Origin of the sequence: Exiguobacterium sp. K1 (assembly GCF_033721435.1) — a bacterium.
Classification (GTDB): domain Bacteria; phylum Bacillota; class Bacilli; order Exiguobacteriales; family Exiguobacteriaceae; genus Exiguobacterium_A; species Exiguobacterium_A artemiae.
In genome coordinates this window covers 403,701-457,093 of sequence record NZ_JAOTIT010000002.1, presented here as the reverse complement: position 1 = coordinate 457,093, position 53,393 = coordinate 403,701, and the positions used below count along the sequence as shown (strand labels likewise).

57 protein-coding genes, 3 tRNA genes and 1 pseudogene (1 of these 61 only partly in view) are annotated in these 53,393 nt (G+C 47.2%); 42 read left to right on the top strand and 19 right to left on the bottom strand.

The features are described from left to right. Window positions 1–132: 132 nt before the first annotated feature. From N7U64_RS07615 to N7U64_RS07585, 7 genes are all read left to right on the top strand, one after another. Window positions 133–209 (top strand) — tRNA-Met (locus N7U64_RS07615). A gap of 33 nt (window positions 210–242) precedes the next feature. Beyond that, window positions 243–319, top strand: a tRNA-Met gene (locus tag N7U64_RS07610). A gap of 106 nt (window positions 320–425) precedes the next feature. After that, the gene (gene tsaE, locus N7U64_RS07605) at window positions 426–872 is read left to right on the top strand and encodes a tRNA (adenosine(37)-N6)-threonylcarbamoyltransferase complex ATPase subunit type 1 TsaE (protein ID WP_012371663.1); all 447 of its coding nucleotides are present in this window, start codon (window positions 426–428) and stop codon (window positions 870–872) included. Next, window positions 869–1,522 carry a tRNA (adenosine(37)-N6)-threonylcarbamoyltransferase complex dimerization subunit type 1 TsaB gene (gene tsaB, locus N7U64_RS07600; RefSeq protein ID WP_012371662.1) on the top strand — a complete coding sequence of 218 codons (654 nt, stop codon included), beginning with the start codon at window positions 869–871 and terminating at the stop codon, window positions 1,520–1,522. The genes tsaE and tsaB overlap by 4 nt, the downstream gene beginning before the upstream one ends. Further along, window positions 1,515–1,970 (top strand): ribosomal protein S18-alanine N-acetyltransferase, encoded by a 456-nt coding sequence (gene rimI, locus N7U64_RS07595; protein ID WP_318929155.1) that lies wholly within the window; start codon window positions 1,515–1,517, stop codon window positions 1,968–1,970. Before tsaB ends, rimI begins: the two co-directional genes overlap by 8 nt. Further along, window positions 1,967–2,977, top strand: coding sequence for a tRNA (adenosine(37)-N6)-threonylcarbamoyltransferase complex transferase subunit TsaD (gene tsaD, locus N7U64_RS07590; RefSeq protein ID WP_413230428.1), 1,011 nt, complete (start codon window positions 1,967–1,969; stop codon window positions 2,975–2,977). Before rimI ends, tsaD begins: the two co-directional genes overlap by 4 nt. A gap of 30 nt (window positions 2,978–3,007) precedes the next feature. Further along, window positions 3,008–3,577 (top strand): hypothetical protein, encoded by a 570-nt coding sequence (locus tag N7U64_RS07585; protein WP_318929151.1) that lies wholly within the window; start codon window positions 3,008–3,010, stop codon window positions 3,575–3,577. 47 nt (window positions 3,578–3,624) lie between these two features. Here the strand turns inward: N7U64_RS07585 and N7U64_RS07580 are convergent, their stop codons facing one another. Further along, on the bottom strand, window positions 3,625–4,290 hold the full coding sequence (locus N7U64_RS07580) for a haloacid dehalogenase type II (protein WP_318929150.1): 666 nt from the start codon (window positions 4,288–4,290) through the stop codon (window positions 3,625–3,627). A gap of 159 nt (window positions 4,291–4,449) precedes the next feature. Between N7U64_RS07580 and N7U64_RS07575 the strand changes: the two genes are divergently transcribed. Then, window positions 4,450–5,103, top strand: a complete 654-nt coding sequence (locus N7U64_RS07575) for a TVP38/TMEM64 family protein (RefSeq protein ID WP_318929148.1) — start codon at window positions 4,450–4,452, stop codon at window positions 5,101–5,103. Window positions 5,104–5,121: 18 nt separating this feature from the next. Here the strand turns inward: N7U64_RS07575 and N7U64_RS07570 are convergent, their stop codons facing one another. Together N7U64_RS07570 and N7U64_RS07565 are read right to left on the bottom strand one after the other, a co-directional pair. Then, entirely contained in the window at window positions 5,122–5,577 is a 456-nt protein-coding gene (locus tag N7U64_RS07570) for a flavodoxin (protein ID WP_413230427.1), read from the bottom strand. A gap of 106 nt (window positions 5,578–5,683) precedes the next feature. Continuing rightward, on the bottom strand, window positions 5,684–6,004 hold the full coding sequence (locus N7U64_RS07565; protein WP_012371654.1) for a winged helix-turn-helix transcriptional regulator: 321 nt from the start codon (window positions 6,002–6,004) through the stop codon (window positions 5,684–5,686). 183 nt (window positions 6,005–6,187) lie between these two features. On the opposite strand from N7U64_RS07565, the gene N7U64_RS07560 reads away from it, so the two are divergent. Both N7U64_RS07560 and N7U64_RS07555 read left to right on the top strand, forming a co-directional pair. After that, window positions 6,188–6,586 (top strand): DoxX family protein, encoded by a 399-nt coding sequence (locus tag N7U64_RS07560; protein ID WP_214765522.1) that lies wholly within the window; start codon window positions 6,188–6,190, stop codon window positions 6,584–6,586. 21 nt (window positions 6,587–6,607) lie between these two features. Next, window positions 6,608–7,201: a flavin reductase family protein gene (locus N7U64_RS07555; protein ID WP_318929144.1), complete on the top strand. Its 594-nt coding sequence runs from the start codon at window positions 6,608–6,610 to the stop codon at window positions 7,199–7,201. 66 nt (window positions 7,202–7,267) lie between these two features. Here the strand turns inward: N7U64_RS07555 and N7U64_RS07550 are convergent, their stop codons facing one another. Continuing rightward, the gene (locus N7U64_RS07550) at window positions 7,268–7,660 is read right to left on the bottom strand and encodes a hypothetical protein (RefSeq protein WP_012371651.1); all 393 of its coding nucleotides are present in this window, start codon (window positions 7,658–7,660) and stop codon (window positions 7,268–7,270) included. Continuing rightward, window positions 7,660–9,561 carry an ABC-F family ATP-binding cassette domain-containing protein gene (locus tag N7U64_RS07545; RefSeq protein ID WP_318929142.1) on the bottom strand — a complete coding sequence of 634 codons (1,902 nt, stop codon included), beginning with the start codon at window positions 9,559–9,561 and terminating at the stop codon, window positions 7,660–7,662. Before N7U64_RS07545 ends, N7U64_RS07550 begins: the two co-directional genes overlap by 1 nt. A 156-nt stretch (window positions 9,562–9,717) precedes the next feature. Here N7U64_RS07545 and N7U64_RS07540 point away from each other — a divergent pair, with 156 nt between their 5' ends. The 12 genes from N7U64_RS07540 (at window position 9,718) to N7U64_RS07485 (ending at window position 18,870) form a co-directional block, all read left to right on the top strand. Then, window positions 9,718–10,377 carry a redox-sensing transcriptional repressor Rex gene (locus tag N7U64_RS07540; protein WP_318929140.1) on the top strand — a complete coding sequence of 220 codons (660 nt, stop codon included), beginning with the start codon at window positions 9,718–9,720 and terminating at the stop codon, window positions 10,375–10,377. Further along, window positions 10,377–10,580 (top strand): twin-arginine translocase TatA/TatE family subunit, encoded by a 204-nt coding sequence (locus tag N7U64_RS07535; protein WP_214765511.1) that lies wholly within the window; start codon window positions 10,377–10,379, stop codon window positions 10,578–10,580. Before N7U64_RS07540 ends, N7U64_RS07535 begins: the two co-directional genes overlap by 1 nt. Window positions 10,581–10,587: 7 nt before the next feature. Beyond that, window positions 10,588–11,367, top strand: a complete 780-nt coding sequence (tatC, locus tag N7U64_RS07530) for a twin-arginine translocase subunit TatC (RefSeq protein WP_290828545.1) — start codon at window positions 10,588–10,590, stop codon at window positions 11,365–11,367. 107 nt (window positions 11,368–11,474) lie between these two features. After that, window positions 11,475–11,547, top strand: a tRNA-Ala gene (locus tag N7U64_RS07525). Window positions 11,548–11,790: 243 nt separating this feature from the next. Continuing rightward, window positions 11,791–15,534: a S8 family serine peptidase gene (locus tag N7U64_RS07520; protein ID WP_318929138.1), complete on the top strand. Its 3,744-nt coding sequence runs from the start codon at window positions 11,791–11,793 to the stop codon at window positions 15,532–15,534. Between the two features lie 156 nt (window positions 15,535–15,690). After that, window positions 15,691–15,849, top strand: a complete 159-nt coding sequence (locus N7U64_RS07515) for a hypothetical protein (RefSeq protein WP_014971497.1) — start codon at window positions 15,691–15,693, stop codon at window positions 15,847–15,849. A 93-nt stretch (window positions 15,850–15,942) separates the two neighbouring features. After that, entirely contained in the window at window positions 15,943–16,389 is a 447-nt protein-coding gene (locus tag N7U64_RS07510; protein ID WP_318929129.1) for a hypothetical protein, read from the top strand. A gap of 14 nt (window positions 16,390–16,403) precedes the next feature. Further along, window positions 16,404–16,880 carry a hypothetical protein gene (locus N7U64_RS07505; protein WP_318929127.1) on the top strand — a complete coding sequence of 159 codons (477 nt, stop codon included), beginning with the start codon at window positions 16,404–16,406 and terminating at the stop codon, window positions 16,878–16,880. A 20-nt stretch (window positions 16,881–16,900) separates the two neighbouring features. Further along, on the top strand, window positions 16,901–17,362 hold the full coding sequence (locus N7U64_RS07500) for a hypothetical protein (RefSeq protein ID WP_318929126.1): 462 nt from the start codon (window positions 16,901–16,903) through the stop codon (window positions 17,360–17,362). 18 nt (window positions 17,363–17,380) lie between these two features. After that, entirely contained in the window at window positions 17,381–17,848 is a 468-nt protein-coding gene (locus tag N7U64_RS07495) for a hypothetical protein (RefSeq protein WP_318929124.1), read from the top strand. Between the two features lie 19 nt (window positions 17,849–17,867). Next, window positions 17,868–18,371, top strand: coding sequence for a hypothetical protein (locus N7U64_RS07490; protein WP_318929122.1), 504 nt, complete (start codon window positions 17,868–17,870; stop codon window positions 18,369–18,371). A 13-nt stretch (window positions 18,372–18,384) separates the two neighbouring features. Then, complete coding sequence (locus N7U64_RS07485; protein WP_318929120.1) at window positions 18,385–18,870, top strand: hypothetical protein; 486 nt, start codon at window positions 18,385–18,387, stop codon at window positions 18,868–18,870. Between the two features lie 54 nt (window positions 18,871–18,924). On the opposite strand, the gene N7U64_RS07480 is transcribed toward N7U64_RS07485, so the two are convergent. The 4 genes from N7U64_RS07480 to N7U64_RS07465 all read right to left on the bottom strand — a co-directional run bounded on the left by N7U64_RS07480 (window position 18,925) and on the right by N7U64_RS07465 (window position 22,707). Next, a complete protein-coding gene (locus tag N7U64_RS07480; RefSeq protein WP_318929118.1) occupies window positions 18,925–19,932 on the bottom strand; it encodes an iron ABC transporter permease in 1,008 nt (335 codons plus the stop codon). Next, on the bottom strand, window positions 19,929–20,930 hold the full coding sequence (locus N7U64_RS07475) for a FecCD family ABC transporter permease (RefSeq protein ID WP_413230426.1): 1,002 nt from the start codon (window positions 20,928–20,930) through the stop codon (window positions 19,929–19,931). The genes N7U64_RS07480 and N7U64_RS07475 overlap by 4 nt, the downstream gene beginning before the upstream one ends. Before the next feature lie 69 nt (window positions 20,931–20,999). Then, a complete protein-coding gene (locus N7U64_RS07470) occupies window positions 21,000–21,911 on the bottom strand; it encodes an iron-hydroxamate ABC transporter substrate-binding protein (protein WP_026827270.1) in 912 nt (303 codons plus the stop codon). A 4-nt stretch (window positions 21,912–21,915) separates the two neighbouring features. Then, window positions 21,916–22,707, bottom strand: a complete 792-nt coding sequence (locus N7U64_RS07465) for an ABC transporter ATP-binding protein (protein ID WP_012371636.1) — start codon at window positions 22,705–22,707, stop codon at window positions 21,916–21,918. Between the two features lie 184 nt (window positions 22,708–22,891). On the opposite strand from N7U64_RS07465, the gene N7U64_RS07460 reads away from it, so the two are divergent. The 4 genes from N7U64_RS07460 (at window position 22,892) to N7U64_RS07445 (ending at window position 26,362) form a co-directional block, all read left to right on the top strand. Continuing rightward, window positions 22,892–23,950, top strand: coding sequence for an NAD(P)/FAD-dependent oxidoreductase (locus N7U64_RS07460; protein WP_318929117.1), 1,059 nt, complete (start codon window positions 22,892–22,894; stop codon window positions 23,948–23,950). 154 nt (window positions 23,951–24,104) lie between these two features. Beyond that, window positions 24,105–25,400, top strand: a complete 1,296-nt coding sequence (locus N7U64_RS07455) for a cation:dicarboxylate symporter family transporter (RefSeq protein WP_318929115.1) — start codon at window positions 24,105–24,107, stop codon at window positions 25,398–25,400. A gap of 360 nt (window positions 25,401–25,760) precedes the next feature. Beyond that, a complete protein-coding gene (locus N7U64_RS07450) occupies window positions 25,761–26,048 on the top strand; it encodes a hypothetical protein (protein WP_290828520.1) in 288 nt (95 codons plus the stop codon). A 20-nt stretch (window positions 26,049–26,068) separates the two neighbouring features. Further along, a complete protein-coding gene (locus N7U64_RS07445) occupies window positions 26,069–26,362 on the top strand; it encodes a DUF2089 family protein (protein ID WP_114597266.1) in 294 nt (97 codons plus the stop codon). 51 nt (window positions 26,363–26,413) lie between these two features. On the opposite strand, the gene N7U64_RS07440 is transcribed toward N7U64_RS07445, so the two are convergent. Both N7U64_RS07440 and N7U64_RS07435 read right to left on the bottom strand, forming a co-directional pair. Beyond that, complete coding sequence (locus tag N7U64_RS07440; protein ID WP_318929113.1) at window positions 26,414–26,647, bottom strand: DUF4305 domain-containing protein; 234 nt, start codon at window positions 26,645–26,647, stop codon at window positions 26,414–26,416. A gap of 21 nt (window positions 26,648–26,668) precedes the next feature. Further along, window positions 26,669–27,361: a type II CAAX endopeptidase family protein gene (locus N7U64_RS07435; protein WP_318929111.1), complete on the bottom strand. Its 693-nt coding sequence runs from the start codon at window positions 27,359–27,361 to the stop codon at window positions 26,669–26,671. A 220-nt stretch (window positions 27,362–27,581) separates the two neighbouring features. On the opposite strand from N7U64_RS07435, the gene groES reads away from it, so the two are divergent. From groES to N7U64_RS07415, 4 genes are all read left to right on the top strand, one after another. Next, window positions 27,582–27,866 carry a co-chaperone GroES gene (gene groES, locus N7U64_RS07430; RefSeq protein ID WP_012371631.1) on the top strand — a complete coding sequence of 95 codons (285 nt, stop codon included), beginning with the start codon at window positions 27,582–27,584 and terminating at the stop codon, window positions 27,864–27,866. A 19-nt stretch (window positions 27,867–27,885) separates the two neighbouring features. Beyond that, window positions 27,886–29,523 (top strand): chaperonin GroEL, encoded by a 1,638-nt coding sequence (gene groL / locus N7U64_RS07425; protein ID WP_318929108.1) that lies wholly within the window; start codon window positions 27,886–27,888, stop codon window positions 29,521–29,523. Between the two features lie 203 nt (window positions 29,524–29,726). Beyond that, the gene (locus N7U64_RS07420; RefSeq protein WP_318929107.1) at window positions 29,727–31,022 is read left to right on the top strand and encodes a hypothetical protein; all 1,296 of its coding nucleotides are present in this window, start codon (window positions 29,727–29,729) and stop codon (window positions 31,020–31,022) included. 18 nt (window positions 31,023–31,040) lie between these two features. Further along, window positions 31,041–32,297, top strand: a complete 1,257-nt coding sequence (locus tag N7U64_RS07415) for a hypothetical protein (RefSeq protein ID WP_318929106.1) — start codon at window positions 31,041–31,043, stop codon at window positions 32,295–32,297. Between the two features lie 239 nt (window positions 32,298–32,536). Here N7U64_RS07415 and N7U64_RS07410 read toward each other — a convergent pair. Further along, window positions 32,537–32,662: pseudogene (locus N7U64_RS07410) on the bottom strand (IS3 family transposase); the annotation flags it as partial. A 398-nt stretch (window positions 32,663–33,060) separates the two neighbouring features. Between N7U64_RS07410 and N7U64_RS07405 the strand changes: the two are divergent. From N7U64_RS07405 to N7U64_RS07380, 6 genes are all read left to right on the top strand, one after another. After that, window positions 33,061–33,636 (top strand): GNAT family N-acetyltransferase, encoded by a 576-nt coding sequence (locus tag N7U64_RS07405; protein ID WP_318929105.1) that lies wholly within the window; start codon window positions 33,061–33,063, stop codon window positions 33,634–33,636. Beyond that, window positions 33,623–34,558 (top strand): HEAT repeat domain-containing protein, encoded by a 936-nt coding sequence (locus N7U64_RS07400; RefSeq protein ID WP_318929104.1) that lies wholly within the window; start codon window positions 33,623–33,625, stop codon window positions 34,556–34,558. Before N7U64_RS07405 ends, N7U64_RS07400 begins: the two co-directional genes overlap by 14 nt. 184 nt (window positions 34,559–34,742) lie before the next feature. Beyond that, window positions 34,743–35,318 (top strand): TetR/AcrR family transcriptional regulator, encoded by a 576-nt coding sequence (locus N7U64_RS07395; RefSeq protein WP_318929102.1) that lies wholly within the window; start codon window positions 34,743–34,745, stop codon window positions 35,316–35,318. A gap of 70 nt (window positions 35,319–35,388) precedes the next feature. Then, entirely contained in the window at window positions 35,389–36,237 is an 849-nt protein-coding gene (locus N7U64_RS07390) for an alpha/beta hydrolase (protein ID WP_318929101.1), read from the top strand. Window positions 36,238–36,270: 33 nt separating this feature from the next. Then, window positions 36,271–37,272, top strand: coding sequence for an NADP-dependent oxidoreductase (locus N7U64_RS07385; RefSeq protein WP_318929099.1), 1,002 nt, complete (start codon window positions 36,271–36,273; stop codon window positions 37,270–37,272). A gap of 31 nt (window positions 37,273–37,303) precedes the next feature. Continuing rightward, window positions 37,304–38,086 (top strand): SDR family oxidoreductase, encoded by a 783-nt coding sequence (locus N7U64_RS07380; protein WP_318929098.1) that lies wholly within the window; start codon window positions 37,304–37,306, stop codon window positions 38,084–38,086. Window positions 38,087–38,149: 63 nt separating this feature from the next. On the opposite strand, the gene N7U64_RS07375 is transcribed toward N7U64_RS07380, so the two are convergent. Then, window positions 38,150–39,949: an LTA synthase family protein gene (locus N7U64_RS07375; RefSeq protein ID WP_318929096.1), complete on the bottom strand. Its 1,800-nt coding sequence runs from the start codon at window positions 39,947–39,949 to the stop codon at window positions 38,150–38,152. Between the two features lie 321 nt (window positions 39,950–40,270). On the opposite strand from N7U64_RS07375, the gene N7U64_RS07370 reads away from it, so the two are divergent. The 3 genes from N7U64_RS07370 to wrbA all read left to right on the top strand — a co-directional run bounded on the left by N7U64_RS07370 (window position 40,271) and on the right by wrbA (window position 44,161). Further along, window positions 40,271–42,304, top strand: a complete 2,034-nt coding sequence (locus tag N7U64_RS07370) for an acyltransferase family protein (protein ID WP_318929094.1) — start codon at window positions 40,271–40,273, stop codon at window positions 42,302–42,304. A gap of 113 nt (window positions 42,305–42,417) precedes the next feature. Beyond that, on the top strand, window positions 42,418–43,452 hold the full coding sequence (locus N7U64_RS07365; RefSeq protein WP_318929093.1) for a DUF2332 domain-containing protein: 1,035 nt from the start codon (window positions 42,418–42,420) through the stop codon (window positions 43,450–43,452). A 106-nt stretch (window positions 43,453–43,558) separates the two neighbouring features. Next, entirely contained in the window at window positions 43,559–44,161 is a 603-nt protein-coding gene (gene wrbA, locus N7U64_RS07360; protein WP_318929092.1) for an NAD(P)H:quinone oxidoreductase, read from the top strand. 44 nt (window positions 44,162–44,205) lie between these two features. Here wrbA and N7U64_RS07355 read toward each other — a convergent pair whose 3' ends face one another. Next, entirely contained in the window at window positions 44,206–46,644 is a 2,439-nt protein-coding gene (locus N7U64_RS07355; protein WP_318929091.1) for an ATP-binding protein, read from the bottom strand. A 214-nt stretch (window positions 46,645–46,858) separates the two neighbouring features. Between N7U64_RS07355 and N7U64_RS07350 the strand changes: the two genes are divergently transcribed. Next, on the top strand, window positions 46,859–47,032 hold the full coding sequence (locus N7U64_RS07350; protein WP_290828498.1) for a hypothetical protein: 174 nt from the start codon (window positions 46,859–46,861) through the stop codon (window positions 47,030–47,032). A gap of 52 nt (window positions 47,033–47,084) precedes the next feature. Here N7U64_RS07350 and N7U64_RS07345 read toward each other — a convergent pair whose 3' ends face one another. Continuing rightward, the gene (locus tag N7U64_RS07345) at window positions 47,085–48,098 is read right to left on the bottom strand and encodes a zinc-binding alcohol dehydrogenase family protein (RefSeq protein WP_290828575.1); all 1,014 of its coding nucleotides are present in this window, start codon (window positions 48,096–48,098) and stop codon (window positions 47,085–47,087) included. Between the two features lie 179 nt (window positions 48,099–48,277). Here N7U64_RS07345 and N7U64_RS07340 point away from each other — a divergent pair, with 179 nt between their 5' ends. Then, the gene (locus N7U64_RS07340; protein WP_318929090.1) at window positions 48,278–48,715 is read left to right on the top strand and encodes a hypothetical protein; all 438 of its coding nucleotides are present in this window, start codon (window positions 48,278–48,280) and stop codon (window positions 48,713–48,715) included. 173 nt (window positions 48,716–48,888) lie between these two features. On the opposite strand, the gene N7U64_RS07335 is transcribed toward N7U64_RS07340, so the two are convergent. From N7U64_RS07335 to N7U64_RS07320, 4 genes are all read right to left on the bottom strand, one after another. Further along, entirely contained in the window at window positions 48,889–49,386 is a 498-nt protein-coding gene (locus N7U64_RS07335) for a PCYCGC motif-containing (lipo)protein (RefSeq protein ID WP_318929088.1), read from the bottom strand. A gap of 93 nt (window positions 49,387–49,479) precedes the next feature. Continuing rightward, on the bottom strand, window positions 49,480–50,397 hold the full coding sequence (locus N7U64_RS07330) for a metal ABC transporter substrate-binding protein (protein ID WP_318929087.1): 918 nt from the start codon (window positions 50,395–50,397) through the stop codon (window positions 49,480–49,482). After that, a complete protein-coding gene (locus N7U64_RS07325; RefSeq protein ID WP_413230425.1) occupies window positions 50,394–51,254 on the bottom strand; it encodes an iron chelate uptake ABC transporter family permease subunit in 861 nt (286 codons plus the stop codon). Before N7U64_RS07325 ends, N7U64_RS07330 begins: the two co-directional genes overlap by 4 nt. Next, window positions 51,251–51,994, bottom strand: a complete 744-nt coding sequence (locus N7U64_RS07320; protein ID WP_318929085.1) for a metal ABC transporter ATP-binding protein — start codon at window positions 51,992–51,994, stop codon at window positions 51,251–51,253. Before N7U64_RS07320 ends, N7U64_RS07325 begins: the two co-directional genes overlap by 4 nt. Before the next feature lie 234 nt (window positions 51,995–52,228). On the opposite strand from N7U64_RS07320, the gene mgtE reads away from it, so the two are divergent. Beyond that, on the top strand, window positions 52,229–53,393 hold the 5' portion of the coding sequence (mgtE, locus tag N7U64_RS07315; RefSeq protein ID WP_012371611.1) for a magnesium transporter. The gene runs 188 nt beyond the window's last position; the window shows 1,165 of its 1,353 coding nt (coding positions 1–1,165); it begins with the start codon at window positions 52,229–52,231; the stop codon falls past the right edge of the window.

Here is a 53,393-nt window from a genome sequence, read left to right as displayed (position 1 = left end):
TTTTCTTTTAAAAGCACTGAAAGAAATGATGTCAGTATAAGTTCTTTTGAAAAAAAGGATCAAAAAATGAAATAAGACTTGTCTTTTTTAAAAGTACATGTTATATTAATATCTGTCGAAACGTTATATCATCGCGGGGTGGAGCAGTCTGGTAGCTCGTTGGGCTCATAACCCAAAGGTCGTCGGTTCAAATCCGGCCCCCGCAACCAATTTTTATAATTCAAATCCGAAACGTTTATCGTCGCGGGGTGGAGCAGTCTGGTAGCTCGTTGGGCTCATAACCCAAAGGTCGTCGGTTCAAATCCGGCCCCCGCAACCAATTTTAAACTTAACTTCAACTTTACTACGAAACGTTCAGCGTTTCGTATTTTTTTTTGTCTTTTTTGTTCGGTACAATGGAGTAAGAGAAAAGGAGGAGGACACCGATGATGGAACTTGAAATGACGAGTCTCGAACAGACGACGACACTTGCCGTTACACTTGGCCACCGTGCCTTTGAAGGAATGGTTATCACGCTTGATGGTGACCTGGGAGCTGGAAAGACGACGTTTACACAAGGATTTGCGAAAGGTCTTGGGGTGACACGTAATGTCAACAGTCCGACGTTTACGATCATGAAAGTCTATGCCGGACGACTGCCGCTCTATCATATGGACGTGTATCGTCTGGAAGGCGGTGATGATATCGGTCTTGAAGAATATTTAAATGGAGACGGTGTCGCTGTCGTTGAATGGTCGGAATTAATTGCCGATGTCCTTCCACCAGAACGTCTTGCGATTACGATTGAACGGACGGGTGATGATTCACGCCGCTTTCGTCTGGAACCGATCGGTGAGAAGTATATCCAACTATGTGAGGGGTTAAAGCAATGAAAATCGTAGCGATTGATACATCGACGAAACAACTGTCTGTTGCGTTATCGGACGGACAACAGATTTTGGCGGAAGCCTCTTATGTGACTTCTTTGAATCATGCGACAAAACTGATGCCTTTACTGGAACGGATGATGCAGGAAGTTAATTGGTCGCCACGTGATTTAACACGGATTGTCATCGCTGATGGCCCGGGTTCATATACCGGTCTTCGGATTGGTGCAACGACAGCGAAGACACTGGCCTATACGCTGGGTATTGATTTAGTCCCGGTTTCGACGCTTGAATTGATGGCAGCATCGGCCGGATCAACCGGACGAATCGTTGCGATTCAGGATGCCCGTCGTGGAACAGGTTTCGTCGGTTTCTATGAAGAGGGTCAACTGGTGGGGGAAGAACAGCATACGGTCATAGCTGACTTCGTCAAGACACTGCCGACCGACACGAAAATCACAGGTGATACAGACAAGTTCACGACGGAACTTCAATCCTTCACTATCGTTGATCCCGCATTCCGTGCACCACGGGCCGGTGTCCTCGCCTTACTCGGTGCTAAACGTGAACCGGTTGAGACCCACGCGTTCGAACCGCGTTATCTGCGTCTCGCCGAAGCAGAAGCCAAGTGGATTGAGGCACAACGCCATGACTAAGGTTACGATTCGAAAAATGACGGTCGTTGATGCACCGGGTGTGCATGCCGTGGAGCTGGAGTCGTTTGCGACCCCGTGGACTTTGGAATCGTTCATCGCGGAGATGACACAAAATCCGAATGCGTATTATCTGGTCGCCGAAACAGAAGAAATCATTGGATTCGCGGGACTATGGCATATTGCTGATGAAGGACATATCACGAACGTCGCCGTTAAACAAAAGGCGCGCGGTACGGGAATCGGAGAAGCACTGCTCGTTGCTTTGATCGAACAGGCGAGACAATTAGGGTTACGGGCAATGACACTTGAAGTACGGGTGTCGAATACGCCGGCACGAACGTTGTATGAAAAGCTGGGCTTTTTATATGCCGGAACGAGAAAACGATATTATCAAGATAATAATGAAGATGCAGCCATCTATTGGTTGAAACTGGAAGGAGACGAGTGATGACACAGCCGTTGATATTAGCGATTGAATCAAGTTGTGACGAGACAGCTGCGGCTGTCGTCCGCGGAGGGACAGACGTCTTATCGAACGTCGTATCCTCTCAAATTGAAAGTCACAAACGTTTTGGAGGAGTAGTTCCGGAAGTCGCGTCCCGTCATCACGTGGAACGGATCACATATGTCATCGATGACGCGTTAACGGAAGCCGGTGTCACAATCGATGAGATCGATGCGATTGCCGTGACGGAAGGTCCGGGACTTGTCGGAGCGTTACTCGTCGGTGTCAGTGCGGCAAAAGCATTGGCATTTGCCCACGGTAAGCTGCTTCTTGGTGTCCACCACATCGCAGGTCACATCTATGCCAACCGTTTGGAACAAGAACTCCGCTTTCCGCTCGTCTGTTTGATTGCATCCGGCGGACACACGGAACTGATTTACATGCCGGAAGACGGCGTGTATGAAGTCATCGGTGAAACGCGCGATGATGCAGCGGGCGAAGCCTATGATAAAGTAGCACGGACCTTGAAACTTCCTTATCCGGGTGGTCCCCGGATTGATCAATTGGCGCAAACCGGTCAGGATACATTCCATTTCCCGCGGATTTGGCTCGAAAAAGAGTCATATGACTTCAGCTTCAGCGGACTCAAATCGTCTGTCATCAATGCGGTTCATAATGCCGAACAGCGTGGAGAGGTCATCATTCCGGAAGACCTGGCTGCCAGTTTTCAAGCCAGCGTCGTCGAAGTGCTTGTCACAAAAGCGATCCGTGCCGTCAAAGAAAAGGGCGGCAAACAGTTGCTTGTTGCGGGTGGCGTCGCGGCCAACCGCGGACTCCGGGCAGGATTGACGGAAGCCTGTTCACGTGAAGGCATCGAACTGGTCATTCCGCCGATGCACTTATGCGGTGATAATGCCGCGATGATTGGAGCGGCAGCGATTCACCCTTACCGGGCAGGCCGCCAATCGACACTTGCCATGAATGCCGAACCTGGGCTAGATTTAAAGTAAGGAATTCGAAAGACATGGGGGAAAAATGGAATGAAAAAAGTCATCATCGTGTTATTAGGTGTACTTGTCATTGTCGCAATCGGCTTACAGATTCGTGAAATCGTCAATGCTTATCAAATCGCTTATAAAGAAGAGCTTGTCCCTGATAAAAAGGCGGTCGAAACGAATACGAAGCAAAAGCCACTGTATGAAATCGGTCGTGCGGAAGGTGAAAAGACACGGATTGAAAAGCTGTACGCCTTTGATCAGACGGTCGATGGCGAGCTGAAGAATGTTGTGATTGTCGACCGGAAGTATGGTTTGACGAACAAAGCGAGTGATGACTTCTTTACGATTGCACCGGGTAAACCGGCAACCGAACAAGAGAAAAAATCATTCCAACCAATGATTGATCGTCTGGATGGAGAGCAAGTCCAGGCAGAGGTCATTTCGAAACACCAGGTCGTTGCCAGTGAAAACAACAAAAAACGGACGTTAACGCTGTATAAAGTATTTTATAAAGATACCGATCAAAAAGAATATCTGTTCTTTATCGAAAAAGACGGTGGACTGAAGCTTGATCTCTTTAAAAAAGGCTACTCTCGTCTGGCCAATTATTAAACAAAAAGCGATGTTTGCCTGGATGATCAGGCAAACATCGCTTTTGTTCATTTCCATTCCAGCAGACCCGTTAAGTCATCATAAATACTGTCCGGATCGAGATTCAGCTCTTCGACGGGCAGACCCGACCGGTTAATCCAGGCTGTCCGGAAACCGAAACTTTTCGCACCGGTGATGTCCCAACCGTTCGATGACATGAACAGCACGTCCTCCCGTTTGAGACCGAGCGTATTGAGCGCATGCATATAGGAAGCGGGTGTCGGTTTATACTGCTTGATATCATCGACACTGATGATCTGGTCAAACCGTCCGGAGAGACCGGATTGTTCAATCAGGGGATCAAGCATGTCATGTGAACCGTTCGAGAAGACGGCGATTTGTTTATCACCCATCTGCTGTAAGACATCATCGACTTCCGGATAATGATCGAGCTTCAAATAGACTTCCATCAGGTCTGCAATATTTTCTTCCGTGACGTGGAGCTTCAGTTGCAGCAAGGCATAGCGGAGCGCATCACGCGTCACTTGGCTGAACGGGACGTACTGACCGTTTAACTGACGTAAAAAGGAATATTCGAGCTGTTTTTGACGCCAGGCCTGACTGATGGCTTCCCCGTGTTCCGGATAGAGTTCCTCTGCTTTCACTTTGACGGAATGGACATCAAACAATGTACCGTAGACATCAAAGACCAGTGCTTTAATCGGTTGTGTCATGATAATCACCTTTCTTGAGTTACATGGTATCTCTATGTAGTTCCCGAAAACGGTCTGAGCTGAAACACACATTGCGAAAGCGGCAAAACGCGTAAGACGGATTGAATTCGGGAATTGCATAAAGTAAGAGCGTTTATTGCCAAAGACAGGAGATATGTTATGACACGCCAGCAACAATTCATCAGGATTCTAGTGCTTGTTCTTTTGATCGGCGGACTGATCTGGTTCAGCCGTTCCTATCTCAACCTCAGTCCGACCGACATCAAGGACTGGATCTTATCGTTCGGAATGTGGGCGCCGATTCTGTATATCTTACTCTATACGATTCGTCCGTTGATTTTTTTCCCGGCATCCGTTTTGTCGATTACCGGCGGTCTGGCGTTTGGTGCCTGGCTCGGAACACTTTACACCGTCATCGGAGCGACACTTGGTGCAGTCGTCGCTTTTTTAGTTGCCCAAAAGCTTGGAAATGGGTTGATCAAGAAAAAGGAACAGGCCGGAAAAATCCATCAGATTCAGCAGCAACTCGAGAAAAATGGATTTATCTATGTCCTGATTTTCCGGCTGTTGCCGATCTTCAACTTCGATTTGATCAGTTATGCCGCCGGACTGTCAAAAGTCCGCTTGTTATCCTTTTTCCTCGCGACGTTGATTGGAATCATTCCCGGGACGTTTGCCTATAACTTTTTAGGGAGCAGCATCGTCTCGAAAGATCCACAACTCATCATCGGTGCAATTGTCGTCTTTCTTGTCTTGACGATTGTTCCTTGGTATCTCCAAAAACGCTGGAAAGCAAAAAAGAACCTCGGCTGAAGTCGAGGTTCTTTCCGGTTAAGCGTGAAGCCGTTGTGCCCGGACAAAAAAATCATTCGCGAACGTACGACAGGCGGCTTGTTTTTCCGGTGTATTCGGATCAAACTCCATCTTAAGCCCTGGGACGACGATCGTCGCGCCGGCAGATGCAAGCGTCTGTTCCAATGTATCGACGGCTGCACAGTATTTCGGATAATCCAAGTCACCGGAGCCAAAGGCAGCAGCGGCTAAGCCGTTTAACGTACTTTCCCCCAGCTCGTCGACGAAGTCCTCCGCTTCATACGGTAAATCGCCGTCCCCCCATGTGTAGGAGCCGAGTAGAACGGCATCATACTGAGAAAAATCGGACGGGTATAACTGATCGAGCTCTTGTATATGAACCGTGCAGCCCTTGCGCTCGAGTTCCGACTGCAAGATCTGCACGATGTCTTCTGTATTGCCGGACATGCTGACAAAACCGATCATGATGTTCATCTGAATCATCCTTTCTCCAAGACATGAACATCTTTAGTTTAATTGATAATCGTTCTCAATACAAACAGAAATAAAAAGCCTCTCCCAAGTGGAGAGACTTTTCATGTCAGTCTTGGAGCTCGGCCCATTCTTCGATTGAACGAATGACAGGTTCAAGCTGACGACCTTTGTCAGTCAAACTGTATTGAATTTTAATCGGACGTTCCGGAATGACGGTCCGGATCACAATACCTTCCGCCTCAAGTTCCTTCATGCGCTCCGTTAACATACGACCAGACAACTCCGGAATCGCATCTTGAATTTCGTTGAAACGACAGGTCTTTGTCATGAGATGACGTAAAATCAAGCCCGTCCACTTCTTGCCCAAAATTTCAAAGGCATGTTCGACTTTCGGACAAAGGGCAGTCGGAATCAATGTCTCTTCCATCAGCACTCATCCTTTCTATATTTGTAGTATACCCGCTTCTACTAAAAAAATCGAATCATTTTACTTAATGTAACAAAAAGAACAAAAACAAATCTATTTACTTTTAGTAAGTGATAGTTTATAGTCTTATTTGGGTTACTAAAAGTAATTAAAAAACATTAAGTAAAAGGGAGTTTGAGAAAGATGATGGATTTAGGATTATTTTTAATACGCTTGGTGATTGGCTTAACATTTGCCGCACACGGGACACAGAAATTGTTTGGCTGGTTCGGTGGACACGGGATTGAGGGGACAGGCGGCTGGTTTGAGTCGATCGGCATGAAACCGGGTAAAACACTTGCGCTTGCGGCAGGACTTGCGGAACTGGTCGGCGGCGTACTGTTTGCCGGCGGTCTCTTCTTATGGTTCGCAGCAGCACTGATTATCGGATCGATGCTCGTTGCGATCATCAAGGTGCACGGTCAAAATGGTTACTGGGTGACACAGAACGGGTACGAATACAACATGGCACTGATCGTCATCGCTCTTGGCGTCGCCTTGATTGGTGCTGGAGACTATTCACTCGCAGCCATGCTCGGGTAAACAGAGAAAGAGGTTATAACAATGAAGTTTGATGCGCGGTCACTCAGTCCAAAAGAAAACTATAAATTGTTGATCGGGAGTATCATCCCGCGACCGATTGCTTTCGTCACGACAAGAGGAGCGGACGGAACAATCAATGCTGCCCCGTTTTCGTTCTTTACCGTCGCCTCAAGTCATCCGCCTCAACTGTTGATTGCCGTCCAAAAGACGGATCAAGGGGAGAAGGATACGGCTAAAAATATCTTGTTAACGAAAGAATATGTCATTCATATCGTCAGTGAAGAGATTGTCGAAGCGGTCAACGAGACGGCAGCACCGCTTGCTTACGGCGAAAGTGAACTGGAGCGGACGAATCTGACACTGATTGACAGTGATTTGATTGATGTTCCCGCGGTCGCAGAAGCAAAAATCCGGTTTGAGCTGAAGCTGACGCAACACATTGAACTTGAAACAGCCGATTTATTGATTGGCGAAGTCATCCGTTATCATGTCGCAGATGAACTGGAAGAGTCCTTCCGGATTGATGCAGACGGATTAAACGCGATTGCCCGTCTTGCCGGCAATGACTACGCGAAAATCGGTGACATCTTTACGATTGCGCGTCCTACGAAATAAGACAATGCCATACAAATAGACGAGGAAAGCAGATATCGAATCTGCTTCTCTCGTCTTTTTTGTGACTTACTCCATTTTATGGCGTTTGCTGTACTGAAAACCGTCGAGCAAATAAAACAGGACGGCAAGTGCCCAGATTCCGACACAGCTGATCAAAAAAGCGACCAGTGGTGAGACAGCGCCGTAATACATGATGATCATTGGATCATTCAGTTCGACGAACGACTGAATCGTCAACAACGTACAAATCAGACCGGACAATAAACTAATGAACAGTCCGCTCCACGTTTGGATGACAAGTCCGATCATGCAGGAAATCAGGATGAACAACGGGTACACAGCATTAAACGCATCCGGACGAATGAAAGCCGAGACATAGTCCGCATACATCGGGACGAAGTAGAGGACACCGGACAATAATCCTTGGATCAGATTGATCAGATAACTTTTCGATCGCATCAGTGAAACGACTCCCACTGTTCCATCAGCTCAAGCAAATCGACGTCGATCTGATCACGTTCTGCCGACAGGGCGGTCGCTTTCGGAATATCATTAAAGATTTCCGGTTCACACAACAGCTGTTCGATTTCAACCGACCGGTTCTCCAACCGTTCGATCTCTTGCTCGAGCTGTTCGAGTTGCTGTTTCTTCTTACGTGCTTCTTTTTGGGCTTCCTTGTCAATCGTCTTCGTCGACGCGACTTTGATTGCTTTCGCTTCTTCCGCTTCAAGACGGGCGATTTCTTCTTTCTCGGCTTTTTTCTCCATGTAATACGAGTAGTCACCGAGGTAATCGGTCACACCGTCTGAACTCATTTCAATGACACGCGTCGCGACGCGGTCAATGAAGTAGCGGTCGTGGGAAACGAACAGCAGGGTCCCTTCGTAGTCGACGAGGGCATTCTCGAGGACCATCTTCGAATCAAGATCCAAGTGGTTCGTCGGCTCATCGAGGACAAGCAGATTCGTTTTGCGTAACTTCAGTTTTGCGAGCGCCAGGCGTCCGCGTTCTCCGCCGGATAATTCATGGACGAGCTTAAAGACGTCGTCTCCGCTGAAGAGGAACTGACCAAGCACAGACCGGACTTCCTGTTCGCGCATCAACGGCCATTCATTCCAAATTTCATCGATGACCCGGTTGCGGTCATTCAGTTCCGCCTGCTCCTGATCGTAGTAACCGATTGAGACACCGGTTCCGAACCGGTAGTCTCCGAATAACGGTTTCAGACGGCCGACGAGCACTTTCAGTAGTGTCGACTTGCCGATTCCGTTTGGTCCGACGAGCGCCAGTGATTCCGCGCGTTGCAGACGGAACGTGATGTTTTTCGAGACGGCTTCTTCATAGCCGACTGCGAGTTGGTTGACCTGCAGCACATCATTGCCGCTCTGCTTTTCAATCGGGAATGACAGAACCGTACTACGTTCGTCACCGTCCGGCCGGTCGATCCGGTCGACCTTTTCAAGACGTTTGCGGACGCTTTGCGCCCGTTTTGTTGTCGTTGCCCGGGCGATGTTGCGCTGGATGAAATCCTGCATCTTCGCGATATCTTCCTGTTGCTGTTCGAACTGTTTCATTTCCTGTTCGTAGAGCGCCGCTTTTTGTTCGAGATACTTCGTATAATTACCGGTAAACTTCCGGGAGACGTTCCGGGACAATTCATAGACGACGTTGACGACTTGATCGAGGAAATACCGGTCATGGGAAACGATCAGGACAGCGCCGCGGTAACCGGACAAGTAACTTTCAAGCCAGGACAGTGTATCGATGTCCAAGTGGTTGGTCGGCTCATCGAGAATCAGCAGTTCCGGTGCCTGCAGCAACATCTTCGCGAGGGCGAGCCGGGTCCGCTGTCCACCGGAAAGCGTCTGAATCCGTCGGGAATAATCGTCCGGATAAAAGCGCATCCCGTGTAAGACGGAGCGGATATTGGCTTCGAACTGATAGCCGCCGGCTTCCGAGAAGTCGTGTTGTGCCTGGTCGTACGTTTTAAGGAGACGGTCATAAGCGGCCGGATCATTTAAAATGTGTTCCATGCCCATTTCAATTTCCATCCGGCGAAGTGCCCGTTCCTGATCCTGCAGATGCTCAAAAACAGTCAGCATCTCGTTCCAAATTGATTCGTTCGACTCGAGTCCGCTGTCCTGCGCGAGATAACCGATCCGGACTTCCTTGCTTTTCATGATCTCGCCCGAGTCATGTGACAGCTCCCCGGCGATGATTTTTAAAAGTGTCGATTTTCCGGCACCATTTCGTCCGACGAGGGCAATCCGGTCCCGTTCCTGTACTTCGAGTTTAATATTGTCTAAAATCGGCTCGACGCCGAATGATTTTGAGAGTTGGTTTACTTGTAAGAGAATCATATCCATCCATCCTTCCACCCTTTAGTCTATCACGAAAAATCCTGCCGAATATAATATTTGTTACTCTATGTGAAGTGGTTTACAATCAAGGGGAGTAGAATTCTTTGCATTGATTTGGGTGCCACGTCAGAACGTGGCCGAAGGGGGAACTGCAGTATGAATGGGCCAGACACAAAAATACCACAAGCAACGGCGAAACGGCTGCCGTTATATTATCGTTTTATCCAGAGTCTTTATAACTCCGGCAAGTTGCGCGTCTCGTCAGCAGAGCTCAGCGAAGCGGTCAAAGTCGACTCCGCGACGATCCGTCGTGACTTTTCCTACTTTGGGGCGTTAGGGAAAAAAGGGTACGGTTATAATGTTCAACATTTGTTAACATTTTTCCGAAAGACACTCAACCAAGACGAGGTCACGAATGTCGCCTTAATCGGGGTCGGACATCTCGGAACGGCGTTTGCAAATTATAACTTTTTAAAGAATAATAGTACTCGTATCGTCATCGCGTTTGACGCCGATGAGGACAAGGTCGGAACGACGACGCAGGACGTTCCAATTTATCACGTCTCGGATATGAAAGAACAAATCCAAGCGAACAATGTCGATGTCGCCATCTTGACGGTACCGTCTCAGTTCGCCCAGTCAGTGGCAGATGAGTTAGTTGAGTATGGTGTGACCGGCATTTTGAACTTTACACCGGCCCGGTTGAATGTACCGGCCCACGTTCGGGTGCATCACATCGATTTGTCAATCGAGCTGCAGTCGCTCGTGTATTTTATGAAGCATTATTCGCAATCAGCTGAAGGAGTGAAATCATAATGGAAAACTTAATCCCGTTAACACTTGGTATTGGACCGGGGAGCATCGCTTTGATCGGTGTCGTCGCCTTAATCATCTTCGGACCGAAGAAATTACCGGAACTCGGCCGCGCCGCTGGTCAAACGTTAAAAGAGTTCAAGAGCGCAACGAACGGCATCATGGAAGATGATAAGGACAAAAAGGACGAAATGAAAGAGAAGTGAGTGAATCATGGCGATCGATCAAGAACAGAGTGTGACATCGCACTTAGATGAACTGCGTAAGCGGATCATCTGGTCGCTCATCATTGTAGTGGTCATGTTTATCGCAGCCTTTCCGCTCGTCCGGCCGCTCGTCCGTTTCTTACAGGCCGACTTAAAGGAACTCGGAATCGGGCTGAATGCGTTTAACGTTGTTGATCCACTGATGTTATATCTGAATCTTGCGTTCATCATCGCAATCGTCTTGGCGTCCCCGTTTTGGATGTATCAGCTTTGGGCATTCATCCGTCCCGGTCTGCACGACCAAGAACAAAAAGCGACGTTGACGTATATTCCCGTGACGTTTTTCTTATTCCTTGCGGGTATTTCATTTTCTTATTTTTGGCTGTTACCGTTTTTACTCGAAGTATCGACGGAACTCGGGCAAGAACTCGGAATCGAACAGGTCATCGGGGTCGAGAACTATTTCAGCTTTCTGATCCGGTTGACGATTCCGTTCGGTCTGTTGTTCCAGTTGCCGGTCGTGACGATGTTTTTGACACGGCTCGGACTCGTGACGCCGTTCTTCATGCGGAAGAATCGGAAGTATGCGTATTTTGCGCTGTTCGTGATCGCGGCGTTGATCTCACCGCCCGATATCACCTCGCACTTGATGATTTCTGTTCCGTTGTTCGTGTTATATGAAATCAGTATCCTGATTTCGGCACGGACGTACAAAAAAGTGCTGATTCTCGAGCAGGAGGCTGAACTCGAACGACAGGCGGATATGATGCGTGAGTTGAACAAATAATAGAAGATTCTCCTTTACCCGCAAGGTGAAGGAGATTTTTTTGTAAGCGGTCTAATTTTATATTGAAAAAGTGAACAGCAATGGTTATACTCATTATAGAAACACACGGGGGCTTAGCTCAGCTGGGAGAGCGTTTGGCTGGCAGCCAAAAGGTCGTCGGTTCGAGCCCGATAGTCTCCATATCGCTTTACTTGAAAACCCTTGGGCAACCGGGGGTTTTTTTGTGTCTTCAGAAAAAAGGTTTCTTTTGATAAAAGGTAAATGAAGGATGTTAATTGGTTCATATGCCATAAACCAACAATTATTTTTAAAATACTCCAAATTTAAATTGTATATTAAGAGAAAATTAATTAAACTAAAAATACAGAATTTTTGTTTAATAGGTTTTGTTCCACATTACATTTTTGGAAAAGAGGAAAAAGAATGAAGAAAAAGAAGATTGCTCTGATGGCGGCAGCCCTCATGACATCTTCCAGCCTAGTTCATGCTGAGGGAAATGTATCATCACAAAAAGTGGATGTACAAAAGCCACAAGCACTCTCACTGAAAAAAGCGGGTCAGGAAAAGTCATACAGCCAAAACGAAAAAGTACGGATTGTCGTCGAACTCGATCAAAAAGCCGCGATTGAACATGCGCAGGCACAGAATAAACGCTACAGTACGTTAAGCAATACGGAAAAAATCATTCTCAAGAATCAGATCGTCAATAAACAAAAAGAAGTCAAAGCAGCGATTGCTAAAAAAGACATTGCGGTTTCCTATAAAGAAAGCTTCACGACCGTCCTGAACGGTTTCAGCGGTGAAGTCAAATACGGTGAAATCAAAGAGTTGAAAAAGTTAAGCGGCATCAAAACCGTACATATTGCACATGAGTATGCGCGTCCGGAAGTCGAAAAAGGCGCAACACCAAACATGTTACACAGTAAAGACATGGTCAATGCAAAAGAAACATGGCAGGATTACGGCTATAAAGGGGAAGGCACCATCGTTGCCGTCATCGATACGGGAATCGATCCGACCCATAAGGATATGGTCCTCAGTCCGGAGACGAAAGTTGATTTGACGTCGTCAAAAGTCGAAGGCTTTAAAGCGTCAAAAGGATTAAAAGGAAACTACTTTACGGAAAAAGTCCCGTACGGTTATAACTATGCCGATCATGACAGTGAAATCCGTGACCTCGGACCAGGCGCTTCGATGCACGGGATGCACGTTGCCGGTACGGTGGGTGCCAACGGCGATGAAACGAACGGCGGGATTAAAGGGGTGGCACCGGAGACACAACTGCTCGCAATGAAAGTATTCGGCAATGACCCGGGGATGCCGTCGACATTCAGTGATATTTATATTAAAGCGATCGACGATGCAATTGCGCTCGGCGCAGATGTCATCAACATGAGTCTTGGTTCAACGGCATCGTTCGTCCAAAAAGATGATCCGGAACAAAAAGCGATCGTCAATGCGATGAACAACGGGATTTTATGTGCGATTTCGGCCGGAAACTCGGCATTCGCCGGAAGCGGAGCCGGAAACCCGTACGCGTCGAATCCGGATGTCGGAGTCGTCGGTTCACCTGGACTGATCAGCGAGTCGCTTCAAGTTGCGTCTGTTGAAAACACACAATTGACACTCGAAGGTATGGCATTAAAGGTTGACGGACAGGATGCCGGTTACCTGGCCTACCAAAAACAAGATTCACCGAATCCAATTGCGGTCTTTGATAAAGAGAAGATGGATGTCGTGTATGTCGGTGACGGCAGTGAACCGAACTATGCGGACAAAGACGTCAAAGATAAAGTCGTCTTCGTCGTCCGGAACGGTAACTTTAACTACGCGATGATTCAAGCGGAAGCTGAAAAACAAGGAGCAGCCGGCGTCATCGTTCGCGGTCGTGTCGAGCACGGTGATTATGTCAGCATGGCGCTCAATAAACCGACGATTCCACTCGTCTCGTTGAGCATCGCAGACGGTAACGAGCTCGAAGCGAAAGCAAAAGCAGGTAAAGCATTGACGGTGACGTTTGACGGGAAAGCCGTCTCGACACCAAACCCGGTCGCAGGAGAAATGTCTGATTTCACCTCATGGGGTGTGACACCGAATCTTGATTTCAAACCGGAAATCACGGCACCGGGCGGAAAAATCTACTCCACTCTCAACGCCAATGAATATGGCGTCATGAGCGGGACTTCGATGGCAGCACCACACGTTGCCGGCGGAACAGCACTCGTTATGCAACGTATTGATAAAGACTTCAAAGTCAGTGGCGCGACACGCGTTAAACTCGCGAAGACCATTTTGATGAACACGTCCCGTCCGCAACTGGATTCAGGAAAGTACAATCAGGAAGCGAAGACCGGCAACTACTACTCACCACGTCGTGAGGGAGCCGGACTGATGGACTTGCATGCAGCCATGAAAACACCGGTCGTCGTGACAGAAACGAAGTCAGGTGAAGGGAAAGCGGCCTTGAAACAAGTTGGCGACAAGTTCAGCTTTACGCTCGACTTGAAGAACTACAGCAATGAAAAACTGACGTACAAACTGGCCGGAACGGTCCAATCGGATCTCGCTGTTCAAGGGCAGAATCTGCTTGAAGCCAACGGAATCTTCAAAAAAGGTACAGTCGATGCGGTCGACGCGAACAAAGGGACGTTCCCGATTTCCTTCACGGTCGGCTCAAAGAAAGCAAGCTCGGTTTCGATCAACGCGAAGAGTACGACGAAAGTCAATGTCACAGTGGATCTAAAAGATACAGTCGATTGGGCAAACGGTGCGCCTCTTGAAACCATCTTCAAAAACGGCTACTTCGTCGAAGGTTTCGTCCGTCTGATGGATACGAAGAGCAAAAATCCTGAATTGACGGTTCCTTATGTCGGCTTCAAAGGAGCATGGGACAAAGCACCGATCGTCGATGCACCACTGTACGATGAAAACACGTTCTACGGCATCACAGGTCTTGCGACAGAAGTGAAGGATAACTACAACTTCCTCGGAACGAATGCTGCAGGCGACGTCGTCAAAGAAAAAGTCTCGTTCTCGCCGAACGGAGACGGCAGTGCCGATGAGGCCTTCCCGATCCTGTCGTTCTTACGGAATGCGAAAAAGGTCGAGTACTCGATTCTTGACCGCAACAAAACAACACTCCGTAAACTGGAAACGCAGTCGGATGTCATCAAAAACTATTATGACGGCGGATCGGAAGACGGTTACACACCGGTCACGAATGCCGCGTGGGATGGAACGGTCAATGGTGCAAAAGCCAAAGATGGTCTGTACTACTACCAAGTCAAATCGGTCGTCGATTATCCGAATGCGAAATGGCAGACGGCGTTATTCCCGATCTACATCGATACAAAAGTTCCGGCAGCAACTGTCAAATGGGATGCTGACAAAAAAGCAGTTTCTTGGACAGCTGGTGACCAAGGAACGGGTGTCGCGTCATTTGATATCTTGGTCGACGGAAAAAGTGTCTTGAAAGAGCCGCTTGCTCCATCTGTTAAAAATTACACGCTGACGGATCTGCCAAGCCGCGCGAAAGTCACGTTCGTTGTAACGGATTATGCGGGTAACAGCGTGAAGAAAAACGTCAACACTTCAGGTGTCGACAAAACCGTTCCAAGTGTTCAAATTGATACACCGGAAGCACTCGGCTTAACGACATCACAACAAGTGACGGTTTCAGGAAACGTCGCCGATGAGTCCGGCATCAAATCATTCAAAATCAACGGAAAAGCTGTTAAATTACGCTGGGATGCTGTTCAACAACACTATGCATTCAGCCATGACATCACGTATACGACGGATGGTGTGAAGTCGTTTAAAGTCGAAGCCTATGATGGAAAAGGCAATCGTGTTGCCTTCAGCCGTCAGGTCATCATCGATTCGGAGCGTCCGACAATCCGCGTGACAGCACCAAAAACCGTTTCAAGCAAAACGAAAACAGCGAAAATGACGATTGTCCTGCGCGACAACTACGATGAGTTACGCTTTGATCTGAACGGTAACGCCGAATACCGCCGTTCGTTCAAAGAACCGTATGAAATGCGTGCGTTTAAGAAAACAATCAACAAGACCGTTACCTTGAAAAAAGGTAAAAACGTCTACAACTTGAAATTGAAAGACCTTGGCGGCCATGTCGTCGAGAAGAAAGTCGTCATCACGAAGAAATAAGGAGTGGAAGACAGTGTTGGTTCCGGTGGATGTCTGCCGGAAGCGACACTGTTTTTATTTTATGGTCCAGTGTGTTGCAGAAATGCTTTTAGTGTTTATCAAGTTCCGGGAAGGGGAAATTTCTGAATAGGTTATTTTTCTTGAGGGGGAACTCCTATGAATCCATTTACTACACTCATCGCCTTTATCGTCGGTTGCCTGGTCCTTTATCTCGGGATTCGGGATAAGAACGGTTGGTTGATCGGCGTCGCCATGATTCCGCTCGCCATCGTTGCATACAGTGTCATCTATCTAATCATCCAAGTCTCAGCCTAGAAACTTCTTTTTGGAAGTTTCTTTTTTTTTGAAACATAACCGGTAAAATGTAAGTATATTACAGTAAGAACCAACGGAAAGGAACGTGTCTGTATGCAAGCGATAACAGTCCAGATGGAATTACGGGAACTCTATCAACATATGCATCAGCGGACGACCGCTAAACTGTGGGGCGTCTTGGCACTCTTCTTGTTTGCCAGCAAGCTGATGGAACAACCTGTCCTTGCTTTGATTATTCCGATTCTCTATTGCATATATGATGTCGTGAGGCAACGCCGGCGTTTTCAAATCGTTGCCCGTCACACCTCCCAAAGATCAGCAGACCGTCTGTTTCGTCTTCATGTCGGCGTCGGAGTGTTTCAATACGGAGCGCTCGCAGTCTTGATTCTTCTGACGGCCAATCGGTCAGGTACGACCTTTTTGCTTGGACTGTGTCTTTTCGTCATCCCGTTTTACTGGCTCTGCCGGCGTTTCTTGATCTACCGCTCCAAACAGATTGATCCGACTTATATCAGTGAAACAGAGATTCAGCAGGGATGAAGGAGGAAAGTCAGATGCAAACGGCAAAGGACGAACGGTTACATGAACTGACGCTTGCCTATATCGACAAGAGTCAACTGCAAAAAAACGGCTGGCTGATGGCTGCCGTGGCGGCGACGCTCGGCATTTTTTCGGAAACGATGGATTCCGCCCTTTATTTGGGTCTGTTGCCGCTTGTCTATCTGATTTTTGATCTTCCGTTTCAGCTGGAAAAACGCAGGATTTTAGAACGGTATCTTTCCAAAGATCAGATCATGACACAAACGATGCTATGGCTAGGAATTCAGATTGTGTTATATGGCTCATTGCTCCTGGTTGTACTCGAAACGAAAGGACTGTCTTTATGGAAGATTACGTTTTGGGTAATCTTGATTCTCGCTCCGCTTTATTTTGCGACCGATTGGCTGTTTAAGAAGATGGCGGGGTCGGGAGATCCTGACTTCGTCAGTGATCAGGAAGTGCATAAGCACGTAAAGGACCTGGAAGAATGACAGCTAAAGGAGAGAACATCATGCGCACGGCACGGGACGAACGGTTACATGAATTGACGCTAGCTTACATGGAGAAAGACCTATTAGGAACGAGGTGGTTATGGACAGTTCTACTTTTGATGGGGATCGGGATTTTAATGACATGGTTTGATTCGGTTCTGCTGACGCTGTTGTTTCCGGTTGCTTTCCTTGGATCCAATCTGCGTTATCAAGTCAAAAAACGCCAGATTCTTGAATCGTACGTTGGTGAAGAACTAGCAACGACATACTGGCAATTTTGGCTTGTCCAAAACGTTGTGTTGAGTGTTACTTTTGCCATCCTTTTGATACTGACGGTGGATTTGTCGTTTTGGCAGATCTGGGGGACGATTCTGATTATCCTGATCCCGATTTACGTGGTGTCTGAATGGTGGTTTAAACGCCGGATTCGGCGCGATGATCCGGATTTTGTCAGTGATCAGGAAGTATACAAAAATGTATAAAGTAGGAGCTAACATCAAATGAATACATTGCTTGAAAAAAATACACGGTTAAATCTGCTCGGACCGCCGCTTAAAAAACTTCAACATCTGATTCCGGTTCCGGTTTTATTGTTTGCCTTAATCGGCTGGTTCATTCCGGATTTTTGGAAAACGGGACTGTTTACGTTATTTTCGATTACGGTACTTTGTCTCGCAGGTGTCGTCCGGGAAATCATGCGTCTACGCATTTTAAAGGGACGTTTGGAAACTGATTTATATGAACAGACCGTTTTAAAAGTCGGTCGCGCCTCGATGATTGGATATCTTGTCCCTATGATTTTATTCTATGTGGGATACATCTTTCCTCAGTATGCAGATGTTTCTTTTACGATGATTTTGATTTGGGTGCTTGTAATCAGCTTATTTGTTTCCAAATTAAATCGCGGTGCCAAACATCTTGATCCTGCTTTTGTGACGATGCGGGAAATCGAACAGTACCGGAAGTGAAGAAAAAAGGGGTGAACAGATGAGAGAAGGATTGAGCACATACCAGAAATGGACGACCGTCAGCCGTCGTCTGCGGACTTACGTCATTGCCGGCTTATTTTTAACGATCGTTTTGTTTTCAAGAAGCCTGCCGTTAACGGAAATGGGGTCCGGCGTTTTGATACTTGTGCCGTTGTTTGTCTATAACGGGTTTCAACGAGCGATTCAATTCTTCTTCTTGCAACGTCATACCGCCAGCCGGAAAATCGGTTTTGTGTTCGGCGGCGTAACGTTACTGGAAGCGGTCTATCTAATGGGTGCTGCATTCATTGCACCGCATCTTGGACATATGGGTTATCTGTTCCCGTTAATGTTATGGATTTCAGCTATCCTACAATTTCAAAGATGGACCGACCGTACTGTTCAAAACAGTCAAACGCTTAAACCGGTGAGGCTGAAAGCGAAAGGGAACGAATATCAGTATCAGACCGGTGACGGGATTGAAATGGAATGGGACAGACATGACGGAATGAAACGACGGTAGGGGAGGTCAGGGAATGGACAATACCAAACAGCAACGAACACTTGATTATCTGCGCTTCACGAAACGTGCCCGGCGTGTTCAGACGGTATTTTTTCTACTCGTGTTGGTCGTCTTTTTGTTTTTGGCAGATGATCTAAACTTCGCCGAAGTCTCGATGCATTACTTTTTACTGATTCCTGTCCTCGGCTACCAATGGACGGTCCGCTTGTTGAAGTACCGTTATTTCACGAAACGATTTGACCGGATGGAAGTCTGGGATCATCTCGGATTGCCGTATATCGTCATTACAATTACCGAGCTTTTACTTGTTGTGGCGTCCCAGTTCTTGATTCCGTATGTGTCGCGACCAGCGCTGATCGGACCGATTCTGGTCTTTTTACTGTCTGTCTTGTCACTCGACCGTCTCGTCGATTCCCGGATCAAACGACTTGATCCGACGCATTTATCAGAACGCGAGCTGATTCTTGCGGAACGGGAAGCGCGGCGGGTTAAATATTGAACAACAAAAAACGAGGAGCGGAGTAAATATCCGGACCTCGTTTTTTTGTTGTCGTTACTTTTTCAGCAGCAGATAGATAAAGTACGGAGCACCGATCAGGGCAACGACGATTCCGGCAGGCACACCATCCGGACCGGCAATGTTGCGTCCGATCGTATCCGCCAAGACAAGCAGCCAGCCGCCGATCAACAGTGCAATCGGCAGGAACCATTGATGACGGGGACCGACGAGCGCCCGGGCGATGTGCGGCGCCATCAAACCGATGAAGGAAATCCCGCCGGTAACAGAAACGGCGGACGCAGCTAAGGCAACGGCCGTCAGCAACAGTTGAATCCGTTCCTTTTCAATCGAGACGCCGACGCCGATCGCAACCGGTTCGTTTAAGGCGAGCAGGTTGAGCTTATTTGCTTTGTACAGTGTAAACGGAATCAGGACGATCAGCCACGGCAGTAAGGCATAAACAAACGTCCAGTCCGTTCCCCAGATGTTACCGGCCAGCCATTTGGCGATGAAATCGACCTTTTCACGTTTCGTTGAAGAAATCAGAATGACCATGATGCCGGACAAGGCCATCGAGAAACCGACACCGGTCAAAATCAACCGGATCGGTTGTAAGCCGCGATTCCGGTCGTACGAGAGTGCGTAAATTGCGACAGCGGTCACTAAAGCACCTAAGAATGCCGCAACCGGTAAGCCGTAGATGAATGAGCCGACATCCACCGGGAAGTAGAGGAAGAAGATGGCGACGGCGACCCCGGCTCCTGTATTAATTCCGATGATACCGGGATCCGCCAGTTCGTTGCGTGTGATGCCTTGGAGGATCGAACCGGACAAGGCGAGCGCCATCCCGGCGAGCAGCGTGATGACAATCCGCGGCAGACGGAGTGAAAATAAAACAAAGTCTTCTTTGAACGAGCCTTGTCCGAGCAGGGTCGGCAAAAGGCGATCGTAAGAGAGAGAAGCCGGACCAAGACCGATACCGACGACAATCGTACCGAGCAATAACAGGCTTAACAGTAAAAAGATCAAGCGTTGACGGCGACGTAAACGAGTTTCCATCATGAGAAAACGTGACCTCCTTTACGGACGATCAATAAAAAGAACGGCAGTCCGAGCATCGAAACGATCGCAATGACCGGTGTCTCGTACGGTGCAAACAGCGTTCGGCCAATTGTATCGGCAAGCAGCATGAACGTCGCTCCGAACACAGCGGTCATCGGCAGAATATACCGGTAATCGGTTCCGACGATGGCGCGGACGATATGCGGAATCATCAGACCGATGAAGGCCATGTTCCCGACCAACGCGACGGCGGCACCGGCCAGGAGGATGACGACGACGTACAACACGGCTTTGATCCGGATGATGTTTTGACCAAGACCAAGTGCGACTTCTTCCGACAGGCTGAGAATCGTCAACTGCCGTGAGAAAATCAGTGCAATCAATGTACCGATGACGATGACCGGCGTGATCGCTTGAAGCTGTCCCCATGTCGTCCCGACGAGACCGCCTGACGTCCACTGGGAGACGTCCTGAGCAATTTTAAAATAGATGCCGATTCCTTCCGCGATCGCATACAGGAAGGCGGAAATCGCGGAGCCGGCAAGGACGATCCGAAGCGGCGAAAAGCCGCCTTTTCGGGAAGCACCGATGCCGAAGACGAGTGCAGCGCCAAGGGCTGCCCCGAGGAAACAGGCGAGCATGATGCCGTAGTAGTTGATACCGGGAATGAAGACGAGTGCCAGGGCAAGCGCCGCATTGGCACCGGCTGTTAAACCGAGCAGACCGGGGTCAGCGAGCGGATTGCGGGTCATCGCCTGCATGATCGCCCCGGAGATGCCGAGGGCGGCCCCGACGAGAATCGCTGCCAGTTCACGCGGCAGCCGGATTTCCTGAATGATTTTTGCTTTATCGTTGAGCGGACCAAACGTCAAGGCGTTCCAGACTTCGCGGATCGTCGTATCAGCCGCACCAAACGTCATCGATAGCCAAAACATGATGACGAACAGAATGAGTCCGAATGAAATTTTTAAGCCAAAAGGCAGTCGAGCGGATGACACGGATATCGCCTCCAGTTGGTATGAATCCAAAAAAGGAGGGAGCGATGAGGCTCCCTCCTTTAGTATACGTTACGCGCCAAGGAAATTTTTCTTGAAGAACTCCAGTTGACGTTCCAGTGTGAGTGGATCGTTGAAGTAGAACTCTTTTGAATCAACTTCGAAGACGTGGTTGTTTTTAACGGCAGGGATGTTTTTGTACGTGTCCGTTTTTGTGAACGAGTTATCTGCTTCCGCTGTTTTGCTGAAGATCAGATAGTCGCCTGCATATTCCGGCAGAACTTCAGGTGATAACGCGTAATAGCCATCTTTTAACGCCATCTCCGTGACTTTTTTAGGCATTTTCAATTTCATCTCTTGGTAGAGGATTTCTGTACCGCGGCCCCAGTTGTCGCCGAAGACGTAGAGCTGTTTGTCGAAGCTTTCGATGACGGAAACCGTTTTGTCTTCACCGATTTTGGCTTTGATTTCTTTTCCGGCGTCCGCAGCACGTGTTTTGAAGTCTTTGACCCAGTCGCGTGCTTCCTGCTCTTTGTTGAGCAATTTACCGATTTCGATGTGTTGCGTCAAATAGTCGACTTTTCCGTATGTGTATGTGACGGTCGGTGCGATTTTTTTGAATTTGTCGATGTTTTTTGTCGTGTTGTAACCGATGATGAGATCCGGATTGAGTTCGATGACTTTTTCGACGTTTTCTTCTGAAACTTCTTTGACGTTTTTCAGATCAAACTTCGGATTTGATTTAGACCATGAGTCGACACCGACGAGCGGGACGTCGAGCGCCATGACGTTTCCGGCAAAACCGGCGAGGACGACGACACGTTTCGGATTCGCCGGTACTTCGACGTCTCCGTTTTCGGATTTATAGGTAATCGTTTCTTTTTTTGTATCAGCGGACGATGTCTCTTCTTTTTTCTCCGTGTTGCCACAGGCGGCAATCACAAGCGTCAACAATAAAAGAACCGGTAATAGCAGTTTTTTCATGAATTCAATCTCCCTTAATTAAGTTATAGGTGACGCACATCGGTTTATTCGTGCGCGGATCACGACCGATTTCGGCATCGATATGGAATACATCTTTCAGGACGTCTTTTGAGATGACTTCCTCACACGTTCCGGCTTTAACGACTTCACCGTCTTTCATGGCGATGATGTAGTCGGCGAAACGTGCCGCTTGATTCAAATCGTGTAACACCATCACGATGGTCCGGCCTTGCGTCCGGTTGAGCTGTTCCAGCAGCTCGAGGACTTCCAGCTGGTGGGCGAGATCAAGATAGGTGGTCGGTTCGTCGAGAAAAATGATGTCCGTTTCCTGGGCAAGGGCCATCGCGATCCAGACCCGTTGCCGTTGACCGCCGGATAAAGCGTCGACCGGACGATGTTTGAATGCCATTGTGTCGGTTGCTTCGAGTGCCCAATCGATGATTTCGTAATCATGTTTCGTCAGACGTCCGAATCCTTTCTGATAGGGAAAGCGACCGTATGAGACAAGCTCTGCGACCGTCAGACCACTTGCGCTTTCCGGTGTCTGTGGCAGGATAGCCATTTTCCGGGCAAGCAGTTTTGTACTTTCCTTCGCGATATCGAGACCGTCGAGTAACGCACGCCCCGATTGGTGGGGGATGATCCGGGTCATCGCCTTCAGTAACGTTGATTTTCCGCAACCGTTCGCCCCGATGATCGTCGTGATTTGCCGATCGGGAATCTGAACCGTCAAGTCTTTGACGATGGTACGATCTCCGTAACCGATGCTGATTTCTTCTGTTGCTAGACGTACCATATGCACAGACTCCTTTTCGTTTAAAACTGTTTTCATTGATAATGATTATCACTATCGTCCAACTAACCATACCAGTTCCATAAAAACGCTGTCAACATTTTTTCTTGTCTTCAAGACATGTTCACGTTATCATTGGAAATGAGAATGATAATCAGTCGTATCGAATCGTGAGGGAGTGAGCGAGATGGAACAGCAGGAATTGTTCGATGTAACGGTAATTGGTGGAGGCCCGGCCGGGTTATACTCTACTTTCTATAGTGGACTACGCGGAATGAAGACGAAATTGATCGAATATCAGGCAGAACTGGGTGGAAAGATTCACGTCTATCCGGAGAAGATGATTTGGGACGTCGGGGGTCAGCCACCCATTACCGGTGCAAAGCTGATGGAACAGCTGGTCGAACAAGGACTGACATTTAATCCGACCGTTCATCTGAATGAAAAAATCATCTCGATCACGAAAGATGTGTTCGGTAACTTCGTGCTAGAGGCGGAATCGGGAACGGTACACTATTCGAAGACGGTCATCGTTGCCGTCGGAGGCGGGATCCTTAACCCGCAGAAGCTGAAAATCGAAGGTGCGGAACGCTATGAAGTGTCGAACTTGAACTACACCGTCAAATCGATTGAACGGTTTAAGGATAAAACCGTCATTATTTCCGGCGGCGGTAACTCGGCAATCGATTGGGCGAACGAGCTCGAACCGGTCGCGAAAAAAGTTTACGTCACGTACCGGAAAGACTGCTTTACAGGGCACGAGGCGCAAGTCGAACAGCTCGTCAACAGTTCCGCCGTTTGTCTGCTCAATACGACAATCCATAAGCTGGTTGCGAGTGACGACCATCACCGGATCGCCTCGGTCGAACTGATTGATTGTGCAACAAGCGAGACGGTGGCGCTTGAGATTGACGAAGTCATCATCAACCATGGCTATGAGCAGGATGCTGAGTTGCTGGCGAACTGCGATCTTGAGTTGCAACAGGTCGACGATTTTTACATCGCCGGAACATCATCCAGTGAATCGAGTGTGCCCGGCCTTTACGCAGCAGGTGATATCCTGTCGCATGATGGAAAAGTTCATCTCATCTCCGGTGCCTTCCAGGACGCGGCGAATGCTGTCAACCGGGCGAAGAAGTTTATCGAACCGGAAGCACCGAAAGTCGCGATGGTGTCGTCCCATAATGAAGTCTTTAAAAAGCGGAATCGGGAACTGATTCAGGAAATGGTCAATCAAAATCGTTAACAGACAGAGCAAAAACGTGTTTCTACAGCCTTTTCGGCAGTAGGAGCACGTTTTTGTCCATTCTGTACTAATACAGAACGATTTGACATCTATCTGTATTTAGGACAAAATGCTCTTATGTGTTTTTAAATGTGTGAAATTAAGGAGGCAGATTATGGCAGCAACGAAACGTAAGCCACTTGGTTTGGCTTGGCAGATTTTAATCGGATTGATTCTCGGGATTACCGTCGGTGGTATCTTTTACGGGAATCCACATGTCGCGGAGTGGCTGAAGCCAATCGGTGATATCTTTATCCGGATGATGAAAATGATCGTCGTCCCAATCGTCTTTACAACCATCGTGCTCGGTGTCTCGTCAGTCGGAAGTCCAAAAAGTCTTGGACGCCTCGGCGCGAAGACGCTCGGTTACTTTACAATCGTTACGATGATTGCGATCTTTACCGGATTATTCGCAGCAAACCTTGTTGAACCGGGAGCCGGTATCAATATGGCGACGCTCGAAAAGACAGACATCTCAACGTACGTCGCAACGGAAGAAACGACGAAAGATCAAGGTCTTGTCGAGAAAATCGTTAATATCGTTCCGACGAACATCCTGGATGCGATGGTGCGTGGCGATATGCTGGCCATCATCTTCTTCTCGGTTCTGTTCGGACTCGGTGTCGGCTTCGCGGGCGAAAAAGGTTTACCGGTCGTCCGCTTCTTCGAAGGGGTCGCGGCGGCAATGTTCAACCTGGTTAACATCGTCATGAAGTTCGCTCCGATCGGTGTCTTCGCATTGATTGGTGTTACGGTCTCGACGTTCGGAATCGAATCACTCGGATCGCTCTTTAAATTGATTGGAACATTATATGTCACGGCGCTTCTTTTCATGGTCATCGTCTTCGGATCAATCATGAAATGGGTCGGGGTTCGTGTCTCGGATTTCGTCCGTGTCTTCAAAGATGAATTACTCCTCACCTATTCGACGGCATCGTCGGAAACGGTGTTACCGCGTGTCATGGAAAAACTCGAAAAAATGGGTGTTCCAAAGTCGATTGTCAGTTTCGTCGTTCCGACGGGTTACTCGTTTAACCTCGATGGATCAGCACTGTACCAAGCGATGGCGGCCTTGTTCATCGCGCAGATGTACAACATTGATTTATCGATCGGCACGCAGTTGACGCTTGTCTTCGTCCTGATGTTGACATCAAAAGGGATGGCTGCTGTACCGGGCGTTTCGTTTGTAGTATTACTCGCGACACTCGGAACGGTCGGCATTCCGCCTGAAGGTCTTGCCTTCATCGCCGGGATCGACCGGATCATGGACATGATGCGTTCTGTCGTTAACGTAACAGGGAACACGCTTGCTTCACTCGTCATTGCGAAGTGGGAAGGTGTTCTGGATTCCGACCAGCTCGATGAGTACATGTCGACGGAAGGCAAGCAGGATAAAATCAAGAGTGCATAATAGGTAATGCAGCAGACCAGATGAATCGTCATCTGGTCTTTTTTTGTATTCCTGTGGTGTCATGTTTGTCACGCCCGCTTTTCTCGGGCGGAACGCAAGCCGCTGTCGTCTTTGACGACAGGGTCTCACCTGTTCCTGACGGAAGCGGAGCTTCCTTTTCCCGCAGAAGTCGGACGGTGAACACACGACACCTGCTCTGAAGCAGTTGAATCTCAGATCGTCAAAATATATAAAAGCACTATATTTATAAATAAAGAAACCAATTTTTCATGAATATTAAAAATAAATTGAATAATGTTTAGTTAAAAGTTAATATTATTAATATAGAACGACTAGTAGACAACAAAAGGAGGAAAACAAGTGGGAACATTTATTTCTTTACTGATCACAATTGGATTATTTGGGGGACAGTTTTACCTTTCAAGAAAAAGTAATATACTCGGGGTGATTCTTCCCGTACTTGTCTTAGTGGCAGGAGCATACATATACTTTTATACAGGAGAGCATTCCGATGACCGTGAATCATTGATTCGGATCGGCACGCTCATGCTGACGTCAATCCTAGTCAGTATGTCGGTGGAGGGAAACAACTCACGGAAGAAAAAACTGCAGCGCGAAAAAGATCGTCTCGATATTCAAGATTTGTAAAAGAGAAGTGAGGGAAAATGATGGAACGACAAGATGTGCCCGCGTGGGTACTGGCTTTAGAACAAGAACATCTCGAATTTATCCGGAAATTCGTTTTGAACTCTGGATCGCTAAAAGATATGGCATCTTCTTATCAAGTATCCTATCCGACCGTTCGGACAAAGTTAAACCAGTTGATTGAACGAATCGAGTCTGTGCAACAAGAGGACGTCGAGTTCATTAATATGATCAAGAACCTTGTTTTGGATGAACGGCTAAATCTTGATATCGCGAAAGTCATTATCGATTCTTATCGAAAAGATCAGAAAAAGTGAACGAAAATACAAAATGAGATCACCGAGTAAATCCGGAGATCTCATTTTGCATTATTTCTTGTCGTTCTTTTTTTCCTGTTCTTTTTTGATCATCTTCTTGGCTGCCATCCGGAAGCGGAAGATGAGGTAAAGACGATAAAAGTCGACGGCTGCGAACAGTGTTAAGAGAATCGTCCAGAAATTAAAAACTGTTCCGGCCTCAATCGAGTTGGTATAAGCGAGGTACATGAACAGAATACCGAAGATGGCATAAAACAATGCCATGAAGTTTGAACCTTGTCGCATGAAAACACTACCTTTCGTTAATTAAGTCGTTGCATAGAGGGCAAGCACGACGATGCCGTTATTAAAGACGTGAATGGCGATCGGTGCGATGATGCGGCGGGTCTTGACGAAGACGAGTGAGAAGACGAAGCTCATCGCGACGTAAATCAAAAATTTATTATCTCCGTGAATCAGACCGAAGATGACACCGCTGAGAACGAAGCTGAAGATGAAGTTCAGTTTAGTCGAGAGGTTTCCGAACATGATATGACGGAATAAAAACTCCTCCATGATCGGACCAAGCAGGACGACCATGACCTGAAGAATCGGAATGACCTGAATGGCTTTCATGATTTCATCCGTATTCTGTGATTTCGCAATGTTCTCGATACCACCGGACAGCCAAGCATCCACCAGATTGACACTGATCAGCGAGACATACAACAAGACGATTCCGATCCCGATCCACTTTAACGTATCCATCGTATCGGTCTGCTTGCCTTCAGCTTTCCACTTCTGCCAATCGGGACGTAAACAATAGAAGGAAACGATGACGGCTAAAGTAAAACCAATCGCGAGCCACCAGCCGAGAACGCTCGGAATCTGACTTTTGGAGAGGAAACTTGGGAAGGTTGCCGGGACAAGTTGCACGATTAAATAAATCACGATTGGAATGACGTGACGGATTTGCCACTTCTCAGCCATGTTAAACGGCAGATTGACGGAATTTTTCATTGTTCGGGACACAACTCCTTTGTAATGAAGGTACTGTCCCGATTGTAACAAACAAACCGACCGGGCGCACGAATGGGGATGGTTCAAAGATGGCGATTTCGGGAAAACGCATAAGGGTTCGGGCTTGAATTCCAATTGAAAACCGTTTAAGATAAAAATATGTTAGCACTCCAATTAAGTGAGTGCTAAAAAACAGTCATGTTCAAGGAGGATGTTTCGCATGTTAAAACCACTTGGTGATCGCATCGTGATCGAAGTCGTTAAAAAAGAAGAAACAACCCTCGGAGGAATCGTTCTTCCTGGGTCAGCGAAAGAAAAGCCGCAAGAGGGTAAAGTCGTCGCTGTCGGTACAGGCCGTGTGACGGAACAAGGTGTCCGTGTACCACTTGAAGTGAATGTCGGGGACCATGTCATCTATGCGCAATACGCAGGGTCAGAAGTGAAAGTCGATGGCAACGAATACTTAATCTTACGCGAAAGCGATATTTTAGCAGTAGCAAACTAATCAAAGGGGGATTTCAGTCATGGCAAAAGATATCTTATTCAGTGAAGAAGCACGCCGGGCGATGCTTCGCGGAGTAGACGCATTAGCGGACGCAGTTAAAGTGACGATCGGACCAAAAGGACGTAACGTCGTCCTCGAACGTAAATTCGGTTCACCACTCATCACGAATGATGGTGTGACGATTGCAAAAGAAATCGAACTCGAAGACCACTTCGAAAACATGGGCGCGAAGCTTGTGGCAGAAGTCGCATCAAAAACGAATGAAATCGCAGGGGATGGTACGACAACAGCGACAGTCCTCGCACAAGCGATGATCCGCGAAGGACTCAAAAACGTCACTGCAGGTGCTAACCCGATGGTCATTCGTAAAGGGATCGAAAAAGCAGTCCGTCGTGCCGTTGAAGAACTGCACGCAATCGCAAAACCGATTGAAGGCAAAGAAGCAATCGCTCAAGTAGCGGCGATTTCAGCAGCCGACGAAGAAGTCGGTCAATTGATCGCGGAAGCAATGGAACGTGTTGGTCAGGACGGCGTTATCACAATCGAAGAATCACGCGGCTTCACGACGGAACTTGATGTCGTCGAAGGGATGCAGTTCGATCGTGGATATGCATCACCGTACATGATCACGGATTCCGATAAGATGGAAGCGGTCCTTGAGAACCCGTACATCTTGATCACGGACAAAAAGATTTCGAACATCCAGGAAATCCTGCCGGTCCTTGAGCAAGTCGTCCAACAAAACAAACCACTCTTGATCATCGCGGAAGACGTCGAAGGCGAAGCACTCGCGACACTCGTCGTCAACAAACTCCGTGGAACGTTCAACGCTGTTGCCGTTAAAGCACCTGGTTTCGGAGACCGTCGTAAAGCGATGCTCGAAGACATCTCGATTGTCACAGGCGCAGAATTGATCACAGAAGAACTTGGTCTTGATCTCAAAGAAACACAAATTACGCAACTCGGCCGCGCGTCGAAAGTCGTCGTCTCAAAAGACAACACGACAATCGTCGAAGGTAACGGACACAGTGATTCAATCACAGCGCGTGTCGGAGCCATCCGTTCGCAAATCGAAGAAACGACAAGCGACTTCGATCGTGAAAAACTGCAAGAGCGTCTTGCGAAACTCGCAGGCGGCGTAGCCGTCGTCAAAGTCGGCGCAGCAACAGAAACGGAACTGAAAGAACGGAAGCTCCGGATCGAAGATGCACTCAACGCGACACGTGCAGCCGTTGAAGAAGGAATCGTTGCCGGTGGAGGAACTGCCTTCATCCACGTCACGAAAGCCGTTGAATCGATCCTTGCCGTCACAACAGGTGACGAAGCAACAGGTGTCAACATCGTCCTTCGCGCACTCGAAGCACCGCTCCGCCAAATCGCGGAAAACGCCGGTCAAGAAGGTTCGGTCATCGTCGAGCGTCTCAAGCATGAAGCACAAGGCATGGGTTACAACGCCGCGACAAACGAGTATGTGGACATGATCGAAGCTGGAATCGTCGACCCGGCGAAAGTGACGCGTTCAGCACTTCAAAACGCAGCATCTGTTTCAGCGATGTTCTTGACGACAGAAGCCGTCATTGCCGACAAACCAGAACCAGCCGGCGCACCTGCAATGCCTGATATGGGCGGCATGGGTGGAATGGGCGGAATGATGTAAATGATGTAAAATCAATGTTTTAAAGGCTTTTCGGAAGTTAGTTTACTTCCGAAAAGCCTTTTTATACGTATATATTAATAGTAAAATTATTTTAATTTGATTTAATTATCCTTATTTTTGAATATTTGCTTTTATTTAATTTGTAAAGATTTATTATATACATAAATAGTAAAAAATATACTGAATGAAGAATGGGGATAATTATGATAAATGAAAAAGTAAAAGCAGGATATTGGTCTATTGCAACTCAAAAGCATTTAAAGCAGTTTCAAATTGATAGTGCAGGTTTAAATAATTTTGGAACTATGAACACAGTTGGAAAAGCTGGGAGATTTTTAGGTGTGATTAGAGGCAACGGAGCAATTGAAAATATGAATAAATTAAGGCAAATGGCAAGTACTGTTGGAATAAGTAGTAACTTAGAATTAGAGCTAATTATACTGCCGACTCTCGAAAACGCATCAGATCAACAAATAGAGTTAATTCGCGATTCTACAGGAAAAATAACTGGACTAGCAGAATATGTTTTTACAAATTCAAAAGTACTAGAGATATCTGGTCAGCTTTTTGAAAATCTTTCACCCAACGAACTCGAACGTGTTACTGTCGAAACTATGGATGAAACAAAGAAAATACCTTATTTACAAAGTGAACTTACTCAATTGTTAATACAAAAAGGATATCCAGAAGAAAAAATTTCACTATCGTATGCTCTACAAAAACAGTTTAAGTTAATTCAAATGTTCGAAAAATCTAGAAGTGAAGAACGTATTATTAGTAATGAATATGTATGGGGAGAAAATAGTCAGAAAATAGCACATGCAATATCTAAATTAGAAATTGATAATAGACAAAACTTAAAAGAAATTATTGAAATAGTACAAGGTACTCAAGGTTTTCCTCTTGATCAAATACCGATTCAACATATCGACCTGCTAAATTTAGCTAAAAAAGTTGGTATGATCAATCCGACTACAATAATTTCAACTAGAGGTATTCAAAAAGATTTCGGTTTTAGTTCTAAGCTAGTAGGAGAAAATTTATACAATGACGATATTTTAGATGATGTTAAACTTCTTTTAGCTTCGATTAGATTTGGAGAAAACTACACTCAGTATACTACAATTAACAATCCCGAAAAATTCTTAACGAAATTTATTGAATCAGGAGATATTGGTCCTCATGATGCTAATGCAACAGACTATACTTTATTAGAGAAGAAAGGAATTGTGAGAGTTGTAACTAAGACTAAAGGACATCGAACAGGTTCATGTTTAGAATTAATACGAAAAGATGTTGCTGAAGAAGCATTAAAAATAATAAAAAGTCCAAATTATAGTTTACAAGTAGATACAGACATTACTGATTTTAGTTCAATGATTGATACTAGCGCTTTTTTAACCCCTGAAGAGTCCAGAATCAGACTAGGTGAATCACCTGAGCATATTCAAGAAGTTGAAGAACATGCTGTTAGATTACTCAGAGGAGAGTTGCTGTAAAAGAGAGGATGAAATTCTTTGAACAATGAAAGAAATGAAGGTAAAGAAAAAATAGAGCTATCAGAAATAAATAAATCAAAAAAAACTCAAAGTCTGGAAACAGTTCAAAAAGAAAAACAAGAAATTAAAACAAAGAGCAAAGAAAATACTGGACAAAGAACTGCTGTTCCCAAAGGTACTCTTTTAGAATACAGATTAAAACGATTGATGTTTTATATGGGCTATTATCCGAGGATCAACGTAATATTAAAAACATCTCAAGATGAAACGGCGGTAAGGGTCACTGATTTAGATGTGTATGGAATTTATATCCATAAAGATTTTACGAGTAAAACCCTATGGGCAGATTGTAAATCTGGTAATGCAAAAAGTCATGAAAGAATTTCATGGATAAAAGGGATTATGACAACATTTGACATAAATAATGTGTTGTTTGTAAAAAATAAAGTACGTACCGAAACAAAGCAATATGCAAGAAAATATGGAATACAAGTTCTTGATTTAAATATCATTCCTAAACTAGAAGAATATTATAATATTCATTTGGAAGATTGGAATGGGTCATGGAACCCATATACTCAACACAATCAAAGTACTATCTTCTCAAAAATTTCTGTACCTACGAATGACATTTATAAAAAAATAGATAATTTTATTTCAACCGATTACTGGTTACTAGATAACTATTCAAGAATTAAAAAAATAGTAACTGCTATTCGAGAGTTATCACCAATGTTGGATGTTCCAATACCTTTAGATCAATCTAATTCAATTAAATGGGCAATAAATGAACTTGTATGCTTATTCTTACTCACAACACTGAATATATCTAAAGAATTATACTACTTTAATGAAAGAGAAAAGCGCGAAACAATTTTCGAATCACTAGCTGCAGGAGATGTATCGACTAAAAAAAGAAAAGAAATTTTTAACGCAGCATTTAGAGTTGCGTATAGCATGGTGAAAAATCAAATTCCTGAATTTATACCGCCTTCAGAATTACCTTCGATTAATTTGAATCCACCAAAGTATACTGATGCATTTTATGATTTGATTACAAGAATAACAAATAATCCACTACAATATTATGATTTGCTAAGATTCTTAGACTTTTATCTAATGGAATATGATTTGCATTCAAATGATGTCGATTACGAAAAGCTAAAGGATATGTTTGCTAACTATGACGATCTTATTATTGGTGCGAAAACATTATTACACTTTATTAGTCAGATAACTAATTTGCCACGTGCATATTTTCAAATTTTAAATTAATATCTAAAATATATAAAGTTAAGTGTAGGATGTAAATAAGCCTGATTTTCTCACTAAATGTGTAGGAAGTCAGGTCCGTATTGTGCCTAAAGAAACCGCATGTCAGTCGATTATTCTAATTTATTTTTTCTTACATTCTTCACTTGTTTTTGACAAAATTTCATCTCGACTTTTTTCTCGGTCTGCACGTCGTAACACTTGCCCTTGCATGCGGTTTTCGTCACATCGTCGACCGATGGTCGTTGTCTGGATTCATAATAAAACGTACTTCTAGATAATTGGAGGACGCTGCACATTGCTGATACCGAGTATTTATGTCGATTATTCTTGATCACACTTACTTTCGTCCCATGATCAGCGTGTGATTTTAAGTTCAGATGGAGTTGGACCATCTGTTGTTTGAATGAATCGCTAATAATTCTTCGTTCCCGTTTATTCATGAAGGTAAATCTCCTCTGCTGTTCATAATTTTCCTAAGTCTAATTGACCTTAAGGTTTATGTCCAACTAACTGCAGACCATCCATACAATTAATTTCGGACATTGTTAGCATTCCTTTCATCTCCTTAACGTTCTTGTTTCGAAACTTAAACGTTAGGATGAATTTTTGGGTGCTGGCAAGTCCTTTTCTTTTTTCGCAAAAGGAGTGCAGAACTGTGTACGTTTCCGTCGCACAAGTCTGCACTCCTATTTTGCATTACACATACGATGTAGATTTATGTTAAAAAGATGAAACTAAGGTACATCAAGAAGGGGAGAAATCTATGAAGGACAATGTAGGAATTATAATCAAGCCTTTAGAAAATCAATTCATAAATATTATTAACGACACGAACGAATCTTTCCTAATCATCGGAAAGATTCTCCCGGAATTTTCTGATGGCGTCTGGTCTTACGAAGAAGAGTTATATGATACTCCATCTGAAATCCGCTTTCCGGATGACAAATTGGATTGGTCTGCTTATATCGACAGCAGTGAAAAAATCGTCTTGTTAGCTTTCCATGAAGACACTTGCATCGGTCAAATCCGTCTCGTGAAAGACTGGAACCGTTTTGCCTATATTGAAAACATTGCTGTCAAAAAGGATTTCCGGAAAAGCGGTGTCGGTCACTTATTGCTTGAAGCAGCAGAAACCTGGGCGAAGGGACAGTCGTTGATTGGCCTATCGCTTGAAGCACAAAACGATAATCTGATTGCCTGCCGTTTTTACGTCAAAGAAGGATTTGTCCTTGGTGGTGTGGATACGCTGAAACAATCCGCTAATCCGAACATTGATTTGACACTATACTGGTACAAGATTTTTTCGGAAACTGAAGGAACTGCCGATGCACAAGGATGAATTGATCGCATTAGCGGAACAGATGTCGATTGATGAATATGTGTACGATGAAGAACGAGGTTATTCCACGAGTGAAGGTTCGCCGTCTGACTTGGCGTATGAAATAGCACGGCGCTTTCAGGATGTTCAAATGCTTCCTGTGTTAATGGACCTGCTTGAACAGACGAAGCGACTAGAAATGAAACAGTATTTCTACTTTATGCTTGGCACGATTGGTACGAATACAGGCGACGTCCTTGTTGTTAACCTACTGTTAGAACGGCTGGCACAAGAGACAAAGCCGACATTAATCGTCAAAGTCCTTGATGAACTGGCGAAACAGGAACAGGTGGACGATGCGGCAGCTATCATCAAGTATGTCGAGGATCCTCGTTCGGCTGTTCGAAATTCGGCAATTGAGGCATTACGTGTCTGTCGGGGAGATGCAGTAGAGGATGCTTTAATTCGATTTATTACGACCTCCACTGATTCATTTGAAATCACAAGTGCAAATTTTGTGTTGGCAACAATCGGAACGAAGCGGGTGATTCCGTATCTGTTACCGCTCCTCGATCATCCGAAAGGTGATGTCCGGCACTCGGCACTCAATGCGCTCAGTGAACTTGGAGACGATTCGTTCCTGCCGTTGTTTTTAAAAGGTTTGGAGGATCGGTCAATCGACGTCAAAACGTATGCCTTGCTCGGAATTGTGAAACACGGAGATGCATCCGCCATTCAGCCGGTCATCAAACGGCTGAAAATAATGTTGAAGCGGAAGCGGCAGATTCAAAGTGACGAAGGCCTGGTTGCACTGCGTTTTTTAAATCGCTATCGACAATCCGACAAGACGATTCCGGTGTTATTTGACTGGATCGTCGCGAAAAAATGGAATGTTATGCTTGACGACGAGCAACAGTGGTTAAAAAGGAACTATCCAAAATGAGAGGTGACTTCAGCAGCTGTTGGAGTCATCTTTTGTTCTCTATAAAAAAACAAAACTTCATTCTTTACTAATCGTTCTAGAAAGGGTATGATCGGTTTGTAATCAGAAAACAACTTACCATTTTTAGAACGAACATTCTAAAAAACAGCGATGATAGTTTTGCAACGATTGAAGGAGAAATGACATGGCTAGAAGTAAAGAGTTTGACGAAGCGGTTGTCTTAAGAAAAGCGATGGAGTTGTTTTGGGAGCAAGGCTACGAAAAAACATCGATGCAGGATTTAGTCGACCGCATGGGTATCCACCGGAGAAGTATTTATGACACGTTTGGTGACAAACGTTCATTGTTCCTCGCGTCTCTGGATGCATATGAAAAATTCATTACGCACGAGATGGAGACGATCATTCGACAAAACGCTTCGGTTCACGCGGCGATTCGTGACGTATTCCTGTTCATCCTTCGTTCTTCGGAACAGTATCCAAAAGGATGCCTGTCGGTCAATGCGGCAGTCGAACTGTCCTTACTTGATCAAGAAATCGACCGGCTCGTAACGGCGATGTTCAACCGGACGGAAGGCATGTTCGAGGAGTTGATCCGGCACGGACAGCAAAATGGAGAACTGTCGGGCGATATCGATCCGGAAGAGACGGCACGTTTCCTGCACAACAATCTGATTGGTCTGCGCGTATTGATCAAAACGAACTACAGTCAAAAAGAATTAGAAAGTATCATTGCTCTGGCACTCAAAGTGCTGGACTGACTTTCTTTTTTTTACTCATTCTAGAACGTTCATTCTAAAAAACTTTACTGTTTGAAGGAGGAAAATAATCATGACTACGACTCAACTACCTACACAATCACAATTTATCGAAGCAGCAGGAACACGTTACGCGTACCGGACGATGGGACAAACGGAAGGAACACCGCTCGTTCTGTTCGTCCACTTCAGAGGAACGATCGAAAACTGGGATCCGCAATTACTGACACCGCTCGCATCAAGCCGTCCTGTCATCCTGTTCGACAACAAAGGGGTCGGTGAAACGAACGGAGAAACACCAGACAGCGTAAGCGAGATGGCACAAGACGCGATCGCCTTCATTCAGGCACTCGGACATGACCAAGTGGATATTCTTGGTTTTTCAATCGGCGGTATGGTCGCACAAGAGGTCGCGATTCAAGCACCGCATCTCGTCCGGAAAATGATTTTGGCGGGAACGTCGCCGGAAGCAGGTGTCAATCCGTCTCCCGAAATCTTTGAGCGGATGAACCGGCACGGCGGGACGGAAGAAGACGGTATCAACGATTTCATGTTCTTCTTCTATGGACCAACGGAGACGAGCCGGGCAGCCGGAATGGCGTCGCTTGAACGGATTTTTGCGCAGAAACAGTTTAACAGTTCGGATCAGGTCAAAGAGGCACAAATGCGGTCCGTCGCCAAATGGGCGCAGGTGAAGCCGGACGAAGACTACGACTGGTTACGGACGATTGAACATCCGGTTCTTGTGACGAACGGTGTCGATGACGTCATGGTTCCAACCCAAAACAGTTACATCCTGACGGAAAAAATGCCGAACGCCCAACTGATCATTTATCCGGATTCAGGTCATGGTCACTTGTTCCAATTCCCGGAACTGTTTGCTGCACACGTCAACTTATTCCTGGATTCAGATGCAATTTAAGCATCTGTCGGCACAGACAAAGGAGGACATCTCATGAAAGCCGCTCAAATTATCAATTATTCCAAAACCATCAAAGCACAGGTCAACGAAGTACCTGTTCCGGATATTCAAGATCATGAAGTATTGATCAAGGTGAAAGCAGCCGCCATCAACCCGCTTGAGATGCTGATCATGACGGGCAGCGTCAAGCTCATCCAGGATTACGCGTTCCCGCTGACAATCGGAAACGAACTGGCCGGTGTTGTCGAAAAGGTCGGGAAACAGGTGCACGGCTTTTCCGTCGGCGATGATGTCTACGGCCGTCTGCCGATTGAAAAAATTGGAGCGATTGCCGAGTATGCGGCCGTCGATGCGGCAGCCCTTGCCATCATGCCGAAGAATGTATCGTACGAAGAGGCAGCAGGTGTCGCACTGACCGGACTGACGGCTTATCAAGGACTGCACGAAGAACTAAACGTCCGGTCCGGTAAAACGGTCTTTATCCCGGGCGGGTCCGGCAGTTTCGGTCAAATGGCGGTTCCGATTGCGAAAACGCTCGGGCTGAAAGTGATTGTCAGCGGAAATGCCGAATCCCGTGAGCGGACGATGCAGCTCGGTGCCGATCAATACCTCGATTACGCGACGCAAAACTATGAAGATCTTTTAACGAATGTCGATTATGTCATCGATACGCTCGGACCAAGTGAGTTCAAAAAAGAACTCAGCATCCTGAAACAGGGCGGACGGTTACTGTCACTGCGGACAGGACCAAACAAACGGTTCGCACAGGACCGAAAATTTCCATTTTGGAAACAGATCTTATTTTCACTCGCTGGCGCCGGGTATGACCGGGCAGCAAAAAAACAAGGTGTCGAATACCGGTTCATCTTCGTCCGTTCGGACGGCGGTCAGTTAAAAGAAATCACGTCAATCGTCGAAGCGAATCAGATCGTTCCGGCTCTGCATCCGAAACGGTTTACCATCGCTGAAATCAATGAAGCACTGGAATTAGTTGCGACGGGGCGTCCAAAAGGAAAAGTTATCATTACGTTTTAATTTTGGCTGAGAAAGAAGAGGAGGGAGTCCCATGCAAAAAACCGTTTTAATCACAGGTGTCTCCGGCGGTATTGGCAAGGAACTGGCCGACCGGTTTGCCCGGGACGGCTATGAGATGGTGCTCGTCGCCCGGAGTGAAGCGAAGATTTTAGAATTCGCGACACATTACCAAATGACATACGGTGTCGGCGTCACGGTCATCGCGAAGGATATCGCGGCACCCGGTGTACCGCAGGAAATTTTTAACGAGCTGCGGCAGAAAAAGATTCAGGTTGATTACTTGATCAACAACGCCGGATTTGGTCTGTTTGGACCGTTTGTCGAAACGGATCTCGAACAGGAGACGAACATGATTGACGTCAACATCAAAGCGTTAACGATCATGACAAAATTGTTTTTACCGGGCATGATACAGCGGAATCAGGGGGGCGTCATGAATGTCTCCTCGATGGTCGGCTTTTTCCCGGGACCGTTGATGTCGGTCTATCATGCGACGAAAGCATACGTCCTGTCATTCACGGAAGCACTTGAAAATGAAGTCAGCGGGACAAACGTAACGGTAACGGCGCTTTGTCCGGGACTGACGGCAACCGGATTCGCTGACCGGGCCAGCATGGAGAAATCAAACATGCTGCAAGGGAAAGTGATGGAGGCAGGCGAAGTCGCCGACATCGGCTACCGCGGATTTCTAAAGGGGGAGACGCTGATCATCCCCGGCACACAAAACCGGATCTTTTCGTTTTTTCCGCGTTTTCTGCCGCGCAAACAGATTACCCGGATCATCCGTAAGATGCAGGACGGGGCAAAAACCTGATTTGTACAACAAAAAGCAGGCGTCGGATGCGAAATCCGCGCCTTCTTTTGTCATGGGGGAAAATCATTCCAACCCGTTCTTTTCAATGATCGCGTCTGATAGACGCAAATCGTTTCGGACCTGTTTCGTCTGCGGTCGGCACATGTCGCGCGCGACCGCTTCTTTTGTCGAGACGTCATAACACGTGCCGTTGCCCGCTTTCCCGGTCAGCTTCGCTTCGTAATAATACCCTTTATAACGGAATGAACCGTCGCGGAACGCCGTCAGATTCGGTTCGTCATCAAGCAAAGAGTGTCCTGTCATATAGGGGGCGTCCAGATTGAGTAAATCGATGATTGTCGGAGCGATATCGATTTGCCCGCCGTTTTCCCGGATGGTTTCACCCGTGTCCTGATTCGGTTTCTTGATGAACAGCGGTACGCGGCGGTCGAGTTCAAAAGCATCGACGGCGTTGTCGATTTGCGCTTTTTGTTGCATCTCCCCGTCCTCGTTCGTCAGACCGCTGTCATGATCGCCGTAAAAGATGACGAGTGTGTCGTCCCACATATCTTTTTTCTTCAATTCCTTGACCATCTGTCCGACGGCCCCGTCGACATAACGGATCGTTTGATAATACCGTTTCAGCATCGGATCCTCGTAACTCGACAAATCCAGTTGCTGTTCGTCCTTCGGAATTTCATATGGCGTATGACTCGTCAAAGCGACGAGGAATGAGAAATACGGTTCCTTTAACGTTTCCATGTGTTCAATCGATTTCTCAAAAAATTGTTTATCGTTCAGCGCCATCCCGATTTTCTTTTGTTTCGGATAATCGTCCTGGCTGAAAAAATGTTTAAAGCCGATATTTTGATAGACTTGATCACGGTTCCAAAAACCTTTTTCATAGGCGTGCATCGCGGCCGTGTCATACCCGTTCGTACGCAACAGATCCGGCAGCGCCTCAAACTCGTTGTCCGGGAACCGGGTGTAGACGGAACCGGATTTTAACGGATAAAGCGACGTGTTCGTAATAAATTCGGCGTCCGAAGTCCGCCCTTCGTGTGTCTGGTGATAAAACGACAGGAAATACAGCGATTCTTTTTTCAAGTTGTTTAAGTTCGGTGTTAAGGTCTGACCGTTGATCTGTTGATCGATGACAGAAGCCTGGAATGATTCGAGCTGCACCAAAATGATGTTCGGTTTCTTCGCAGCACCACTCGTACCGGAAATCGTATTTTTATCGACTTGTTGTTGTTCTGCTTTCGTCAAACCGTCTGTTGAACCAAGAGCACTTTGGATGCCTTGCACCAGATCGAATCCGTGGTAACCCCAAAATCCGAGCTGATAATAGTCACGCATATCGGACACGGACCGGCTGAGATGCTGGTCTTCTTTGACAATGCTGTACGAGAGAGGAACGGCAAACAAAACGGCACCGGTGAGAAAAGTCAGTCCGGCTGTCTTGCGACGTGTTTTTTTCGCGACAGAAAACGTCCGCTGTCGCATAAAGAATAAAAATCCGAGGAAAATCAGGCTGTCCGCAAACAGTAAAAAGTCCTTCGGCAGGATCAAAGCGGCAAATCCGCTGCTGACATCACCCATCTGCATCATCTGTGACATCAAGGAGACGGACAGGAAATCATTAAAATAACGGTAATACCACATGTCGGAAATCAGCAACAGGCTGTGGGCAAGCAATAGACCAAGCCAAATCCAGCGGCGTTTTTTCCATTCAATCAATAAAGTCCAACTTGATAACAGCAACATACCGCCGAGATTCATGAAAAAGAGATCAACCGGGAAAGCAGTGTTGGTATAAAAGCTAAACAGCACGAATTTTAACGTGCCTAATAATAAGTAAAAAGCATAGCCGAGTCCAATCATCATTTGCTCCTAACGTTCGTCGTAGTCGTGAGATAATCTATACCCTTAACCGGAGGAGAACGAACGTTTGAGTCGGCTATGACGAGAAAATCAATGCTGAGCAAACGAAGATTAAAGGGAAATTCGAATACGACTCTTCCACGCTGGAGAAGTCGTATTCGTTATGGGGAAAAACGAATACATTGTAAAAGTTAATTTCTAAATGTTGTGGATTTTATGAGTATTTTACTTTAGGATGAATTGGTGCGTGTCTAACGATGAAGGAAAAAATTTCAATTCAATTTTTTCGGCATAAGAAAAAAGTATAGGAGCTAATACAAAATGAATCAACCGAATTACCAGGAAATGCAGCCTCAAAAACTCATTAACACCAAAAGTCAGTTCCGCCCTGAAATCGAGGGGTTGCGCGTTGTCGCCGCCTTGCTCGTCGCGGTCTATCATATCTGGTTCAACCGTGTCTCGGGTGGGGTGGATGTTTTCTTCGTCATCTCCGGCTTTCTGATTACGACGTCGATTATCTCGACAATCAACCGGACGGGTGAATTTCGTTTCCTGCCTTACGTCACAAAACTCATTAAACGGCTGTTGCCGTCGGTCCTGTTCATTTTGGCCGTCGTCCTGATCCTCAGCTCGTTTTTACTGCCGCAATCGATTTTAGAGAAGACGGTCCGTGAAGTCGTCGCCTCGATGTTCTTCTACCAAAACTGGCAGCTTGCCATCTCGAGTACGGATTATCTCGATGCGAGCCAGATGAAATCACCGGTCGAACACTTCTGGGCACTGTCGATTCAAGGGCAGTTCTATATGATCTGGTTCGTTCTGTTCTCATTCATCTTATGGATGGTCAAGAAGTACACGATTCAAAATGCAAAACCGATGATTAACACGATTTTAGGCGTGCTGTTCGTCGCGTCGTTAAGCTATTCGATCTATTTAACCGAAGTCAATCAGCCGTGGGCGTATTTCATCACGATGACGCGTGTCTGGGAGTTTGCCTTAGGCAGTCTGCTCTGCATCAACCTGTCCTCGATCCACATTCCGAAATGGATGGCGACGTTGATGGGCTGGCTCGGACTGATTGGTCTGGTCCTGACCGGAATTCTCTTTAACGTCTCACAGATGTTCCCGGGCTACATCGCCCTTTGGCCGATGACGTGTGCACTGTTCATCGTCCTGTCCGGGACACGCGACACGACGTTCGGCATCAAACGTTTCCTCGGATCGAAGCCGATGGTCAAACTCGGAGGAATTGCTTTCGGAATTTATCTCTGGCACTGGGTCCTGCTTGAGTTCTATCGTTATAATGTCCAGCAGACACCGGGAATGTTGACAGGAACACTGATCATCCTGTCGTCGATTCTCTTATCGTATCTGATGACGGAATTCATCGAGAAACCGATCCGCAGTGCAAAAGTCGACCGTTCGGCTTTCAAAAAGCTTGGTATCATGATCAGCATCAATGTTCTGTTGATCGGCTCACTCTTCGGACTGAAGTATTTTGAAGAACAGGAATTAAAGAACGGTGTCAGCGCAAGCGATTATCCGGGAGCAATGGCCGTCAAAAATCCGGAGAAGACGCCGGAGCACGATCCGTTCCCGTCCTATGCGAACGTCTTTGACGACTTGCCGCTTGTTCACACGGACGGCACCAATCAGGTACTGAGTAAAAGTGACATCAAAGTCGGTGAATACGGTGAGACAAAAGATTATGCCGCGACGATTGCCCTGGTCGGAAGCTCGCACTCGGAGCAATGGTTCGGAGCGATTCAAGAAGCGGCAAAAGGTGAAAAGTACCGCATCTTGAACATCACCCGCTCCGGAACGCGTTTCTCAACCGGTTACGAGGATGACACTCTAAAAGGCATCTGGAATCAAAATGTGCTGAAGTATTTGAAGGATGCCGATGTCGATTTGATCATCTCGCACGTCACAGCGGCGAATTCGACGAAAGATAAGATTCACCAGCAGATGGTCGATCAGATGCAGTATGTCAAAGACGAGTACGGCATCGACGGTCTGGCACTCCGGGACAACCCGCGTTACAGCTTCAATATCCTTGAGTCGCTTGAGACGTCGAGCATTAAAGAAACAACGAAAAAAATGAACGCTGAAGTCAACCAACGCGATGAAGCGTACTGGAAAAACTTCGAACAAACGAACAAGTCGCTCTATAAACTCGACTTGACGGATTACTTCCGTGTCGACGGCGAATTCCGTCCCGTGATCGGGAACGTCGTCATCTACCGTGATATCAGCCATATGACGAATTCCTATGCGGAAAGCTTCGGACCGGTCTTCAAACAGAAACTGAATGAAGTCGTAACGGATATCCTGGAGAAAAAACAATCGGATTAATCATCAATCAAACTCTTCCCCCTGGTTCAGGCGGAAGAGTTTTTTGATGGCGAAAACAGGTTCTTGGAATAATTTAGGGAATATAACAGGGAACGTAAAAGGGGGAATCATCAATGACAGAAACAGAACTCGCCGAACGCTTTCGGACCTTTGCCGAGCGGGAGTGCCGCGATTCAAGTCCGTTATACGAATACCTATCACTCGAAATTGCCAAGGATCCGGGAATCCTCGATCTATGCCGGCATGCCCGTGACGGTCAGCCGGTGCCGAACCTCCTGTTTGGAGCCGTCCATTACCTGTTGCTCAAAGGCATCGATCATCCGCTTGCCGCTTATTATCCGAGCGTGTCGAAACAGCCGAAGCCGTTTCATGATGCGTTTGCCTATTTTAAGTCATTTTGTACGACATATGAAGCCGAGTTGATTCCGCTCCTTGCGCAACGTCTCGTCCAAACGAATGAAGTCCGGCGTTGCACCTATCTGTATCCGGTCTTCAGCCAGATTCATGAGCAGACACAGCAACCGCTTGCGTTGCTTGAAATCGGGACGAGTGCCGGATTGCAACTGCTGTTTGATCAATACGGTTATGAATACGAGAACGGGGAGACGGTCGGAAATTCGGCATCACGTCTTCAGCTGACATCGGTCATCGAGGGGAACGACACACCGGTCATCCCGCAGACACCGCCACCGGTTACGATGCGGACGGGACTTGATCTGAACATCGTCGACTTAAACGATGCAGACGAACAGTTGTGGCTGAAAGCATTGATCTGGACGGAACACCGGGAGCGGCTCGCGATGTTCGAGGCGGCAGCCGGTTATGTTGAAGAATTACCGTTGAAGCTGGTCGAAGGGGACGGAGTCCGCCTGTTGCCGCACTATGCAGCCGAAACACCGGACGACAGCATTCTCTGTATCTTTCATACGCATGTCGCGAATCAGATGCCGCTTGCGGTCAAAAAAGAACTGTTGCACGTCGTCGGGGAAATCGGCCGGACACGGAATCTTTACCATGTGTATAACAACGTCCAGGACCGGTATTTGCATCTCGATGCCTACATCGACGGTGTGTTGACCGAGCAGACGATTGCCGAGACGGACGGACACGGTCGCTGGTTCAAATGGTTAGTTACGCAAGAGGTATAATTTTTTCTTGAATTCAAGATAAAAAGCGTTACTTTATCCAAAAAACGGGAAAAGACGACATGTACATCCATCGTCCGTCACTGTTTTCGAAAAAAGGAGCGAAGTCATGTCTAATGTGAAACTGGCTGTCATCTATTACAGTTCGACCGGAACCAATCATCAACTCGCCACGTGGGCGAAAGAAGCAGGGGAAGCGGCCGGCGCTGAAGTGCGTCTTGCGAAAATCAAGGAGACGGCACCGGCAGAAGCGATTGCCTCGAATCCACTCTGGCAAAAACATACCGATGTGACACGCGACGTCGAGGAAGCGACACCGGATCTGCTCGACTGGGCGGACGCGATCATCTTCAGTGTTCCTACCCGTTACGGACACGTCCCGGGACAATTCCAACAGTTCCTCGATACGACAGGCGGTCTTTGGGGACAGGGGAAACTTGTCAATAAAGTCGTCAGTGCCATGTCGTCGGCACAAAATCCGCACGGCGGACAGGAAGCAACCGTCCTTGCCGTCTATACATCGATGTTCCACTGGGGTGCGATCGTCGCAGCTCCGGGCTATTCGGATCCTGTCCTGTTCGCAGCAGGCGGAAACCCGTACGGCACAACCGTCACTGTTGATCAGGACGGAAACATGGTTGAGTCGGTCGAACCGGCCGTTCGTCATCAGGCGAAACGGACCGTCGACATCGCAAGCCGGATTAAAGGATAAGCAAAAACCGCACCATTCCGAAAAGGAATTGGTGCGGTTTGTTGTTATAACGGTGGAGTCGGATTGAGCGGTAAGTCGACCGTAAACGTCGAACCTTGTCCTTCGATTGATTCGACATGAATCTCCCCGTCGTGGGCACGGGCGATTTCGCGGCAAATTGATAATCCGAGTCCGGTTCCGCCGATTTGACGGGTATCGGAATTGTCGACACGATAGAATTTCTGGAACAGTTCACTCATCGCTGATGACGGAATTCCGATGCCGTAATCGGTCAAGGCGACCGTGACACGGTTATTGTGTTCGGTTATGCGGATTTCAATCGGCCCCCCGTCCGGCGAATACTTGATGGCATTGTTGACCAAGTTTCCGAACAGTTGACGGATTTTTTTCGAGTCCCCGTTAACGATTTGGACCTTTTCCTCGGAGAAGATCCGGATGTCATGCGACGAAGAGGACAGACTGTGCAACTGCTTTAAGTCCTTCATCATCGCCAGTAAATCAAACGGCTCGAACGTATACTCCTGTCGATTTGCTTCCATCCGTTGAAGATCGAGGAAGTCGTTGATTAACAGCGACAGCCGTTCGGTTTCCGAATGGACGGCGGCCAGATATTTCTTTTGACGGTGTGGCGGCAAGTCCCGTTGAATCATCAGTTCCGTAAAGCCGTAGATGGAAGACAACGGAGTCCGTAATTCATGTGAAATCGTCGAGACAAGTTCGTTTTTGATCCGGTCGATTTCGACTTCATTGGTTACGTCACGCAGGACAAGCAAAATCCCGCGGAATTTTCCGCCGTAGTGAATTTCTTCCGAATACGTTTTGATAAAACGTTTTTCCTGATTAATCGAGAAAGTGATGCCTTCGCCGGTTTTATGTTCGACGAATATTTGACGTAAATACAGTTCGAACTCCTGCAGTTGATCGACCTGATATTTTAAGTGAGTAATGGAATCGTTGATTTCGATCAGCCACTCGGCTTTCGAATCCGTTGCTGACGGATGGTCGAACAAATCAAGTAACGGACGGTTGATCAATTGAATCGGTCCTTCCGGTTCAATGTAGACAATCGATTCACGGATTGAATTCAACAGACGTGCCGTTTTTTCGCGTTCCCGTCCAATCTCATCAAACGTCCGCATCCGGAGTAACGACAAGGCGAGTTGACGTGCAAAGGCAGCAAGCTCTTCTTGTTCCTGCGGATCAAACGGATGGTGGAGACGCATCAGATAGATGTAAGCAATAATCTCATCAGTGCTGGCATCAAGAACCGGTGTGACGGCAATCGCGCGTTGGGCAAACTGAGCGATGTGCGGGACTTTATCCTTCCGTGCTCTGCGGATAACAGATTCGATGGTGGCGATCAGATCATCCTGTTCCTGTTCCGTCAGACCGTAGGAAATGATATTCGTCACGGTCGTGCCTTCCTTGAAGATCAAGGAACCGTTCGTTGAATCGGTAATCTCGACCATCTTTTCGATGACCGCCGGATAAGCGGTTACCGTGTCACGGGAAGCAAGCGTTTCCGTCAGCTGATTCCGGATTTTCAAGTGGGCTTCGTTCCGTAAAGTGAGCCGCAAGGCCTGTTCCAAATTATCATTCGACGACATCAATCGGTGTTTATTGTCAGTCAGGGCCGTCGCCATTTGATGGAACGATTTACTGAGCTCACCGATTTCATCGGTCCGATTCATTGGAATCAACGTCGCGGTATGTTGTCCTTGCGCAAGCAATTTACTTTCTTTGCTGAGGAGTTGAATTTGACGTGTCGTCCGTGCGATGAACGGTCGAATGATCAACAGGATGACGAGGAACAGGACCAACAGATTGATGAGCCAGATCCATTCTGCGTATTTCGTTTGTTTGATCAGTTTCTCTTTCGCCATTTCTTCCTTCGCCTGCAGACTCGTCCGGTAACTGGTGAAGACACTTTCCATCGTATTGACACTTTTGCGCATCGTTTCACTGTTCGATGCATTCATCTTGAATTTCCGGTTCGGATCCCGCTTGATCTGCGGCATCATCGATTTTAAACTCTGCATCTGTAAAAACGTTTCATCGACAGTGCCGTCCTGTTTGGCTTTGACGTATTTAATGAGGCTCGGCATGACGAATGTCGTGTAAGACGTATAGAGGGAGCGGACATCCGACGCATAAATCTGATCGGCTTTATATTTTCCGTTTTTCTCGAACCATTCGGTTTGCTGTTCAAGAGATGATTTTTTTTCATTAATGGTTTCAAGAACGGCGTCATCACCGAAGACGATATATCCGCGCATTTCATATTGTAAGGATTGCCAATCGTCCCATAAGGACGTCGCCCGTTCCTGCCGTTCACTGATCGCATCGAGACTTGTCTTGGCGCTCATCACCTGATGATTCGTATAAAAGTAAGCGGCAATCGAAGACACTGATAACGTGATCAGGATAAGGTAAAAAGCAGACATGATTTGCCGGCTGATTTTTTGATTGAACCATTTTTTCATATAATTATGGATGCCCCTTTACGTCAGCTTTCCTTGTGAAGAAATAGATGTAACTACTATACCTATTTCTTACCGTAATCGTACATTTTTTAGACTCAGAAAAATAGTCTTATTAGAAAATTATCTTAAATACAAGAAATTCATACCAGAAAAACTGCAGGTTGGGTAAGAAGTAAGAAGGAATGGTATTTTCAAACAAAAGGAGGAGAAGAAGATGAACTATCGATTTTTAGCGGTGTTGTTTGCGGCGGATGCTGCCGTCCTCATTATCGGAGGGATGTTACTGCGTGATACATTTGCCTATGCCCCGATTATCGGCTGGGCGGGAGGACTCCTGTCCTTGTTTGCCGCCATCGCCTTTTCGATGAGACGTCAAAAAAACAGATAATCGAAAAACAGGACGTTCTTCTCAAAAAGAGACGAACTTCCTGTTAGTTGAATCAATGCTGTTCGACAACGATTTTACCGATTGTTTTGCCACTTTCGACGAGACGATGGGCTTCTTTTAAATTCTCTGCGTTCAGACCGATCAGCGTTTGAGTGACCGTCGTCTCAAGCGTTTCCTCATCGATCCAGGTCGCGACTTGCGTCAGAATTTCATGTTGCCGGATCATGTCCGGTGTCTGGAACAGGGAGCGGGTAAACATGAATTCCCAAGCGAATGTGGCACTCTTTTGTTGCAACGCGCTGAGATTGAGGGCTTGGTCCGTCTCGACGATGCTGCAGATTTTCCCTTGCGGAGCGATGACGTCGACCATTGCATCGAAATGCTGGTCGGTCGCGTTCAGACAAAAAATGTAGTCGACGTACGAATAACCGAGTTGCTCCAGTTGTTCACGGAAATCATTGTGGTGATTGATCGTATGATGCGCCCCGTGTGCTTTTGCCCAGTCAATCGTTTCCGGACGGGAAGCCGTTCCGATGACGGTCAGACCGGCATGGTTCGCCAGTTGCGTCGCGATGGATCCGACTCCGCCGGCTGCACCGATGATCAAAATCGTTTTCTCGAGATTTGATTTGGCATCGAACGTCAATTGCAGGCGGTCCGTCATCGCTTCGTATGCCGTCAAGGCAGTCAAGGGAAGCGCCGCTGATTCACTGAACGTCAAACGTTCCGGTTTTTTTGCAACAATCCGTTCATCGACGAGTTGGAAGGCACTGTTGGAACCGGGGCGGTTGATGGCACCGGCGTAGTAAACTTCATCCCCGACGGAGAAGAGGGACGCGTGATCCCCGACTTCGACGACAATCCCGGCGGCATCGTAACCGATGACTTTCGGTTCTGTTTCATCCGCGCCCTTAGCCCGGACTTTCGTATCGACCGGATTAACGGAAACCGCTTTAATTTCAACTAATAGATCATGTCCTAGTGCGACGGGACGTTCCAGTTCAAGATCAATCAGACTGTCGGCTTCCGTAATCGGTAAGTGTTTGTGGAATCCAATGGCTTTCATCTGTGGCATGGCAAATCATCCTTTCGGGAGTAAGTATCTTTGGAACTTTTCCACGCGTCGGGCGAAACGAAACCCGTCTGAAATTAGAAAACCGGTTTCCTTCCTGTGAGGTCCGTCTATTGAATTGGAAATTTGTAGTAAAATATATACGGTAGATCTCATTAAAGGAGTCGAACTGTATGCATGATGTCATTTCTTTTCCGGCTGCCCCGACACAATCGATCATTGAACAGTATTTAGTCCATGCCCATCCGTACCCGCGCTCGTATCAACCGGCAAAGCTGATTGCGCTTCGGCGGGAACGTGGAGTCATGAACCGTCTGTACCGGACGGAACGGGAACTGATTCTCCAGCCGGGCGAATCGATTGCTCCGCAAGTGCAACGTCTGTCGCTTGAACAACAACAGCGTTTGCTTGGCTATATCGAAGCGCGGCAAAACAGTTTCGGATTTGCAGAAGCCGAGACATACAAGTTTTATCTGCTGGAAGTCGCTTATGAATTACGTCATCTTCCGCGTACGAGTCAGCCGCTTCGGGCACATACGTATTATCAGCTGGAGGAATTGCTGTCCGGCAAACCCTTTGTTCTCCATGCGACGGCTCGCCGGCGACGGTAAGTTTTCCTTTTCAAAAGAGGATGACGCAAAAAAGAATCACTCGTTTTTTCACGCCCTTTCTTGTAGGAGGCGCGTGAAGCGAGTGATTCTTTTTTTTCGGAAGAAGGGTGGTAGAATTGTACGCTGTTCCCATTATCTTTGGAGACTGATTACTGAGTCAGCCGATGTTTGATTTAGAGGGCCGGAGTCGGAGTCGGTTTGGCACCCGTCTTCGCATAGGCCGCATCAATGTCAGAGCGGATTTTTTTGACCGGCGTACCTTGTTGGAAAGCGACGATTGATTGGGCGGCGATATCAAGACACGTTCCGCACGTAATCCCGTGTGTCGTCCAAGTCGTTTTTCCGTCTGCTGTTTGATCGGCAATGAAGCAATCATAGTTACTCGTGTGTCCGGCGGATTCCCCGCATCCGCAATAACACGGCATCTTTTCCAAAAGGTCCTGATGTTTGGCGACAGACAGGTAAATCGTTTGAATCGAAGAATCCGTTTCTTTTAGGAACGCCGGTGCAACGCCTGGCGACGTCGTCTGTTCCAACTGATCGGCACTTGTGTGCGTCTCATGGGCCTCATGATTAGCATGCGAGTCGGTCTTTTGTTCCGTCTGTCCGCAGGCACCGAGGGCAAGCGTCGCCGACAGTGTCATGATCATCCATCCGGGTTTTTTAGGCATCTTCATTCCTCCATCACTCATTGATTCTTTCCTTAGTATACGGTGGAAGAATCCACGAAGGGAAAGACAGGGATGGCGATTCGATGACAGTTCTTATCGCGTTAATTGTTGTTCGATCGTATCAAAGTTCGCTTCCATCATCGTCAAGTACGTTGAACCGTCTTTTCCTTTTGCGCCGAGAGAATCGGTGTAGAGGGTTCCACCGATCGGAACACCGGTTTCGCGGGAGACGGTCTCCATACTGCGCCGGTCGACACTCGTTTCGACGAACAGCACCGGAATGTCCCGTTGCTTGATCAAATCAACGATCCGCCGGACTTGATCGGGCGTCCCTTGATTATCGGAATTAATTTCCCAAATGTAGTCGGCTTTAAAGTCGTAGGCGTCGCTAAAGTATTTAAAGGCGCCTTCACTTGTGAGCAGATGGCGCTTGGCGTCCGGAATCGCAGCAAACCGTTTCTTCGCTTTTGTGTCGAGCGTCTTCAATTCTTTGATATAAGCCGAAGCATTTTTCTCATAATCGGCTTTATTTGCCGGATCTTCTTTAATTAATCCAGCTTTGACGTTTTCAACGTATTGAATACCGTTGCTGAGGTCAAGCCAGGCATGAGGGTCAGTTTCCTGTTCTTTTCCGGCGGCCGTCAAATACTTTGGTTCGACGCCTTTACTTAAGGCGTAGACCGGAGCATCCTTGCCGTCCTTATTTGTACTGGAGCGGAGTTTATTAAACCAGGAACCGCCGGCTTCAAGATTCAGACCGTTGTAAAAGACGACATCAGCGTCCGCCATCTTCCGGACATCGGTCGGCAACGGATCGTATTCGTGCGGATTTTTGCCGACCTTGACCATGCTGTGGACGTCGACATGTTCACCGCCGACGACACGGGTCATATCTTCTAAAATCGAATAGGTCGTAACGACTTGCAGTTTTCCGTCGTCGGCAGAATCGGGAGCACAGCCGGTCAGTAAAACAGCGAGACCGGTTAAAGGGATTAATCGTTTGAACATCATGTCGTCAGCTCCTTTTTGGCAGATTTCCATTTTCGCAGTAATCCGTGGCGCGGTGAGAAAATGAACACCAGCGCAAACAAAGCGGTCGCGACCAGGACGATCGAGGCGCCGGATGAAAGATTATAGGTAAAGCTGAAGTATAAACCGATGACGGAAGAAATCGTTCCGAGACCGGCAGACAGGAAAATCATCCGTGACAACCGGTTCGTCAACAGGTAGGCGGTTGCAGCCGGAGTAATCAGCATGGCGACGACGAGAATGATACCGACTGTCTGGAGAGATGCGACCGTGACGAGGGTCAGCATCGTCATCAGCAGGTAATGGATCAATCGTGTCGACAGACCGTAAGCAGCAGCCATCGTCGGATCAAATGACGTCACGAGCAGTTCTTTGTAGAATAGGAAAATTGCAGTGAGCACAAGCAGACCGATGGCAAGCGTCATCCACATATCGCTCGGACGGACGGCGAGGACGTTTCCGAACAGGATATGATAGAGATCACTGCTGCTGCGTAAAAAAGAAATCAGGATGATACCGAGTGCGAAGGCTGACGTAAATAAAATGCCAATCGCCGTATCATTTTTAATCCGGCTGTTTTGACTGACAAAGCCGATGCCAAGCGCTGTCAACAGACCGGTCGCGACAGCACCGATGAAGAAATTGATTCCGAGCAGATACGAGATGGCGACACCGGGCAGGACTGCATGGGAGATGGCGTCACCCATCAGCGACATCCCGCGTAAAATGATGAAACAACCGATGACCCCGCAGATGATGCCGACCATGACGGATGTCACGAGGGCTTTCTGGAGAAAATCGTATTCAGTCAGGGCGTGGATGAAATCGATGATCGTCATGACGAAACCTCCACTTTCTGCAGGAAGGCAAGCGGATTGCCGTAAGCTGCTTCGATGAGATCAGCATGCAGGACGTCTTGTGGCGGACCGACCGAAATGATCCGTCGATTGAGAAGCAGCAACGTGTCGAAATAGTCGGCTGCTTTACTTAAATCGTGGTGGACGACGAGGATCGTCTTGCCTTCATCGCGCAACACTCGCAATAAATCGATGATGACTCCTTCACTGCCGGCATCCACCCCGACAAACGGTTCGTCGAGTAATAACAGGTCGGCTTCCTGCGCTAAGGCGCGAGCCAAAAAGACACGTTGTTGTTGACCGCCGGACAGTTCACCGATTTGACGGTCGGCGTAATCAAGCATTCCGACCCGGTCGAGACAGGCGCGCGCCCGCATCCGGTGGTGTTTCTTCGGACGCTTGAACAAACCGAGCTGCGGATAACAGCCGATCAGGACAGCATTGATGACCCGAATCGGAAAATCCCAGTCAATCGCACTGCGTTGGGGAACGTAAGCAACCTGTGTCCGCGCCTGTTTCGCGGATTGACCAAGCAGACGGATTGAAGTCGCTTCTGCCGGAATCAATCCCATGATAGCTTTGATGAAAGTCGATTTGCCGGCACCATTCGGACCGATGATTCCAATGAGTTGACCGGATGTCAAGCGGACGGACAGACGTTCAAGTGCAGTCGTCTCGAAATAGGAGACGGATAATTGGTCGACTTCTACTGCATGTAGCATAAAAAAACTCCTTTCCGGTTCATGAACTTTGATTAGGTAATGAATGTTTCCTTAGAGCAACAAAAAGTGTAAAAAAAGAGTTTGTTTATTGTCAGTTATTATTCTTTAGACTAATAATGTTTCCTTAAGGCAAATTTTAAGGTGCGACGAAAGAAATGTCAACTGCTTTCATCAATCGCTCTTTTTGAAAGCATCGTGCTAAGATGGGAGAGGAGAAAAAGTGGGGGTGAGAGGATGAGTCAGCCGGAGGAACAGCAGTGGAAGTTGCTGTTACTGGAAGCATTGGTGAAAGAACGACGGGAAGAAGCACAGCAGGTAATCGAAGAAGTCTATCCATACGACTTAGCGAACTGGTATGGTGAACTCGGAAAAACGGAACAGGAACGGCTCCTCCGTTACCTAGATCATGAACGGTTGGCCGACGTCATTGAGGAACTGGAGATCGATGAGCAGCTTGAGGTCATACGGCGTTTAGATGTCGATCACGCGGGACACGTCATGGATTTAATGGAAAATGATGATGTGGCAGACATCCTGGAAGAACTGCCGGACGATGAAGTCGATCGTTTATTATCCGGCATGCGTCCGGATGAGGCACTTGTCGTCCGCAACTTATTGACGTATCCGGCCGAGACGGCAGGACGCCTGATGACGAACCGGTTCATTTGGGTGACGGATGAGTCGACGGTTGGCGAAACGATTGAAAAGATGCGCGATTACATCGAATACTCGGAGACGATCAATTACGTTTATGTCGTCAATCAACTGAGTCAGCTCGTAGGTGTCATTTCCTACCGTGATTTAATCCTCGCAAGTAACGACGAACGGATTGCGGACGTCATGGACCGGAAAGTCATCAGCGTCTCGTCCGAGACCGATCAGGAAGACGTCGCGAAGATGTTTGAACGCTACGATCTGGTCTCGTTACCGGTCGTCGAAGGGGATGTCCTCGTCGGATTGATTACGGTCGATGATGCCCTTGACGTCTTACGGGAAGAAGCAAATGAAGACATCGAAAAGTTATCGGCGTCCGGGAAATCGATTGATTTTGATACGAAACCGTGGGTGGCCGCAACCCGGCGTCTGCCGTGGTTAATTTTGTTATTATTTATCGGACTCGTGTCCGGATCGATTATCAGTCAGTTTGAAGAAACGTTATCCAAAGTGGTCGCGTTGGCATTTTTCATGCCGATGATTGCCGGAATGACGGGAAATACCGGAACGCAGTCGCTGGCTGTCGTAGTCCGTGGTCTGATTACGCGTGAAGTCGACAAACGGGTCGTCACGCGGCTGATCATTCGGGAATTACGGGTCGGTCTGATCATTGGTGTGACGTGTGGGATTTTGATTGCCATCATCGCCTACGTCTGGCAGGGGGATCCGATTCTTGGTCTCGTCG

Bases quoted from the DNA above. Each gene is read 5' to 3' on its own strand.
- groES (WP_012371631.1), top strand. From the start codon at position 27,582: ATGTTAAAACCACTTGGTGATCGCATCGTGATCGAAGTCGTTAAAAAA.
- N7U64_RS07435 (WP_318929111.1), bottom strand. From the start codon at position 27,361: ATGAAAAATTCCGTCAATCTGCCGTTTAACATGGCTGAGAAGTGGCAA.
- N7U64_RS07495 (WP_318929124.1), top strand. From the start codon at position 17,381: ATGAATACATTGCTTGAAAAAAATACACGGTTAAATCTGCTCGGACCG.
- N7U64_RS07470 (WP_026827270.1), bottom strand. From the start codon at position 21,911: ATGAAAAAACTGCTATTACCGGTTCTTTTATTGTTGACGCTTGTGATT.
- N7U64_RS07355 (WP_318929091.1), bottom strand. From the start codon at position 46,644: ATGAAAAAATGGTTCAATCAAAAAATCAGCCGGCAAATCATGTCTGCT.
- N7U64_RS07320 (WP_318929085.1), bottom strand. From the start codon at position 51,994: ATGCTACATGCAGTAGAAGTCGACCAATTATCCGTCTCCTATTTCGAG.
- N7U64_RS07460 (WP_318929117.1), top strand. From the start codon at position 22,892: ATGGAACAGCAGGAATTGTTCGATGTAACGGTAATTGGTGGAGGCCCG.
- N7U64_RS07510 (WP_318929129.1), top strand. From the start codon at position 15,943: ATGCAAGCGATAACAGTCCAGATGGAATTACGGGAACTCTATCAACAT.
- N7U64_RS07390 (WP_318929101.1), top strand. From the start codon at position 35,389: ATGACTACGACTCAACTACCTACACAATCACAATTTATCGAAGCAGCA.
- N7U64_RS07365 (WP_318929093.1), top strand. From the start codon at position 42,418: ATGACAGAAACAGAACTCGCCGAACGCTTTCGGACCTTTGCCGAGCGG.
- N7U64_RS07565 (WP_012371654.1), bottom strand. From the start codon at position 6,004: ATGGAAGAGACATTGATTCCGACTGCCCTTTGTCCGAAAGTCGAACAT.
- N7U64_RS07340 (WP_318929090.1), top strand. From the start codon at position 48,278: ATGCATGATGTCATTTCTTTTCCGGCTGCCCCGACACAATCGATCATT.
- N7U64_RS07490 (WP_318929122.1), top strand. From the start codon at position 17,868: ATGAGAGAAGGATTGAGCACATACCAGAAATGGACGACCGTCAGCCGT.
- N7U64_RS07570 (WP_413230427.1), bottom strand. From the start codon at position 5,577: ATGAACATCATGATCGGTTTTGTCAGCATGTCCGGCAATACAGAAGAC.
- N7U64_RS07400 (WP_318929104.1), top strand. From the start codon at position 33,623: ATGCACAAGGATGAATTGATCGCATTAGCGGAACAGATGTCGATTGAT.
- N7U64_RS07325 (WP_413230425.1), bottom strand. From the start codon at position 51,254: ATGACGATCATCGATTTCATCCACGCCCTGACTGAATACGATTTTCTC.
- N7U64_RS07380 (WP_318929098.1), top strand. From the start codon at position 37,304: ATGCAAAAAACCGTTTTAATCACAGGTGTCTCCGGCGGTATTGGCAAG.
- N7U64_RS07350 (WP_290828498.1), top strand. From the start codon at position 46,859: ATGAACTATCGATTTTTAGCGGTGTTGTTTGCGGCGGATGCTGCCGTC.
- N7U64_RS07385 (WP_318929099.1), top strand. From the start codon at position 36,271: ATGAAAGCCGCTCAAATTATCAATTATTCCAAAACCATCAAAGCACAG.
- N7U64_RS07395 (WP_318929102.1), top strand. From the start codon at position 34,743: ATGGCTAGAAGTAAAGAGTTTGACGAAGCGGTTGTCTTAAGAAAAGCG.
- N7U64_RS07465 (WP_012371636.1), bottom strand. From the start codon at position 22,707: ATGGTACGTCTAGCAACAGAAGAAATCAGCATCGGTTACGGAGATCGT.
- N7U64_RS07560 (WP_214765522.1), top strand. From the start codon at position 6,188: ATGATGGATTTAGGATTATTTTTAATACGCTTGGTGATTGGCTTAACA.
- N7U64_RS07535 (WP_214765511.1), top strand. From the start codon at position 10,377: ATGGAAAACTTAATCCCGTTAACACTTGGTATTGGACCGGGGAGCATC.
- N7U64_RS07585 (WP_318929151.1), top strand. From the start codon at position 3,008: ATGAAAAAAGTCATCATCGTGTTATTAGGTGTACTTGTCATTGTCGCA.
- N7U64_RS07345 (WP_290828575.1), bottom strand. From the start codon at position 48,098: ATGAAAGCCATTGGATTCCACAAACACTTACCGATTACGGAAGCCGAC.
- groL (WP_318929108.1), top strand. From the start codon at position 27,886: ATGGCAAAAGATATCTTATTCAGTGAAGAAGCACGCCGGGCGATGCTT.
- N7U64_RS07480 (WP_318929118.1), bottom strand. From the start codon at position 19,932: ATGATGGAAACTCGTTTACGTCGCCGTCAACGCTTGATCTTTTTACTG.
- N7U64_RS07540 (WP_318929140.1), top strand. From the start codon at position 9,718: ATGAATGGGCCAGACACAAAAATACCACAAGCAACGGCGAAACGGCTG.
- N7U64_RS07440 (WP_318929113.1), bottom strand. From the start codon at position 26,647: ATGCGACAAGGTTCAAACTTCATGGCATTGTTTTATGCCATCTTCGGT.
- N7U64_RS07335 (WP_318929088.1), bottom strand. From the start codon at position 49,386: ATGCCTAAAAAACCCGGATGGATGATCATGACACTGTCGGCGACGCTT.
- N7U64_RS07520 (WP_318929138.1), top strand. From the start codon at position 11,791: ATGAAGAAAAAGAAGATTGCTCTGATGGCGGCAGCCCTCATGACATCT.
- wrbA (WP_318929092.1), top strand. From the start codon at position 43,559: ATGTCTAATGTGAAACTGGCTGTCATCTATTACAGTTCGACCGGAACC.
- N7U64_RS07485 (WP_318929120.1), top strand. From the start codon at position 18,385: ATGGACAATACCAAACAGCAACGAACACTTGATTATCTGCGCTTCACG.
- N7U64_RS07545 (WP_318929142.1), bottom strand. From the start codon at position 9,561: ATGATTCTCTTACAAGTAAACCAACTCTCAAAATCATTCGGCGTCGAG.
- tatC (WP_290828545.1), top strand. From the start codon at position 10,588: ATGGCGATCGATCAAGAACAGAGTGTGACATCGCACTTAGATGAACTG.
- N7U64_RS07420 (WP_318929107.1), top strand. From the start codon at position 29,727: ATGATAAATGAAAAAGTAAAAGCAGGATATTGGTCTATTGCAACTCAA.
- N7U64_RS07375 (WP_318929096.1), bottom strand. From the start codon at position 39,949: ATGATTGGACTCGGCTATGCTTTTTACTTATTATTAGGCACGTTAAAA.
- N7U64_RS07580 (WP_318929150.1), bottom strand. From the start codon at position 4,290: ATGACACAACCGATTAAAGCACTGGTCTTTGATGTCTACGGTACATTG.
- tsaE (WP_012371663.1), top strand. From the start codon at position 426: ATGATGGAACTTGAAATGACGAGTCTCGAACAGACGACGACACTTGCC.
- N7U64_RS07455 (WP_318929115.1), top strand. From the start codon at position 24,105: ATGGCAGCAACGAAACGTAAGCCACTTGGTTTGGCTTGGCAGATTTTA.
- N7U64_RS07550 (WP_012371651.1), bottom strand. From the start codon at position 7,660: ATGCGATCGAAAAGTTATCTGATCAATCTGATCCAAGGATTATTGTCC.
- N7U64_RS07515 (WP_014971497.1), top strand. From the start codon at position 15,691: ATGAATCCATTTACTACACTCATCGCCTTTATCGTCGGTTGCCTGGTC.
- N7U64_RS07405 (WP_318929105.1), top strand. From the start codon at position 33,061: ATGAAGGACAATGTAGGAATTATAATCAAGCCTTTAGAAAATCAATTC.
- N7U64_RS07575 (WP_318929148.1), top strand. From the start codon at position 4,450: ATGACACGCCAGCAACAATTCATCAGGATTCTAGTGCTTGTTCTTTTG.
- rimI (WP_318929155.1), top strand. From the start codon at position 1,515: ATGACTAAGGTTACGATTCGAAAAATGACGGTCGTTGATGCACCGGGT.
- N7U64_RS07445 (WP_114597266.1), top strand. From the start codon at position 26,069: ATGGAACGACAAGATGTGCCCGCGTGGGTACTGGCTTTAGAACAAGAA.
- N7U64_RS07330 (WP_318929087.1), bottom strand. From the start codon at position 50,397: ATGATGTTCAAACGATTAATCCCTTTAACCGGTCTCGCTGTTTTACTG.
- N7U64_RS07555 (WP_318929144.1), top strand. From the start codon at position 6,608: ATGAAGTTTGATGCGCGGTCACTCAGTCCAAAAGAAAACTATAAATTG.
- N7U64_RS07370 (WP_318929094.1), top strand. From the start codon at position 40,271: ATGAATCAACCGAATTACCAGGAAATGCAGCCTCAAAAACTCATTAAC.
- N7U64_RS07500 (WP_318929126.1), top strand. From the start codon at position 16,901: ATGCGCACGGCACGGGACGAACGGTTACATGAATTGACGCTAGCTTAC.
- N7U64_RS07505 (WP_318929127.1), top strand. From the start codon at position 16,404: ATGCAAACGGCAAAGGACGAACGGTTACATGAACTGACGCTTGCCTAT.
- tsaB (WP_012371662.1), top strand. From the start codon at position 869: ATGAAAATCGTAGCGATTGATACATCGACGAAACAACTGTCTGTTGCG.